Source organism: Massilia sp., assembly GCF_032106685.1.
Lineage (GTDB): Bacteria > Pseudomonadota > Gammaproteobacteria > Burkholderiales > Burkholderiaceae_D > Telluria.
In genome coordinates this window covers 11,930-69,600 of the sequence record NZ_DAMCPG010000024.1, presented here as the reverse complement: position 1 = coordinate 69,600, position 57,671 = coordinate 11,930, and the positions used below count along the sequence as shown (strand labels likewise).

Below are 57,671 nucleotides of genomic sequence, written 5' to 3'. Positions count from 1 at the left end.
GGCCGGGAACATGGCCGAACGGGCGACGCCGATGCGCGCGTTCTGCGCCTCCATCGTGCGCTGGGCGGCGGCGACGTCGGGCCGGCGTTCGAGCAGGGTCGACGGCAACCCGGCCGGGATCAGCGGCATCGCGCTCGATTCGGGCAGCGGGCTGGCGCCCGCCGCGAAGTCGGCCGGCGGGCGGCCCAGCAGCACAGCCAGCGCGTGTTCGGCGTTGGTTCGCTGGCGCTGCAGGCCGATGGCCTCGGCGCGCGTGGCCGACAGTTCGGTTTTCGCGCGCGTCAGGTCGAATTCGCCGATGTCGCCGAGGTCGAAGCGGCGCTGGTTCACCGCCACGCTTTCCTCGCGCAGGCGCACGGCGCGCTCGACGGTTTCCAGTTCGGCGTCCAGGGCGCGCAGCCGGAAGTAACCCTGCGCGACGTCGGCCTGCAGCGACAGCAGCACCGAGCGGTAGCTCGCTTCCACCGAGGCGGCATCCTGGCGCGCCGCCTCGACGTTGGCGGCCACGCGGCCGAACAAATCGACCTCGTAGCTGGCCGACACGCTGGCCGTGTAGGTGCTGCGCGGCGCGACCGGGCTGCCCTGCGGCAGGTACGCTTCCAGCGGCGAGGGACGGCCGCGCTGGGCGCCGACACCCACGTTCACCTGCGGGATACGGTCGGCCTCGGCGATGCCGGCGATCGCGCGCGCCTGTTTGACGCGCGCCATGGCCACCGTCAGGCTGGGGCTGTTGCGCGCCGCTTCGTCCATCAATTCGGTCAAGCGCGGGTCCTGGAACACCAGCCACCATTCGCCGCGCGGCTGCTGCTCGGCCGGACGGGCCGGCTGCCAGCGGCTGCCGTCTGGCGCGGTTCGTACGACGTTCGCCTCCTTGAAGGCGGTCGGTACATTCACTGCGGGTTGCTTGAAATCCGGCGCCGCGCAGGCGCTCAGCAACAGGGCCGCCAGCAGCGGGGCCACGCCCCTTGCAATCATCGTTTTCATTGTGCGACTCCTTCCGCCTGCACGGCCGGAGACAGCGCCGCGGCAGGCTTTTCGAAACGTTTGGCCAGCGTGCGCAGCAGGACGTAGAACAGCGGCGTGAGGAACAGGCCGAAGAAGGTCACGCCCAGCATGCCGGCGAACACGGCGACACCCATCGCGTGGCGCATCTCGGCGCCGGCGCCGCTGGAGAACACCAGGGGCAGCACACCCATGATGAAGGCGATCGAGGTCATCAGGATCGGGCGCAGGCGCAGGCGGCTGGCTTCCAATGCCGCCTCGACCACGCTGCGGCCGTGATGCTCCAGTTCGCGCGCGAACTCCACGATCAGGATCGCGTTCTTCGACGCCAGTCCGACCAGCACGAACAAGGCGATCTGGGTGAAGATGTTGTTGTCGCCGCCGCTGAACTTCACGCCCAGCAGCGCACACAGGATCGACATCGGCACGATCAGGATCACCGCCAGCGGCAGGGTCCAGCTTTCGTACTGGGCGGCCAGCACCAGGAACACCAGCAGCACGCACAGCGGGAAGACGTAGATCATGGTGTTCCCTGACAGGATGTCCTGGTAAGTCAGGTCGGTCCATTCGTAGGCGATCCCCTTCGGCAGCGTCTCTTTTGCGATCTGCTCGAAGATGGCCTGCGCCTGGCCCGAGGAGACGCCCGGCGCCGGGCCGCCGTTCATGTCGGCCGAGACGTAGGCGTTATAGCGCTGCACGCGGTCCGGGCCATAGCTGTCCTTCACCTGCATCAGCGACGACAGCGGGATCATCTCGCCGCTGCTGCTCCTCACCTTCAGTTGGGCGATCTGCTCGGGCTGCGAGCGGAACTGGGCATCGGCCTGCACGCGTACCTGGTAGGTCCTGCCGAACTGGTTGAAGTCGTTCACGTAGAGCGAACCCAGGTTCACCTGCAGGGTCTGGTAGATGGTCTGCAGCGGCACGCCGAGCTGCTTGGCCTTTACCCGGTCGATGTCGGCGAACAGCTGCGGCACGTTGATCTGGTAGCTCGAGAACACGCCCTGCAAACGCGGGTCGGCCCAGGCTTTCGCCTGCATCGCCTGGGTCGCCTTGTACAGCGCGTCGTAGCCCAGGTTGCCGCGGTCTTCCAGCATCATCTTGAAGCCGCCGGTGGTGCCCAGGCCGTTCACCGGGGGCGGCGGCAGCACCATGACGAAGGCGTCCTCCACTGCGCCCATGCGCTTGTTGATTTCAAGAGCGATGGCCTCGGCCGACTGTTCCCTGCCCTTGCGTTCGTTGAACGGTTTCAGGGTCGTGAACACGATGCCCGCGTTCGGCGCATTGGTGAAACCGTTGATCGACAGGCCAGGGAAGGCGACCGAAGATTCCACGCCCGGGATCTCGCCGGCGATCGCCGACATCCTGCGGATCACGGCGTCGGTGCGGTCGAGCGAGGCGGCGTCCGGCAGCTGGGCGAAGCCGATCAAATACGCCTTGTCCTGCTGCGGCACGAAGCCCGGCGGCACCATCTTGAACATGAAGGCGGCGGCGATGCCGAGCACGGCATACACGCCCAGCGCCATGGTCTTGCGGCGCAGGACGCCCTGCACGCCGCCCTCGTAGCGGTGCGAAGCGCGGCCGAAAAAGCGGTTGAAGGCGGCGAAGAAGCGGCCGAGCAGCTTGTCCATGATGCGGGTCAGGCGGTCCTTCGGCGCGTCGTGCGCCTTCAGGAGCGACGCCGACAGGGCCGGGGCGAGCGTGAGCGAAGCGAAGGCCGAGATCACGGTCGAGATGGCGATGGTGAGCGCGAACTGGCGGTAGAACTGGCCGGTCAGGCCCGAGACAAAAGCGATCGGCACGAACACCGCGCACAGCACCAGGGCGATCGCGACGATCGGACCGCTGACTTCCTTCATCGCCTGGATCGTCGCGTCGTGCGGCGACAGGCCGTTCGTGATGTTGCGCTCGACGTTCTCGACGACCACGATGGCGTCGTCGACCACGATGCCGATCGCCAGCACCAGCCCGAACAGGGACAAGGTGTTGATCGAGAAGCCGAACATCAGCATCACGGCGAAGGTGCCGACCACCGACACCGGCACCGCCAGCAGTGGAATGATCGAGGCGCGCCAGCTTTGCAGGAACACGATGACGACGATCGCGACCAGCACCACCGCTTCCAGCAGGGTGTGGATGACGGAGTCGATCGACTCGCGCACGAATTGGGTCGGGTCGTACACAATGCTGTATTCGACGCCTTCCGGGAAATCTTTCGACAACGCCTCCATGGCCGCACGCACATCCGTAGACAGCTGCAGCGCATTGGCGTTCGGCGCCTCGAAAATCGGGATCGCCACCGCCGACTTGTTGTCCAGCAGCGCGCGCAGGGCATACGAGTTCGAGCCCATCTCCAGGCGCGCCACGTCTTTCAACAAGGTTGTCGCGCCGTCGGCATTCGTCTTGACGACGATGTCGCCGAACTGCTCGACGGTCGACAGGCGGCCCTGCGTGTTAACGGTCAGCTGGAACTCGGCGTCCCTGGCCGGGCCCTGGCCGATGACGCCGGCCGCGACCTGCACGTTCTGCTCGCGGATGGCGTCGACGACGTCGCCGGCGGTGAGATTGCGCGCGGCCACCTTCTGCGGATCGAGCCAGACCCGCATCGCGTAGTCGCCCGAACCGAACAGCTGCACCTCGCCCATGCCGTGGATGCGCGCCAGGCGGTCCTTGATGTTCAGGGTCGCGTAGTTGCGCAGGTAGAGGTCGTCGTAGCGGCCGCTCGGCGACTTCAGGTGCACCACCATGGTCAGATTCGGCGAGCTTTTCACGGTGGTGACGCCGATCTGGCGCACCTCCTCGGGCAGGCGCGGGAGCGCGCGCTGGACGCGGTTCTGGACCTGCGTTTCGGCCTGCTCGACGTCGGTGCCGATGGCGAAGGTAATCGTCAGCATCAGCGCGCCGTCCGACGTGTTTTGCGAGGACATGTAGAGCATGTTCTCGACGCCGTTGATCTGCTCTTCCAGCGGCGCGGCCACGGTCTCGGCGATCACCTGGGGATTCGCGCCCGGGTACTGGGCGCGCACCACCACCGAGGGCGGCACCACGTCCGGGTACTCGGACACCGGCAGCTGGAAGATCGCGATCAGGCCGCCCACGAAAACCAGCACCGACAGCACGGCCGCGAAGATCGGCTTGTCGACAAAGAAGCGGGAGAAGTTCATGGCTTACTCCTTGGCCGCGGCGACCGCGTTCGCCGCCAGCGCCACCGGCTTGTCGGCGGCGTCCATCGCCACCATCCGCGCCGCGATCGGCGCGCCCGGGCGCACGCGCTGCAGGCCGTTGACGACGATCTTCTCGCCGCCCTTCAAGCCGGCGCGCACCACGCGCAGGCCGTCGACCGCCGGGCCCAGCGTCACCGGGCGGTATTCGGCCTTGTTGTCGGCGCCGACCACGAACACGTACTTGCGGCTCTGGTCGGTGGCGACGGCGCGGTCCTGAATCAGGATCGCCTTGCTGCTGTCGGCCGCGCCCAGCTGGACCCGTGCGAACAGGCCTGGCGCCAGCGTGCGGTCGGCATTGTCGAAAGCGGCGCGCATGCGCACGCTGCCGGTGCGGGGATCGAGCTGGTTGTCGACGAATTCGAGCTTGCCCTCGTGCGGGAAGCCCGCTTCGTTGGCCAGGCCGACGCGCACCGCGACCGGCGTACCCTGCTGGGCCCGGGCGCCGACGCGCAGGTAGGTTTGTTCGTCGCCGTCGAAGCTGGCGTAGATGCGGTCGAGCGACACCACGGAAGTGAGCACGGCCGAGGCGTCGACCAGGTTGCCGAGGGTGATCTCGGCCTTCGAGACGCGCCCGTCGATCGGCGAGGTGACGCGGGTATAGGCCAAGTTCAGGCGCGCGGCCTCGAGCTGGGCCTGGGCGGCGGCGGCGTTCGCTTCCAGTTCCTTCTGCGCGGCGGCCGCCTCGTCGTATTCGCGCTTCGCGATGGCCTTGTCGGCCAGCAGGCTTTCGGCGCGGGCCAGCTCGCGGCGGGCCAGCTCCAGCTTGGCGCGGGTCGATGCGGCATTCGCTTCGGCGCGGGCGGCTTCCGCCTGGTAGGGGCGCGGATCGATCACGAACAGGACCTCGCCCTTCCTGACTTCGCTGCCCGGCTTGAAGTTCACCGCCGTGATGAAGCCGCTGACGCGCGAGCGGATCTCGACGCGCTCGATCGCTTCCAGGCGGCCCGAGAATTCCTGGGTTTCGGCGACTTGCCGTTCCAGCACCAGCGCTGCCGACACCGGCGGCGCGGCGGGCGCGCCGGTGTCGGCGGCTTTTCCAGTAGCGTCGCCACAGCCGGACAGCATCGCCGCGGCCAGGCCGGCGCCGGCCAGCGCCAGCACGGCCGGACGAAGCTGCGCCCGTAAGGTCGACCGCACTGCGGCGGTCAAGTGATGAACGGTTCTCATGTTTATTGCCCCTTATTGTTGAGAAAATGTAATTAATCAGGCGACACCCGTCCCTCCCGGCGACGCATCGTGAAAAGCGCGAAGGAAAGCGGGTCCCGCCGCACCCGTTGGGGTGCGTTGGCCAGTTCAGCTAGTTATGGAAAAAATCAGGAGGAAGAGATCATCCGGGCGGCGCCTCTCCTTCCAGCGCGGCGATGAAGCCGGCGATTTCGGTGAGGGCATGCGCCTTGCAGGCGCAGTCGTTGCGTCCGCCCGGTTCGGTGAGCGGCGCCGGCAGCAGGCGGCGGACCGTGGCCCGCACGCCGAAAGTGCTCAGTTTGGCCCCGTAGGCCTCGGCTTCGTCGCGCAAGGGGTCGTCCTCGGCGGACAGGATCAGGGCCGGCGGCAGGTTGCGCAGCCGGCTCGATTGCAGGGGCGAGGCGTAGGGATGGGTGCGGTCGGCCGCGTGCGGCAGGTAGCCGCGGTAGCCGGCCGCGCAGGTGTCGGCCAATTGCTCCCGGTCGGGGCAATTCGGCATCTCGCGCATCGAGCAGGTCGACAGGCCGGGGTCGAGCATCGGCATCAGGAGGATCTGGCCGGCCAGCTTGGGCGCGCCGCGGTCGCGCGACATCAGCGCGCACACCGCGGCCAGGTTGGCGCCGGCCTCGATGCCGGCCACCAGCATGCGCTTGCCGTTCCAGCCGAGCTTGGTCTTGTTCTTCTTGGCCCACAGCAGCACGGCATGGGCGTCCTCGACCGCCGCCGGGAAAGGCCGCACGGTTGCCAGCGTGTAGCTCGAGGCCAGGACGACCTGGGCATGGCTGGCGCCGGCCAGGTGGCGCACGAAGCCGTCGGTGTCGTCCAGGTCGCCGGACACGAAACCGCCGCCGTGGAAGAACACGATCAGGGTGTCGCGCTTCGATGCCGGACCGGCCGCGTACAGGCGCGCCTTCAGCGGGCCCTGTTCGCCGGCGACTTCGAGTTCGCGCACGCGAACCGTATCGGCGGGATGGGCGGCGGCGTTCAGGTCGAACGGCGCGTTCATGGCTTCACCCCGGGTGCGACGGCGAGCAGTTGTGCGTTCGCAGCATTCTCGGGGCAGACGGCACACGCCACCGTATTCGAGAGCGCATGGATGCCGTGCGCCTCGGCGCCGGCGGCCTGGCCGTAGGCGCCGCTGCCGACCGCGGCCGCCATGGCCAGCGTGCTGACCGCCAGCGCGATCGTCGCCACGATTCCGTCCCGATGTCTCATGTTCCGCTCCATTGATGATTACTTCAGCTCCCAGTACGCACACTATAGACATCAACTACAATCTGATAAAGATCGCAATATCGAATTGATTGTTCGGATTTAACGAACAATACGCATGAAACTAGGACGATTCCTGATCGCAGGAGGAAAAGATGAATAAGCTGCAGGCCATGGAAGTCTTCGTGCAGGTGGTCGATACGGGCAGTTTTACGCGCGCGGCCGAGATGCTGAACATGCCCAAGGCCAGCGTCTCGACCATGGTGCAGGCGCTGGAAACGGCGCTGGCGGCCAAGCTGCTGCACCGCACCACGCGGCTCGTCACCGTCACCTCCGACGGCGCCGCCTATTACGAGCGCTGCATCCGCATCCTGTCCGACGTGCGCGACGCCGAGGAATCGCTCTCGCGCACCCGCCTGAACCCGAGCGGACGCCTGCGCGTCGACACCCCGACCGGCTTTTCGAGCGAAATCCTGGTGCCGGCCCTGCCCGCCTTCTTCGAGCGCTACCCCGACATCAGGCTGGAGCTGGGCAGCACCGACCGTCCGGTCGACCTGATCGAGGAAGGCGTCGACTGCGCGGTGCGCGGCGGGCCCTTGTTCGACACCAGCCTGATCGCGCGCCGGGTCGGCGTGATCAATTTTGTCACCGCCGCCTCGCCCGACTACCTGGCCCGCTTCGGCGTCCCGCAGCATCCGAACGACTTGCTGCAGCACCGCTGCGTGAACTACTTCTCGGCCAAGAACGGCAAGGTCTACGACTGGGACTTCAACCGCGGCAGCGAGCGCATCGAGGTGCCGCTGCCGGGCGTGATCGCGCTGAACGACTCGAACGCCTACGTGCAGGCGGGGCTGGCCGGGCTGGGCGTCATCCAGATGACCGACTACCTGCTGCTGCGCCACATGCAGGAAGGCCGCATGGTGCAGTTGCTGCCAGACTGGTCCAGCGACCCGCTGCCGATCCACGTGGTGTATCCGCAGAACCGCCACCTGTCGGCCAAGGTGAGGGCCTTCGTCGAGTGGGTGTCCGAGCTGCTCGCGAACCACCCGCAGATGCGCCTGGGAGCGCGTCCGGCATTCGCGCAGGAAGCGCAGGCGGCGTGAAAATCCAGGGCTGGCCGGGTGTAGAATCTGCCCATAAAACCATCACAAGGGAGACCCGCATGACCAGCGCCGCGCAGCCTCGCAACATCCACACCCTGCTCGCGATCTACAGCGAAAGCCACCGCAACCCGACCAATGAGCTGATCCATTTCGTGTGCGTGCCGGTGATCGTGTTTTCCCTGCTGGGCATCCTGTGGGCAGCCCACCCGGTGCTGGCGCTCGCCGCCGTCCTTGCGGCCATGTGGTATTACTTTCAACTGTCGCGCCCTTTCGCCTGGGGCATGCTGGCGATGTCGGCCGCGATGCTGGCGATCCTGGCCGCAATGCCGCCAATGACGGTACTGCCGCTGTCGATCGCGGTGTTCGTGGTCGCGTGGATCGGCCAGTTCATCGGCCACAAGATCGAGGGCAAGAAGCCGTCCTTCTTCGACGACCTGCGTTTCCTCCTGATCGGGCCGCTGTTCGTGCTCGGTTTCCTGTACCGCCGCCTGAACCTGGCCTATTGAGCCGACGTACTGACAAGGAGCGGCCATGCGCCGCTCAATGCCGGCAAGGAGTAGGCTTGGAGCATAAGATCACCTGTCGGAGCCTGCCATGAACACCACGTTTCCTCTCGCCGCCCTTCTCGCTGCCGGTCTGCTGGCCGGCTGCGCCACGCCGCCGCCCTCCGGCAGCGTCTACCGTTACGGCCAGACCCAGAACGAACAGGTCGTACGCATGGGCACGGTCGAGTCGGTCCGCAACGTCACCATCGTCAACCCGGAATCGGGCGTGGGCACCATGGGCGGCGCGGCCCTCGGCGGCATCGCCGGTTCCCAGATCGGCCACGGCAGCGGCTCGGCCGCAGCCAGCGTCGCCGGCGCCATCGCCGGCGGCCTGCTCGGCAACCGGGTCGAGGCCAATGCCAACCAGCGGCCGGGCTTCGAGATCACGGTCCGGCTCGACAGCGGAGAATTGCGCGCCATCACGCAGGCGGCGGACGAGATGTTCCGGCCGGGCGAGCGGGTGCGGCTGCTGAGCGACGGGTACCAGACGCGGGTGACGCATTGAGGATTGGGCCAAAAACTGTGCGGTTTGCGGCGCATATTTCCAATCTATAGACGACAGGCAATAGCGAAAGCACGTATACTTTCGCGATGCCTTCTTCCGCTCTCTTCGTCATCGCATCCCTGATCTGGGGTTCGACTTTCTGGGCCATTACCTTGCAGCTGGGCGAAGTGCCCCCGGCGGTATCCGTGGTCTACCGTTTCGCACTGGCGTCGGCCACGCTGTTCTTCATCTGCACCATCCGCGGCCACAAGCTGCAGCTGCCCTGGCGCACCCAGAAATGGATGATGCTGCAGGGCGCGGCGACTTTCGGCCTGTCGTATATCTGCACCTACCAGGCCGAGGAAGTCGTGGTCTCGGGCCTGGTCGCCGTGCTGTTCGCGCTGATGGTGTTCTGGACCCCGCTGTTGGGGCGCATTTTCCACGGCACGCCGATCGCCGCGCGCACCTGGGGCGCAGGCGCGGCCGCCACCGCCGGCGTGGCCCTGCTGTTCTACCATTCGATCGCCCAGGCCTGGCGCGACCTGCAAACGGGCGGCAGCGGCCACTTCCTGCTGGGCGTGATCCTGGCGCTGGCGGCGACGATCGCCAGCTCGGCCGGCAGCATCGTGGTCGGCAAGGTGCGCGAGCACTCCACCAACGTCATGCTCACCACCGCCTGGTCGATGCTCTGGGGCACCCTGCTGGTGGTGCTCTACGTGCTCGCCACCGGCCAGCGCTTCGTTGCGCCGCCGACCCTGTCGTATACGCTGGGACTGCTGTATCTCGCCTTCTTCGGCTCGGTGATCGCCTTCCTTGCCTATTTCACGCTGATCGCCCGCATCGGGCCGCAGAAAGCGGTCTACATCGGCGTCATCACGCCGGTGCTGTCGGTGCTGCTGTCGATCAAGCTCGAACACTACCGCCCGGGTCCCGTCGAGTTCCTGGGCATGGTGCTGTGCCTGGCCAGCGTGGCCTGGGCCCTGCGCGCACCCGCAGCCAAACCGGTGCAAAACGACCTTTTGAACAACGCCATCGAAACCCCATGACCTCTGCCACACATTTTTCCATTCGCCCCGCCGAGCCGGCCGACATCACCCACATCCACTCGATGATCGTCGAGCTGGCCGTGTTCGAGAAACTCGAGCACATGGTGGTGGCCACCGAGGAGCTGCTGCACGAAGGCCTGTTCGGCACGAAACCCTCGTGCGAAGCCATCGTCGGCGAGGAGAACGGCGAAGTGGTCGCCTTTGCCCTGTTCTTCCATAACTTCTCGACCTTCCTGACCAAGAAGGGCCTGTACCTGGAAGACCTGTACGTGCGCCAGTCGCACCGCGGCAAGGGCTACGGCACCCAGCTGCTGGCGCGCCTGGCCCAGCTGGCCGTGGAGCGCAACTGCGGCCGCTTCGAATGGTCGGTCCTCGACTGGAACGAGCCGGCCATCCATTTTTACCAGGCGATGGGCGCCCAGATCCTGCCGGACTGGCGCATCTGCCGCGTGACCGGGGAATCGCTCGACCACCTGGCCCGCCGCGCTTTGTAAACGGCAAAGAAAAACCCACGGGACCGTTCGGTGCCGTGGGCGAACCCATTTTTTAGGATGGGGAGGGGAGAGTGGATATCAACGACTTCAATATAGCCGGGCAGCGTCGTTCACTGTGGTGGTTCTTACAATTGCTTACCTCTCTTACGGATTCCACTGAAGCTAATAATTACCCAGCTGGAATCTAGGGACTTGAGGAGCCTCAAGCCTTGTGCCGGGGTGTGGCACGATTGAGTTATCACAAAAGCAATGGGTGGGTGGCGTCGACAATGTGCTCTCCGCACAAAGGGCAAACCCATGACATTGAGCCTCAAACCGATCAGGACGCGGCTGTACAAGGCCTGGCTGCGTTCCCGTCTCGATAACTACACGCGCAGCCTGCACGCCATTGCGGCGCAGCGCGAAAACGACTTCCACGCCGAGCGCATGCTGCACCGGGCGGTGTCGACGACCAAGGCGAAGTTGCAGTCGCTGTAGACACGTTGCGACTGGATGAACACTTTGCCGCACGGATGGTCACGCGTTTCACCGCGTGGGTTCGAGAACCCACCCTACGGACGATCCAGGCGTCCTGGGCCAAGGTTCGAGCTCTCATTGTTCTGACGCGCGACCGCGTGGACACAGGTGTCCACCCTACAAGTGCGGCCTGACGTAGGGTGGACACCTGTGTCCACGCGGTGCGCGATGTCACGGCTGGTGCGCGGCGTCCAGCACCGCACGCTGCGATTACCCGGCGTTTTCCAAGCCGATCAAAAACTGGCAGGCAGCCCGGCGTCGCGCTCGCGCATCACGCCGCCGTTGACCACGGCCTGGCAGGGGTTGAAGCAGATCGCATAGGCCAGCTCTCCCGGGCGGGCAATGTCCCACAGGGCGAAATCGGCGCGCTTGCCGACTTCCAGCGTGCCGGCGCGGTCCTGGATGCCGAGCGCGCGCGCCGCGTGCACGGTAGCGCCCTGCAGCGCTTCGCGGGGACTGAGGCGCCACAGCGTGCAGGCCATGTTCATCGCCAGCAGGATCGAGCTCAAGGGCGAGGTGCCGGGGTTGCAGTCGGTCGCCACCGCCATCGGCACGCCGGCCGCGCGCAGCTCGGCAATCGGCGGCATCCGCGTCTCGCGCAGGAAGTACCAGGCGCCCGGCAGCAGCACGGCCACGGTGCCGGCGGCGGCCATGGCGGCAATCCCGGCCGGGGTCAGGTGTTCCAGGTGGTCGGCCGACAGGCCGCGGTAGCGCGCCACCAACTCGGCGCCGCGCTGCTCCGACAACTGTTCGGCATGCAGTTTCACCGGCAGGCCCAGGCGCTTCGCGGCCGCGAACACGCGCTCGGTCTGGTCGTAGGTGAAGCCGATGTGCTCGCAGAAGGCGTCGACGGCGTCGACCAGCCCTTCCTTGGCCAGCAGCGGCAGCATGCGTTCGGTTACTTCGGCAACGTAGTCGTCGGCGCGGCCGGCGAACTCGGGCGGCAGCGCGTGCGCGCCGAGGAAGGTAGTCTTCACGCATACCGGCAGCAGTTCGCCCAGGCGGCGCGCGGCGCGCAGCATGTTGGCTTCGCCCTGCAGGTTCAGGCCGTAGCCGGACTTGATCTCGAGCGTGGTCACGCCCTCGGCCAGCAGTTGCGAGACGCGCGGCGCGCTGGCGCGCATCAGGTCTTCCACCGATGCGGCGCGGGTGGCGCGCACGGTCGACATGATGCCGCCGCCGCTCCGCGCGATGTCTTCGTAGCTCGCCCCTTCCAGGCGCGCCTCCCATTCCTCGCTGCGGTTGCCGGCATGGACGATGTGGGTGTGGCAGTCGATCAGGCCGGGCGTGAGCCAGGCGCCGTCGCAATCGTGGATGACGGCCGCGCGCGGCGCGTCGCGGCGCGCGCCGACCCAGGCGATGCGGCCGTGGTGCACGGCGATCGCGCCATCGATCACCTCGCCGTAGCCGCCGACCATGGTGGCCAGGTTCACGTTCGCAAACACCGCGTCATAGCGCGGCCCGCTGCGCTCACTCATCTTCGTCCTCGCTGTAGTAGAAAATATCGACGATGAAGATCGTCGCCTGGGTGGTCTCGAGCGACCACACCGTACCCGGATCGAACATCACCGCGTCATAGCGTACCAGCCCGATGCGTTCGGCGTCGCTGGCGATCTCGAGACTCTCGCCCTCGGCCAGGAACAGGATCGTCAGGTCGGCGCGCGCCACGAACGTGGACTTGCCCGACAGGCGGCGCCGGCCGAACTGGTGGTAGCAGCGTTCGCTGCGCGTCATGACGTTGAAGTCGGTCGTCGGCCCGCGGTTGAGCTTGGCGACCACCGCCGATTCGCCGTCGAAGGCCAGCACCGGCCCCGACTCGCACAGGATCACGCGCTCGGCGTCGTCGATGTCGAGCGTCATGCCGTGGCCGTCGACCAGCGCCAGCGTGCGGTCCACGCCCGGGAAGCTCGAGAACGGGCCGTCCTCGGCGATGGTCGCCAGGCTCACGCGCCAGTCGAAATTGTCGAAGGTCGCCTCGGGCGGGCCGACCGCGATGGTGGTGGTGCTGCCGCCGCCATTCTTCCACGGCACTGCCGACAGCCCCGCAAACGGAATCAGGATGTTCATGCTCGTACCTCGCGCAACTGGTTGATCGCCTGCCGATAGCGGCGCGCGATGGTGTCCTGGGCCATGTGGCGCCCGCCCTGCACGACCCAGCGTCCGCCAGCCAGCACGTCGCGCACCAGGTTGTCGTTGCCGCAGAACACCAGGCGGCCCATCACGTCGGATTCAAGCGCGCCTTCCAGGTTCGGGTGCGCGCTGTCGAGCACCAGCAGGTCGGCGCGCCGCCCGGCTGCCAGCAGCCCGACCGGCCGCCCGGCCGCCTGGGCGCCGCCGGCCAGCGCATCCTGCCACAAGTTGAGCGCGACGTCGCGCCGCGCAGGCGTGGCCGCGACGTTGCGGCGCTGGTGCACCAGGCGCTGGCCGTACTCGAGCCAGCGCAATTCCTCGACCGGGCTCTGGGAAACGTGGCTGTCGCTGCCGATGCCCCAGCGCCCACCCGCCGCCAAATAATCCCCGAGCGGGAACACGCCGTCGCCCAGGTTGGCCTCGGTGGTCGGGCACAGGCCGGCCACCGCGCCCGAGGCGGCCAAGCCCCGTACCTCGTCGTCGTTCAGATGGGTCGCGTGCACCAGGCACCAGCGCGCGTCGACGCCGACGTTCTCCAGCAGGTATTCGACCGGGCGCCGGCCGCTGAACTCCAGGCTTTGCCGCACTTCGCCCTGCTGCTCGGCGATGTGGATGTGCAGCGGGCGGCCGGCGGGCAGGGCCGCCGCCAGCTCGCGCACTTGCCCGATGCCGGCCGCGCGCAGCGAATGCGGCGCGGCGCCCACCTCGAGCTGGCCCGAGCGCAGCGGCGCGAGCGCCTCGACGATGCGTAGCACGGTCTCGGCGTCGGTGCGGAAACGCGCCTGCTCCGGTTTCAAGGCCTGCTCGCCGAAGCCGCTGTAGCTGTACAGCACCGGCAGCAGGGTCAGGCCGATGCCCGTGCCCTGCCCGGCCGCCGCGATGCGCTCGGCCATCTCGGCCGGCCGCACGTACGGCGCACCCTGCGGGTCGCGCTGGATGTAGTGGAACTCGCACAGCGAAGTATAGCCGTGGCGCAGGCATTCCGAAAACAGCTGGGCCGCGATGGCTTCGACCTGCTCGGGCGTGATGCTGGCCGCGAAGCGATACATCAGCTCGCGCCAGGTCCAGAAACTGTCGGGGCCGTCGCCGGCCTTCTCGGTCAGGCCGCCGAGCGCGCGCTGGAAGGCGTGCGAATGCAGGTTGACCATGCCCGGCACCACGTAGTCGGCGCGCGGCACGCCGATCGGCGCCTTGGCGTGGGGCTGGACCCGGGTCAGCGCGCCGCGCGCGTCCCACTCGACGAGCACGTCGCCCTGCCAGCCGTCGGGCAGCAGCGCGTGGCGGGCGAACAGGGCGTTCACGAGCGCTCCCCTGCGCGCACCCAGTCGAGCGCGGCCCGCATCATGTCGCCCAGCAGCGGCTGCACCTCGGCCGCCACCTCCGGACGGTATTCGAAAGGCGGCGCCTCGTTCATGTACAGGCACTGGCACATCTCGAGCTGGATCGCGTGCACGCCTTCTTTCGGCTGGCCGTAGAAGCGGGTGATGTGGCCGCCCTTGAAGCGGCCGTTGACGGCGATGCTGAAGCGGTCCTGGGCGCGCGCCACGTCCACCACCGCGTTCTCCAGCCCGGGAGCGCAGGATTTGCCCTCGGCGGTGCCGAAGTTCAGGTCGGGCAGGCGGCCCTCGAAGAAGCGCGGCACGCGCGAGGCGATCGAGTGCGCGTCCCACAGCACCACGCGGCCGTGCAGCGCCAGCAGGCGCCCCAGTTCCGCGCGCAGCTGGGCGTGGTAGGGCTGCCAGTAGCGCGCCAGGCGGCGCTGCACCTCGGCTTCGTCCGGCACGCGGCCTTCCTGGTACAGGCTTTCGCGGCCGAAGGTGTCGATCGGGCACAGGCCGGTCGTGTCCATCCCCGGATACAGGTTGGTGTTTTCCGGCGGCCGGTTCAGGTCGATGACGTAGCGCGACCAGCGCGCCGCCAGGGTCGAGACGCCAAGGCGGCCGGCGGCCTCGTACAGCTCGGCCAGGTGCCAGTCGGTGTCCGCTTTCGCGAGGGCGCAGGGCGCCATCGTGGCCGCGACTTCGTCGGGAATATCGGTGCCCACGTGGGGCATCGACAGCAGCATCGGCGCATCGCCTGCCTTGAACCGGAAATCCATTACCTCTCCTGTAGGGGTTGAATTACGGATGGAGTACAGCAAAGAGCTCCTTGCACGAGGCCGACAGCGCGCCTTCGACCACCATGCGCCGCGCGGCCTCGATGTCGGGCGCGAAGAAGCGGTCCTCGTCGTAGGACGGCACCTGCCGGCGCAGCTGGGCGTGCACATGTTCCAGGTAGCCCGAGCTGGCCAGCGGGCGATGGAACTCGATGCCCTGCCCCGCGGCCAGCAGCTCGATCCCGATGATCACAGCCGTATTGTGCGCCATCTGGTCGAGACGGCGCGCAGCGAAGGTCGCCATGCTGACGTGGTCTTCCTGGTTGGCCGAGGTCGGCAGGCTGTCGACGCTGGCCGGGTGGGCCAGCGACTTGTTTTCCGAAGCCAGGGCGGCGGCCGTCACGTGGGCGATCATGAAGCCCGAGTTCAGGCCCGGCTCGCGCACCAGGAAGGCCGGCAGGCCGGACAGGTTGGCGTCGATCAGCAGCGCGATGCGGCGCTCGGCCAGCGCGCCGATCTCGGCGATGGCAAGGGCCAGGGTGTCGGCGGCAAAGGCGACCGGCTCGGCGTGGAAGTTACCGCCCGAAACGATCGCGCCATCGTCGGGGAACAGCAGCGGATTGTCGGTGACCGCGTTCGCCTCGATCAGCAGGGTGCGGCCGGCATTCGCCACCAGGTCCATGACGGCGCCCATCACCTGCGGCTGGCAGCGCAGGCTGTAGGGGTCCTGGACGCGCTCGTCGCCGACCAGGTGCGAGGCGCGGATCGCGCTGCCCGCCACCAGCTCGCGGTAGATGGCGGCGGCGGCGATCTGGCCCGGCTGGCCGCGCACCGCGTGGATGCGCGGATCGAACGGCGCGTCGCTGCCGCGTGCGGCGTCGACCGACAGCGCGCCGGTGACCATCGCCGCTTCCACCAGGCGCTCGGCCATGAACAGGCCGTGCAGGGCCAGCGCGGTCGACACCTGCGTGCCGTTGATCAGGGCCAGGCCCTCTTTCGCGGCCAGGGTCACCGGCGCGATGCCGGCTTCCTCCAGGGCGGCGCTCGCCTCGACCAGGCGGCCGTCGACACGCACCTGGCCGACGCCGAGGATGGCCAGCGTCATGTGCGCCAGCGGCGCCAGGTCGCCCGAGGCGCCGACCGAGCCCTGCGAGGGAATGGCCGGCATGATGCCCGCGTTGTAGAGCGCGATCAGGGTGTCGATGATCAAGGGGCGCACGCCCGAGTAGCCGCGCGCCAGGCTGCCGATCTTGGTCAACAGGACCAGGCGCACGACGGCGTCCGACAGCAGCTCGCCGGTGCCGACCGCGTGCGACAGGATCAGGTTGCGCTGCAGTTGCGCCAGCTGGTCGTTCGGGATGTGGGCCTTGGCCAGGATGCCGAAGCCGGTGTTGATGCCGTAGGCCGGGTCGCCCTTGGCGACGATGGTGTCGACCAGCGCGCTCGAGGCGGCGATCGGCGCGGCGGCATCCGGCGACAGGGCGATCGGGCGGTGCGCGCTCCAGGCGGCGCGCAGGTCCGCCAGGGTCAGGGCGCCGGGTTGCAGGGTCCAGCCATGTTGCGATTCGTGTTTCATGTGCGTTTAAAACCTTACTTGATCATCGGGAGGTTCAGGCCATTGCGCTTGGCCGTGGCGATCGCGCTTTCGTAGCCGGCGTCGGCGTGGCGCATCACGCCCGAGCCGCTGTCGTTCACCAGCACGCGCGCCAGGCGCTTGGCGGCGGCCTCGGTGCCGTCGGCAACGATGACGACGCCCGAGTGCTGCGAATAGCCCATGCCGACGCCGCCGCCGTGGTGCAGCGAGACCCAGGTCGCGCCGCCGGCGGTGTTGAGCATCGCGTTCAGGAGCGGCCAGTCCGACACCGCGTCGGTGCCGTCGCGCATCGCTTCGGTCTCGCGGTTCGGGCTCGCCACCGAGCCGGTGTCGAGGTGGTCGCGGCCGATCACGACCGGGGCCTTCAGTTCGCCGGTGCGCACCATCTCGTTGAAGGCCAGCCCGGCCAGGTGGCGTTCTCCGAGTCCCAGCCAGCAGATGCGCGCCGGCAGACCCTGGAAGGCGATGCGTTCGCGCGCCATGTCGAGCCAGCGGTGCACCTGCTTATGCTGGGGGAACAGCTCCTTGATCTTGGCGTCGGTTTTATAGATGTCCTCGGGGTCGCCGGACAGCGCCACCCAGCGGAACGGGCCGCGCCCTTCGCAGAACTGCGGGCGGATGTAGGCCGGCACGAAGCCCGGGAAGTCGAAGGCATTCGTCACGCCCTCGTCCTTGGCCACCTGCCGGATGTTGTTGCCGTAGTCGACGGCATAGGCGCCGAGTGCCTTGAAGTCGAGGATGGCCTGGACGTGCCTGGCGCACGATGCGGCGGCGGCCGCCTTCAGGCGCGCGTGCTGGGACGGGTCGCGCTGGGCGGCCTTCCACTCCTCCACGCTCCAGCCGACCGGCAGGTAGCCGTTGATCAGGTCGTGGGCCGAGGTCTGGTCGGTGACCAGGTCCGGCACCAGGCCCCCTAGCTTGGCGCGGCGCACCAGCTCCGGCAGCACCTCGGCGGCATTGCCGAGCAGGCCGATCGACACCGCTTCGCGTTTTTCGGTGTGTTCCTTGACCAGGGCCAGCGCCTCGTCGATGTCTTGCGCCTGCTTGTCGAGGTAGCGGGTGCGCAGGCGGAAGTCGATGCTGCTCTGCTGGCACTCGACCGTCAGCGACACGGCGCCGGCGAAGGTCGCGGCCAGCGGCTGGGCGCCGCCCATGCCGCCCAGGCCGGCGGTGAGGATCCAGCGGCCCGCCATGTCGCCGCCGAAGTGCTGGCGGCCGGCTTCGGCGAAGGTCTCGTAGGTGCCCTGCACGATGCCCTGGGTGCCGATGTAGATCCAGCTGCCGGCCGTCATCTGGCCGTACATGAACAGGCCCTTGCGGTCGAGTTCGTTGAAATGCTCCCAGTCGGCCCATTTCGGCACCAGGTTCGAGTTGGCCAGCAGGACGCGCGGCGCGTTCTCGTGGGTCTGGAACACGCCGACCGGCTTGCCGGATTGAATCAGGAGGGTCTGGTCGTCTTCCAACTCGCGCAGCGAGGCAAGGATCTGGTCGTAGCATTCCCAGTTGCGGGCGGCGCGGCCGATGCCGCCATACACCACCAGCGCCTGCGGGTTTTCGGCCACCTCGGCGTCGAGGTTGTTCTGCAGCATGCGGTAAGCCGCTTCGGTCAGCCAGCTCTTGCAATTCAGTTCGGTACCGCGCGGGGCGCGGATGGTGCGCGTCGGATCGAAACGCGGATCGACATCAACTCGGGGCGATTCTTGGGTCATGGCAGCTCCTGGGGTTGAGGATGCAGGACGGCTGCGCCGCCCCGTTATCCGCAGAGTCTAAGTTGTCTATACAAGCTAGTCAATCCATTTTGTAGGGTGGGCGAGTACCCGCCCACGCGGTGATCGCCACCGTGCGCATTACCGCACCGACGATACGAGCGTCACCGATCACCGCGTGGGCACGGCGTGCCCACCCTACTTCTGGTACACCGCCTTTCCGCCGACCCAGGTCTGCAGCACGCCGACCTTGTAGATGTCGTAGGTCGGCATCTTGAACAGGTCCTGGTCGATGACGATGAAGTCGGCCCACTTGCCCGGCTCCAGCGAGCCTAAGCTGTTTTCGGCGTGGCCGGCGTAGGCTGCATCAAGCGTGAAGCAGCGGAAGGCTTCCTTCAGCGACATCGCCTGCTCCGGATGCCAGCCGGCCACCGGCTGGCCGGCGTGGTCCATGCGCGTCACCGCGGCGTGGATGCCGAAGAAGGGGTTGGGCGACTCGACCGGGAAGTCCGAACCGCAGGCGATGCGCGAACCCTGGTGCAGGAAAGTACGCCATGCATACGCGCCCTTGATGCGCTCCGGGCCGACGCGCGTTTCCGCCATGTTCTTGTCCGAGGTGGCGTGGGTCGGCTGCATCGACGGGATGATGCCCAGCGTCTTGAAGCGGCCGATGTCGGCCTGCGTTACCACCTGGGCATGCTCGATGCGGTGGCGCTGCGCCGCGCTCCTGGTGGCTGCCAGTTCCTTCTGGTAGATGTCGAGGATCTGGTGGTTGCCGGCGTCGCCGATGGCGTGGACGTTGACCTGGTAGCCGCGCGTCATCGCCTTCTTCATCATGGCGTCCATCTGGTCGAGCTTGTAGAACAGCAGGCCGTGCGAATGCGGCTCGTCGCTGTAGGGCTTGATCAGGGCGGCGCCGCGGCTGCCCAGGGCGCCGTCCGAGTACAGCTTTACCGCACGCAGCGCATACATGTCGTTGCCGTAGGTTTTCAGGGGGCCGTTCTTCGACAGCGCGTCGAAATCCTTCTCGGTGCCGCCGATCATGCCGTAGATGCGGGCGGTCAGTTTTCCCTGATCCGCATAGGCACGGTACAGGCGGTCTTCGGCCACGCCGAGACCGGCGTCGTGGGTGCTGGTGATGCCGACTTTCGCCATCGCGCCCAGGGCGCGGTCGAGCGCCACGCGGCCTTCCGCCTCGGTCTGCGCCGGCAGCACTTTCGTCACCAGCTCCTGCGCCGCGTCGACCAGCACGCCGGTGGCTTTACCATTCGCGTCGCGCATGATCTTGCCGCCGGCCGGGTCCGGGGTCTTGTCGGTGATGCCGGCCGCCGCCAGCGCGCGACTGTTGGCCCAGCCAGCATGGCCGTCGACGCGCTCGAACCAGACCGGGCGGTCATTGACCACGGCATCGACATCAAGCGCGGTCGGGAAGCGGCCCAGCTTCCAGTTCTCCTGGTTCCAGCCGCGCCCGCGCAGCCAGCCCTGGCCCGGATTGGCGCGGGCATAGTCGCCGATCGCCTTCAGGGCGCCTTCCAGCGAGGTGGCCTGCGACAGGTCGAGCTGGGTCAGCATCTGGCCCAGGCCGAACACGTGGCCGTGGGCATCGATCAGGCCCGGCAGCACGGTGCGGCCCTGCAGGTCGATCCGGCGCGCGCCCGGCGCCTTGGCATTGACCTCGGCGGCGCTGCCGACGGCGATGATCCGGCCCTTGTCGTCGAAAGCGAGCGCCGTGAACTGCACCAGTTCACCCTTGCTGTCGAGCGTGTATCCGTTGGCGTTGTCGATCACCGTGTCGGCCTGCGCGGCCGACAGCCCGGCGAGCGCGGCAAGGACGAACATCGAACACTGCTTGAGGGTGGGGCACATGGACTCTCCGTTTTATTAAATAAATGCAAAACATGAGTGTAGCGAAGTCCTCCCGCGTTGGACACAGGCAGAGGTCCCAAGCACCTGTTTTTTCGTTATGATTTCGCCGCAGCAATAACAAGCGCTGATGCGTAGGGTGGACGGCTATACCCTGGCGTGTGCATGCCCCGGGACCATGGCGCCGCCCACGCGTTCAACGCAAATAAATATGTCGCGGCATGTCGCGGGCCGGTTGAACGCGTGGGCGGCGCATCCGGCGCGTGCATAGCGGCCGAGCAGTACAGCCGCCCATCCTACTGGCCGTCCTTCTCGCGCGCGATCAGCGCCGCCTTTCTTTCGATGCCCCAGCGGTAGCCCGACAGGGCGCCGTCGTTGCGCACCACCCGGTGGCAGGGAATCGCCACCGCCACCGGGTTGGCGGCGCAGGCGCCGGCCACCGCGCGCACCGCGGCGGGCGCCCCGATGCGCCGCGCCAGTTCGGTGTAGCTGACCGTCTCGCCGGCGGGAATGGCGCGCAGCGCTTCCCACACGCGCCGTTGGAAGGCGGTGCCGCGCACGTCGAGCGGCAAATCGGGGCCGATGCGCGGCGCCTCGACGAAACCGACCACCTGCGCCACCAGCGTCTCGAACTCGGCGTCGCCGCCAAGCAGCCGCGCCGTCGGGAAGCGGTCCTGCAGGTCGCGCACCAATCGTTCGGGATCGTCGCCCATCAGGATCGCGCAGATGCCCTGGCCGGTTGCCGCGACCAGGATCGCGCCCAGCGAGCAGGCCCCCACCGCAAAGCGGATCTCCTCGCCCGTTCCGCCTTTGCGGAAGCGCGCCGGCGCCATGCCCAGCATTGCCTCCGCACCCGCATAGAAGCGCGAACTCGAATTAAAACCGGCGGCGTACAGCGCGTCGGTGACCGGCGCGCCCTGCGCCAGCCCGTCGCGTACGCGCGCCGCGCGCTGCGCCGCCGCGTAGGCTTTCGGGGTGACGCCGGCATGCTGCCTGAACAGGCGGTGGAAGTGGAAGCGGCTCATGCCGGCGGCGGCGGCCAGTGCGTCCAGCCCGGGTTCCTCCGCGCTGGTCGCGATCAGGCGGCAGGCCGCGGCCACCGCCTGCGCCTGGCGCTCGGCCAGCGGCGGCAGGTCCGGCCGGCAGCGCAGGCAGGGCCGGAAGCCGGCGCTTTCGGCCGCCTCGCGGCTGGCGTGAAAGGCGACGTTCTCGCGCCGCGCCGGCCGGGCGGCGCAGGACGGCCGGCAGTAGACGCCGGTGGTGCGCACCGAATAATAGAAGACGCCGTCGGCGGCGCGCTCGCGCCCCTGCACGGCGGCCCAGCGTGCCTCGTCGCTGGCGTAAGCATGAAGGATGGTCTCGGTTTTCATGGCGGCTCCCTGCAGGTGATTGACGCGTATCGTGGCACGCATGCGCCAGGCGCGCACTCCGGGTCTTGCTTTCGAATCGGCGATGCTAGAATCCGCACTGTCGAGAGCCACCATTATCGCCCTACCGGAGAGCAGTTTGAACGAACAGAGCGCGCAAGCGACTACCCCCATCTTCCAGCGCATCAAGGACTACCTGGTAGGCGAAATCGCCTCGGGGCGCTGGAAGGAAGGCGACCTCGTGCCCTCGGAGCAGGCGCTGGTGCGCCAGTTCGGCGTTTCGCGCATGACGGTCAACCGCGCCGTGCGCGAATTGACGGCCGAACAGGTGCTCACGCGCCGCCAGGGGTCCGGCACCTACGTCGCGCCGCAGAAATACCAGGCCACCCTGGTCGAGATCCGCAACATCGCCGACGAGGTGCGTGCGCGCGGCCACCGCCACCGCAGCACGCTGCACCTGCTCGAAGAGGCGCCGGCGAGCGAGGCGCTGGCCCTGCAGTTCGGCCTGGCGCCGGAAAGCCCCCTGTTCCATTCGCTGATCGTGCATTTCGAGAACGACGTGCCGATCCAGCTCGAAGACCGCTGGGTCAACCCGGACTGCGCGCCGGACTACCTGGCCCAGGATTTCAACGCCATCACCCCGAACGAACACCTGATGGTCGTGGCCCCGCTGCAGGGCGCCACCTATGCCATCGAGGCCCTCGGCGCGCCGCGCGAAGTGGCCGAACTGCTCGCGATCGATGCGCGCGAACCCTGTCTCGTCCTCAAGCGCAAGACCGGTTCCGGCGGCCGGGTCGCCTCGATCGTGACCATGTGGCATCCGGGCCGGCTCTACCAGTTCACGGGCAAGGTCGGCTGAACGTGGACTGGACGAGACGGCCGCGCAGATTTTTTTGACGGGCATGCGCACGGCATGGCTTTTCTCGCCCATAATGCCCTTCCAGTAAAAAAATCTCCGGAACCGTTTGTATGGATGAGCCCGTCGTTACCAGGTCGGTCCAGCCGCCGCGCGTGCTGGTGCTCGACGACGACCATTTCATGCTGGAAATGTTGACCGACATGCTGGAACAGATGGGCGTGCGCGAAGTGTTCGCCGAGGCCACCACCCGCCACGCGCTCTCCACCTTGGAGGAACAGGGACCCGACACCCTGATCTGTGACCTGGCCCTGCCCGACATGGACGGCATCGAGTTCCTGCAGGCCGCCGCCGCGCGCGGTTTCGGCGGGCGCGTGATCCTGCTGTCGGGCATGGATGCGGGCGTGCGCGACGCCGTCGGCGAGCTGGCGCGGGTGCTCGGTTTGCGCGTCGCCGGCACCTTCCGCAAGCCGATCGCGCTCGACCAATTGCGCTCGGCGGTGGCGTGTTAAGATTTGAACAAACGTCCGACCACTTTTTGGGAAAATAAGGTATTATTCGACCTAAATTCCCCGCCTGACGTCCTCTCGACGCCCTTCCAATATTGAGTTTGCGCACTTTGGCACCACCATCGTGTTGCAACCAGTTCCATCAGCAAACGGAAGCCGGATGAGCTGTTATCAAGCTCCAGGCGTACATTGATCCTTACCTCTAATTTGAGGAAAACATGAGCGAAAACATTAAACACATCAGCGATGCTTCTTTCGAAACCGACGTGATCAAGTCCGAACGTCCGGTCCTGGTCGATTTCTGGGCCGAGTGGTGCGGTCCGTGCAAGATGATCGCCCCGATCCTGGAAGAAGTCGCCAAGGAATACGATGGCAAGATCACGATCGCGAAGATGGACGTCGACGCCAACCAGGCCGTGCCGGCCAAGTTCGGCATCCGTGGCATCCCGACCCTGATCCTGTTCAAGGACGGCGTCCCGGCCGCGCAAAAAGTCGGCGCAATGGCCAAGGGTCAACTGACCGCCTTCATCGACAGCAACATTTAATAATCGGGCGTTCACACAACGTTCGTTGAGCGGCGGCAGCGCGCCCGCACTGCCGCCATTGTCTGGACGGGAAACCGATCGATTCCGGTCGCCTCCCAATTGACTAACCCACGCAGCTCCCTCCCCTACCTTAATTTCCCGTCACGGGACACCCACACAACATGCACTTATCTGAACTGAAGGCAATGCACGTCTCCGCCCTTCTGGAGATGGCGATCAGCCTCGATATCGACAACGCAGCGCGCCTGCGCAAACAAGAACTGATGTTCGCCATCCTGAAGAAACGCGCGAAGCAGGGCGAACAGATCTTCGGCGACGGCGCGCTCGAAGTGCTGCCGGACGGCTTCGGCTTCCTGCGTTCGCCCGATGCGAGCTACATGGCCTCGACCGACGACATCTACATCTCGCCGTCGCAGATCCGCCGCTTCAACCTGCATACGGGTGACTCGATCGAAGGCGAAGTACGCACCCCGAAGGATGGCGAACGCTATTTCGCGCTGGTCAAGGTGGACAAGGTCAACGGCGAGTCGCCGGAGGCGTCGAAGCACCGCATCCTGTTTGAGAACCTGACCCCGCTGCACCCGAACGAGCCGCTGCGCCTGGAGCGCGACATGAACGGCGCCGAGAACATCACCGGCCGCATCGTCGACCTGATCTCGCCGATCGGCAAGGGCCAGCGCGGCCTGCTGGTCGCCTCGCCGAAGTCCGGTAAATCGGTCATGCTGCAGCACATCGCGCACGCGATCACCGCCAACCACCCGGACGTGACCCTGATCGTCCTCCTGATCGACGAGCGTCCGGAAGAAGTGACGGAAATGCAGCGCTCGGTGCGCGGCGAAGTCGTCGCCTCGACCTTCGACGAACCGGCCACCCGCCACGTGCAGGTCGCGGAAATGGTGCTGGAAAAGGCCAAGCGCCTGGTCGAGATGAAGAAGGACGTCGTGATCCTGCTCGACTCGATCACCCGCCTGGCGCGCGCCTACAACACCGTGATCCCGGCCTCGGGCAAGGTCCTGACCGGCGGTGTCGACGCCAACGCGCTGCAGCGTCCGAAGCGCTTCTTCGGCGCCGCCCGTAACGTCGAGGAAGGCGGCTCGCTGACCATCGTCGCCACCGCCCTGATCGAAACCGGTTCGCGCATGGACGACGTCATCTACGAGGAATTCAAGGGCACCGGCAACATGGAAGTCCACCTCGAGCGCCGCCTGGCCGAGAAGCGCGTCTACCCGGCGATCAATCTGAACAAGTCGGGCACCCGCCGCGAGGAACTGCTGATCAAGCCGGACCAGCTGCAGAAGATCTGGATCCTGAGGAAGCTCTTGTACTCGATGGACGAGATCGAGGCGATGGAGTTCATCCTCGACAAGATGCGTGCGACGAAGAACAACGTGGAGTTCTTCGACATGATGCGCCGCGGCGGTTAAGACCTGCCAAAAGCATCGACGAGGGCGGCGTGTGCCGCCCTTTTTTATTCGCGGCGATTTGGCAACGATTACGTCGGACGCAACCGTAGGGTGGGCACCCCGTGCCCACGCGAAAGCATGCATTGTGGCTGCTCCTTTCGACACGGCCCACATGATCACCCGACAACGCCCGCCCGAGCGTCGCGTTGGCTCCACCTTCCGCGTGGGCACAGCGTGCCCACCCTACGGTCAGCGCATTGGCCACAAATCCCGTACAAGACCATCGGCAATCCGGCCCCGCGCTTGCCTTGCCTGAACAGCCGTTTTATAATCGTGGGTTCAGTACATCAACCACTGGCAAGTGATCGGCAATCGGGTCAAGAAGCAGCAAGACCGACGAAGTGCTGTTTGGCTACCAACTCATCGAAAGCAGAATCATGAAGACCGATACCCATCCGGATTACCGCGAAGTCCTGTTCCACGACGTGTCGTGCGATTTCAAATTCATCACCCGTTCGACCATCTCGACCCGCGAAACCGCTACCTACGAAGGTAAGGAATACCCGCTGATCAAGATCGAAGTCTCGGCTGAATCGCACCCGTTCTACACCGGCAAGCACAAGATCGTCGACACCGCTGGCCGCGTCGAGAAGTTCCGCCAGAAGTTCGGTGCCGTCGGTTCGAAGACCAGCGTCGCCAACGGCTAAGCACCGCCCAGTACGACGGAAGCATTGCGCTTCCACCCAAAAAGAAGCCGGTTTCCGGCTTCTTTTTTTTCGACTTTATGTTCGCCGTTATACTACGCGACATTATTTCCTCGCATCAGACCTATCGATGAAACCAGTCCGCCTCCCCGCCGCCGCCACGCTGGCCCTGCCGCGCTGGGCGCTGTACGCGCTCGGCATGCTGTATATCCTGCCGGGACTGATCGGCCGCGACCCGTGGAAGGACGACGCCGGCAGCTTCGGCATCATGTGGACGATGGCGCGCGGCGGCCTGCACGACTGGCTGTACCCGAACATCGCCGGCCTGGCCGTCACCGACGAGGGCCCGCTCGCGTTCTGGCTGGGCGCCCTCTGCATCAAGCTGTTCGGCTGGCTGCTGGGCGACGTGCTGGCCGCGCGCGTCTCGAACATCGGCATCTTCGTGCTCGGCACCATGTCGCTCTGGTACACCGCCTTCCACCTGGGACGCCGGCCGGAAGCCCAGCCGCTGCGCCTGGCCTTCGGCGGCCAGCCGGAACCGGACGCCTATGGCCGCACCTTGGCCGACACCGCCGTGCTGGTCTACCTCGGCTCGCTCGGCCTGCTGCAATACAGCCACCAGACCCTGGCCGTCACCCTGCAGGGTTCGCTGCTCGCCTATTTCCTCTACCGCGCGGTGCGCTACATCGAGAGCGCCAGCCCGCGCAATGCCGCCCTGGTCGGCCTGTCGCTGGGCGCCCTGACGCTGACGCGCGGCCCGCTGTCGCCGCTGGTCCTGGTGGCCGCGCTGTTCCTCGGCACGCGCTTCTTCCGCCTGCCGGCCGCCAATTCCCTGCGCCACCTGGCGCTGGCGCTCGGCGTCGCCGCGCTGCTGACCCTGGTCTGGATCCTGCCCGCCACCATCGTCCAGCCGCACGGCGAGTCGCCGGTGCCGGCCTGGCTGGCCTGGAACGCCGAGCAGCTGAGCCTGCCGAGCTGGACTTCGATCACGGCCTTCTTCCGCGTCGGCGTCTGGTTCTTCTGGCCGGCCTGGCCGTTTGCCGGCTGGGCCATCTGGGCCTGGCGGCGCGAGCGCAACATGCTGCACATCGTGCTGCCGCTGACCTTCCTCGGCGCCCTGACCCTGCTCACCCTGTGCGATCCTTCGCCGGAAAACGGCGACCTGCTGAAACTCCTGCCGCTGCTGGCCCTGATGGCCGCCTTCGGCCTGCCGACCATGAAGCGCGGCGCGATCAATGCCATCGACTGGTTCTCGGTGATGGCGCTGACGACCCTGGCCGCCCTGATCTGGCTGTTCTGGATCGCCAAGCTGACCGGCTGGCCCGCCAAGCTGGCGCACAACGCGCTCAAGCTGGTGCCGGGCTTCAAGCCGGAATTCGGGATCGTCGCCTTCACCGTCGCCGCCGCGGTGTCGGTCGGCTGGTTCTGGCTGGTGCGCTGGCGCGTGTCGCGCCAGCCGGCCGTGCTGTGGCGCGCGGTGGTGCTGTCCTCGAGCGGGCTGATCCTGCTGTGGGTGCTCCTGATGACCCTTTTCCTGCCGGACCTGAACTACAGCAAGAGCTACGCCGGCGTGGCCCAGGCGATCGCCGCCAAGCTGCCGCCGAACGCGAACTGCATCGACACCAACGTGAGCGCAGCGCAGCGCGCCTCGTTCGCCTATTTCGGCCGCCTGCCCTTCGCCGGCGTGCAGGGCGGCGACTGCGATTACGTGCTGCTGCAGGACCGGGTCAGGACGCGCGACGACCGCGACCTGGCGCGCCGCTGGAACACGCGCGGCGCCACGCTGCTGTGGGAAGGCCGGCGCGCGTCCGACCGCGACGAGCGCTTCCGCCTGTACCGCCGCGCGCCCTGAGGCGCCCACCAGCCCGGCGCCGAAACCGCCCTGCCGGAGCCATCCGCAGGGCGGTTTTTCTATGCCGCCGCGGTCAGGCGGCGCCGCACCAGCGCGCCACAGGCCAGCCCGGCCAGCAGCAGCGCGAAGCCGGGCACTTCCGGCACCGGCGAGACCGTCAGGTCGGCGCCGAAACTGCCGCCCCCGGAACCCTGCACCAGCCCGTCGACGCGCACCGCATAGGCGCCGGCCGGCAGGCTGTACGCCGCCAGCGCCCAGGAATCGGTGGCATCGGCGCCGAAGCCGGTCTGGTCGATGCCGGAGATCGCGGGGCCGATGATCGCCATCGTCGCCGGGTCGTAGCGGTACAGGCTCAGGGCCGTGATGCGCAGGTCCTTGTCGGACGGCGAATTCAGGATGGACGAGGTGACCGATGCCGCGGCATCGAAGGGCAGCCCGGCGACGTCGAAGGTGAAGACGTCGATGAAGCTGCCGCCCGATTGCGCGGCGGCGAAGCCGTCGCCGAAATGGGCATTGAAGCCGCCCGCCCCGTCGTCGATCGCGGAAATCGGCACGCTGCGCTCGATCGTCTGCGCGGCGGCATGCGGGCCGGCGCAGGCGGCGCCTGCCAGCAACGCGCCCAGGACCAGGGATGTGCTTTTCATGTGAACTCCATCGGCAATGTGTCGGCAAAAACGGCCGGCCCGGATCGGCGTCGCACCGCTACCTCATGCTTTGATCCGGCCCAGATGGCAGACGTTTATTCCTGATCGTCGCCTCCTTGAGTCAGCTCAATCCGGGACCATATACAGGACAGAAAATGGCAGACAGTGCCATCACCATTCACCCCGGAGGAAACGACATGAAAAGCGTCATGTTCTCGGAAGTCGTGCGTTCGAACCGGGGTGGCGCATGGCTGCGCGGCCTGTCGCCGCTGACGGCTTACGGGCTGACGGTGGCCGTCGGCATGCCTTTCTTGGTGCTGGCGCTGCACCTGCTTGATCCGGGCGCGCCCCTGGCCCTGATCGTCCTGCCGGTGCTGGCCGGCCTGGCCCTGCCCCTGTGCGCCGGCGCGCCGGGCCGGCTCGACGTCAACACCCGTTTCGACGCCTGCCACATGAGCATGACCCTCGACGCCACCCTCGCCAGGCTCGGCTATGCGCGCACCGAAGCCGCTCCCGGCCGGCTGCGCTATATCCGGACTGCCGGCCTCTCCTGGCGCGCGCGGGCGCAGACGATCAACGTCAAGGTGCATGCGCACGCGCTCGAAGTGATCGGCCCGATCCCGATCCTGCGCTCCCTGCAGCGGGCGCTCGCGAGCTAAGGGGCGGCCCCCGGCCGCGCTCGTAAACTGTTGCCGGTGCAATCCAAATCAGCGATAATGCACAGCGCGTTGCCGGGATGGCGGAATAGGTAGACGCACGGGACTCAAAATCCCGCGCCGCAAGGCGTACCGGTTCGATTCCGGTTCCCGGCACCAGCACAGAACACAGACAAGACCCGCGTTTCTTCATCGGAGAACGCGGGTTTTTGTTTTTCCGGCGGCACGCGCCAGTCCTATTTGCCCTTCGGCTCCGTCCAGTCGTCATACCTCCGCTCGATCCGCCGCAAGGCTCCGTCGCGCTCGAGCGCGGCGAAGGCGCCGTTGAGGCGGTCGACGACGGCATCGGGCACGCCGCGGTTGCAGGCAAGGAAGACCTCGTGCCGGTTGAACGCGAGCACCGGGACGATCTTGCCGGCCCAGCCATTCTGTTCGAGCACCAGGCTGCCGGGCCGTAGCGCCGCCACCCACAAATCGATACGCCCCAGCAGCAGCTTGCGCGGATTGACCAGGTCGTGCGGCGCGACGTCGACCGTGAAGCCGCGGCTGCGCAGGTAATGGTCGCGCGCATCGCCGTTGTAGGTGCCGATGCGGTAGGGCCGGGCGTCCTCCAGGTTGCGCAGCACGATGTGGCGGTCGGCGCGCGCCATCAGCACCCATTGCGCGGTATCGAGCGGACCGACCCACTTGAACAAGGCCTCGCGCTCGGGCGTGCGGGTAGTCGAGCAGACGCAGGCATCCTTGCGCCAGCGGGCGGCGGCATAGGCACGCTTCCACGGCAGCAGCTCGATCGTATAGCCGACGCCGGCACGGTCGAAGGCGGCGCGCACCTTGTCGGTGACGATGCCCACCACTTGTCCGCGCTCATCAAGCATGCTCGACGGCGGCGCCGGCTCGGCCGTGATGTACAGGGCCGCTCCCGGGCCGCCGGCCGGGACGGTGGCGGCCACCGCATCGGACAGGGCAGCCAGGGCAGCGAACAGCGCGGCCAGCGTGATTCGGTCTCTCGGCATCAGGTTTCCCATATTTCTGGATACATGGATCGGATACGCGGGTCGATACATGTATCGCAATATTTATTAATTGAGCATAACCCAAGGCCGGCACTGGTCGTCAATACATAAAAACAGCCGGGTAGCGGCAACGCGACAGTTGCAATGTCGCATTGCTAACTTTTCCCAATAAAATCAAGACTTTCCATATGGAAAATGCCATACTGGCGGATGCTTTTTGTCCGCTCGATGGACCCCTCCGGAAGACCCCCATGTCGCTTTTCATGTTGCCCGATGATCCATCGCTGCTCAGCTATGGCATCTACGATCCCAAGCTCGTGCTGCTGTCGCTGCTCGTGGCCATCTTCTCGTCGTGGATGGGCCTGCAGATCGCGGGCCAGGCACGCCAGCGCAACAGCCAGCGTCCGATCTTCCTGCTGACCGGCAGCCTGGCGCTCGGCGCCGGCGTCTGGGCCATGCACTTTGTCGGCATGCTCGCCTTTAACCTGTGCACCCGGGTCGGCTACGACCCGATGATCACGGTCGGCTCGAGCCTGCCGAGCATCGGCGCGTCCTTCGTCGCCCTGAACCTGATCGCGCGCGAACGCCTGGGCAGGACCGGCCTGCTGGCCGGCGGCGTGCTGGTCGGCGCCGGCATCGGCGCGATGCACTACGCCGGCATGGCCGGCATGCGCATGAGCCTGGACCTGCGCTACGATCCGGCGACCTTCGCGCTGTCGATCGTGGTCGCCGTGGTGCTGGCGACGCTGGCCCTGTGGGTGCGCTTCGGCCTGAAGCGCCTGCGCAGCATGAGCGAATCCCGGCGCCTGCTGCTGGCGGCGGTGGTCATGGGCTGCGCGGTCGCCGGCATGCACTACACCGGCATGGCGGCGGCGCGCTTCGTCGGCACGGTCGATCCGAACGCCCCGGCCTCCTTCGACACCACCACCCTGGCGCTGGGCATCTCCCTGATCACCGTCCTGTTCACCGTCGTCGTGCTGGCCGCCAACGGCCTGCTGCGCTACCGCCGCCTGTACGCCGAACTGTCGCGCAGCGAAGCCTGGATGCGCGCCCTGCTCACCACCACCGTCGACGGCGTCATCACGGTCGACCGCGACGGCACCATCCTCGAATTCAATGCCTCGGCCGAGAAGATCTTCGGCTGGCGCCATGACGAGATCGTCGGCGGCAACGTGCGCCTCCTGATGCCCGAGGAAGAACGCAACAAGGAAGTCGGCCTGCTCGGCTACCTGCGCGACAGCGGCGCCCACGCCGCGCCCAACAACGCCGAAGTCGACGCCCTGCGCCGCGACGGCAGCCGCGTGCCGATCCGCTTCGCCGTCGGCCATGCGGTCCTGGGCAAGCAGGAACTGTTCGTCTGCTTCGTCACCGACATCACCGAACGGCGCGAGATGGTGCAGGCCCTGCGCGCCAGCGAGCAGCAGTTCCGCTCCCTGATCGGCACCATTCCCGGCATTTCCTACCGCAGCCGCATCGAGGGTGCGCACCCGATGGTGTTCATCAGCGACGCGGTCGAACGCGTGGCCGGCTACCCGGCGCGCGACTTCACCGGCATTGCGCCGGGCAGCCCGCCACGGCGCTGCTTCGGCGCCCTGATCCACGCCGCCGACCGCGTGCGCGTATCGGAAGCGATCGAGGCGGCCCTGCGCGAGGACCGGCCCTGGCTGGTCGAGTACCGCCTGCTGCACGCCGACGGCAGCACCCGCTGGCTGTGGGAGAACGGCACCGGCGTGCGCGACGACGAAGGCAAGCTGGTCTGGCTCGACGGCGTGATCCTCGACATCAGCGAGCGCCGCAAGATGGAAGAGGCGCTGCGCGAGGCCAAGGAGCACGCCGAGCAGGCCGCCGCCGCCCGCGCGACGTTCGTGGCCAACATGAGCCACGAGATCCGCACGCCGATGAATTCCATCCTCGGCTTCACCGACGTGCTGCTCGACGGCGAACTGGCGCCCGACCAGCGGCGCCACCTCGATACGGTGCGCAACGCCGGCCGCTCGCTGCTGCGCCTGCTCAACGAGATCCTTGACACCGCCAAGCTGGAAAAAGGCGCGGTGGAGCTGGAGATCAACGACTTCAACCTGCTCTCGCTGATCGACGAGCTGTCCTCGACGCTGGCGGCGAACGCGCGCGCCAAGGGCCTGCAGGTCGACATCCACTACGACCCGGCGCTGCCCACCAATTTGCGCGGCGACGAGCTGCGCATCCGCCAGGTGCTGACCAACCTGCTGGATAACGCGATCAAGTTCACGGCCAGCGGCAGCGTTACCCTGCGCGCCGAGCCGCGCGGCGACCAGCTGCACTTCTCCGTGAAGGACACCGGGATCGGCATCGCTCCCGAGCGCCTGAACGCGATCTTCGATCCCTTCACCCAGGCCGACGCCTCGATGACGCGGCGCTTCGGCGGCACGGGCCTGGGCACCACGATCAGCAAGCAGCTGGTCGAGCTGATGGGCGGGAAGATCTGGGCCGAGAGCACGCTTGGCGAAGGCACCACCTTCCACGTGCTGCTGCCGCTGGTGGTGGCGCGCTTCGCGCCGCAACAGGCGCGGGTGCGCACCGCCGCCGTGCTGCCGCCGCTGCGCGTGCTGGTGGCCGACGACGTGCCGCAGAACCTGGAGCTGCTGCAATTGCTGATGGCGCGCCGTGGCCACACCATGACCGGCGTGTCGGACGGCGCCCAGGTGGTCGAGCTGGCCGCGCGCGAGGAGTTCGACCTGATCCTGATGGACTTCCAGATGCCGACCATCGACGGCCTGCGCGCCACCCGCCTGATCCGCGAGCAGGCCGAGGCCGCCGGCCGGGCGCGCGTGCCGGTGATCGCGATGACGGCCAGCGTGCTGGCCGAGCACCGCCGCGCCAGCCTCGATGCCGGCATGGACGGCTTCGCCTCCAAGCCGGTCGACTGGTTCACGCTGTCGCACGAGATCGCGCGCGTGCTCGGCATCGGTTCGGAGCAGGCGCTCGCCGCCCCGGCGATCGAGCGCCAGGCCTGGAACCGCCACGGCGGCGTGCACCGCTGGGGCGGCAAGGAAGACGCCTACCTGGAAGCGCTCGCGCACTTCCACACCCAGCACGCCCTGCTGCCGCAATTCCTGCGCGGCTTCGCCGACGCCGCCGACCACCCCTCGCTGCGCATGCTGGCGCACAAGGCGCGCGGCATCGCCGCCAACCTCGGCCTGGAACTGCTGGCCGACGCGCTGGCCGAGCTGGAACAGCTGGCCGAGGGCGACAAGGGCCAGCAGCTGGCCACGGTGTCGCTGCTGCCGCAGGCGCTGGCGCGCGTGAGCGAAGCGCACGAGGCGGTGCTGGCGCTGATCAAGGCCAGGCGGCCGGCCGTCGCGCCGATGGCGCCGGGCGCCGCCGGCGCTGCCATCGATCTCGAGCGCGCGCGCCGCGCCGGCGCCGTGCTGCGCGAGGCCCTGTCGCGCGGCGCCCTCGACGACGCGGCGCTGGCCGGCCTGGCGGCCGCCCTCGCCGGCCATGCGGCGGCCGCGCGCGTGCCCCAGGTGCAGGCAGCGCTTGCCGACTTCGACTTCGACCTCGCCCAGCAGCAGCTCGACGCCGTGCTGGCCGCGCTCGACACGCTTGACGATTCAACGCCACAGGAAACGACGTAATGAGCACTACCACCAACCGCCCGCTGATCCTGGCGGTCGACGACGAAGCGAGCAACCTGCAATTGCTGCGCCAGATCCTGCAGGACCACTATCGCCTGCTGTTCGCCAAGGACGGCGCGCGCGCGCTGGAGCTGGCGCAGAAGGAACGCCCCGACCTGGTCCTGCTCGACGTGATGATGCCGGGGATGAGCGGCTACGAAGTGTGCGCCGCGCTGAAGGCGAACCCGGCCACCGCGCCGATTCCCGTCATCTTCGTCACCGCCCTGACCGACACCGCCGACGAGCTCGAAGGCTTCGAGGCCGGCGCGGTCGACTACATCACCAAGCCGGTCAGCCCGCCGCTGGTGCGCGCGCGCGTACGCACCCACCTGTCGCTGGTGCGCATGGAAGAGTTGAAGGCGACCCGCCTGGCGATCGTCCAGCGCCTGGGCCTGGCGGCCGAGTACAAGGACAACGAGACCGGCCTGCACGTGATCCGCATGAGCCACTTTTCACGCATCCTGGGCCTGGCGGCCGGCATGACCGAACAGGAAGCGGAAGACCTGCTGCACGCGGCGCCGATGCACGACGTCGGCAAGATCGGCATCCCCGACCGCATCCTGCAGAAAGCCGGTCCGCTCGACGCCGACGAATGGAGGATCATGCAGAGCCACGCCAGCATCGGCGGCGAGATCATCGGCCGCCACGACGGCGGCATGCTGAAACTGGCGCACGACATCGCCATGACCCACCACGAGAAATACGACGGCAGCGGCTACCCGAACGGGCTGGCCGGCGAGCAGATCCCGCTGACCGGGCGCATCGTCGCGATCGCCGACGTGTTCGACGCCCTGACCTCGGTGCGTCCCTACAAGCGCGCCTGGAGCGAGGAAGAGGCGGTCGACTACCTGGTGCAGCAGAAGGGCAAGCACTTCGATCCCGCGCTGGTCGACCTGTTCATCGCCCAGCTGCCGGCGATCCGCAGCGTGCGCCTGCGCTGGGCCGAGGCGGCGGAGGCGCAGGCGGCCTGATGTTCGTAGGGTGGGTTCTCGAACCCACGCGGTACGACATGAGATCTGCGGTAGATTGACCACCTGGCGCCCGACCGAACAATGTGTCGGATTGGGAGCAGGTGGTTTGCAAGCCGTGTAGCGCGTGGGTTCAAGAACCCACCCTACGAAAAAAAGGGGCGCAGCGCGCCCCTTTTCTCATTCTCCCGGCCGGCCAGGCCGGGCCGGCGGCACCAGCGGCGCCGCGGGCGCCTGCGGCGCGGCCGCGTGCCGCGCCATCACGTCCTGGTACAGGGCCGTGTAGCCGGCCGCCATTTGCGCCGAGGTGAACACCTGCCCGAAACGCTGCGCCGCGCGCGCGCCCATCGTGCGCGCCAGCTCGGGGTTGTCCCACAGCGCGCGCATGGCCGCGCGCAGCGCCGGGGCGTTATCGGGCGGCACCACCAGGCCGGTCTCGCCGTCGATGTTGATGAAGGTGGTGCCGGTGCCGATCTCGCAGGAGATCATCGGCTTGCCGTACATCGCCCCTTCCAGCAGCGACACGCCGAAGGCTTCCGAGCGCAGGTGCGAGGGGAAGGACAGCGCGTAGGCCAGGGTCAGCAGCGCGACCTTGTCCTCATCGTCGACGGCGCCGACGAACTGCACGTGCTTCAGGCCGAGGCGCGCCGCCTGGGCCTTGAGCGCCGCGTCCTCCGGGCCGGCGCCGACGATCACCACCGGGTAGTCGGTCCCGGCCACCGCCTCGAGCAGCACGTGCAGGCCCTTGTAGTAGCGCAGCACGCCGACGAACAGGAAGAACTTCGGGCCGATGCGCTCGCGCCAGTAGGCCAGGCGGGCCGGGTCCGGTTGCGGATAACTGTTCTGGTCCAGGCCGAACGGGATGACGTGGGTCTTGTCGCGGTAGCGCGCCAGTACCGGCGAGGACTGCAGGTAATTCGGCGAGCTCGCCACGATGGCGTCGACGCTGCGCAGGAAGCGGTGTTTCAGCGGCTGGTACAGGCGCAGCAGGCTCTTCTGGCGCACGATGTCGGAGTGATAGGTCACGACGGTCGGCTTGCGCACGCGCGAGACGAAGTGGGCCAGGTCCATGAAGGGCCAGGGGAAGTGGTAGTGCACGACGTCGGCTTCGCGCGCCAGGCGCGCCAGCGCGCCGAGCGCGGCCAGCGAGCAGGCGTTCGACGCCAGCTCGAAGTCGAGCGGCACGCGGTGCACGGTATGTCCCTCGAACTCGACAGGCTGCAGGTTCTTGTCGCGCGACAGCGACAGCACGGTATTGGTCGCGCCGAGACGGGCGGTGCCGACGCACATCTGGCGGATGGTCTGTTCGATCCCGCCCAGGGAGTCCGGGTAATAAGTCTTGTAGAAATGAAGGACGCGCATGATGGTGACGAAAAATGAAAACTTAATGCGCGAAAGTGTTGCGGCGGACGGCGGAACGCGCGGCGACGGCAATGCCCGCCCTTGCGCTCTGCCCGTCCATGGTCAATCCTCGGCCATCCAGCGCAGCGTCTCGGACAGCGGCCGGGTTGGAATGGGGCCGATGACGCTGGCCAACTTGGTGTTGTCGCCGGTAAGCGTCAGCACGTCGTTGGCGCGCACGAAGGCGGGGTTGACCCGCACCTCGATGCGGTAGCCGGCGATCTCGGCCATCATGTCGAGCACGCCGGAGAGCGAATGGCTGCGGCCCGAGCAGATGTTGAAGGCTTCGCCGGCCGGCGCGGCGGCCAGCAGGCGCCGGTAGCTGTAGGCCACCATGCGCACGTCGGAAAAGTCGCGCGCGATCGCCAGGTTGCCCAGTTCGATCTGCGGCGCCTTGCGGCGGAAATGCGCGACGATCTTCGGCAACAGGAAATTCTCGCTTTGGCCGCGGCCGGTGTAGTTGAACGGGCGTGCGATGACGATCGGCAGCCGGTCCATCCACAGGCGCGCCATGTATTCCATCGCCAGCTTGCTGACGGCGTAGTCGTTGGCCGGCGCCGGCGCCACGTTCTCGTCGATGAAGGGCACGCTGGCGTTGCCGTAGATGTTGGCCGACGAGGCCAGCAGCACGGCCGAGGGCCGGTGCGGCCCGGCCGCCAGCGCCTCGAGCAGGTTGCGGGTGCCGGCCACGTTGACGCGGTAGATCTGTTCGGCGTCGCCATGGCCGACGAAGGCGATGCCGGCCAGGTGCACCACCACGTCGGGCTGGACCTGCTCGACCATCGCGGCCACCGCCGCGCGGTCGCACAGGTCGACCGGGAAGATGTCGGAGCCGGCGGCATCGCCCGGCATCGCGGTGCCGAACACGCGATAGCCGGCGTCCAGCAGCTCGCGCTCCATGTAATGGCCGGTGAAGCCGCGCAGCCCGGTGATGAGGGCGCGCCGGCCCTCGCCCTCGCGTGCGCCGCCGGCCGGCTGCTGCGTGCCCAGGGTGCTCATGTCAGAACGAGGCGCCCTGTTCGTTGCGGCGCAGGTCGGCGTCGACCATCATCTGGCACAACTCTTCCAGCGTGGTCTTCGGTTCCCAGCCCAGCTCGCGCTTGGCCTTTTCCGGGTTACCGATCAGGAGGTCGACCTCGGCCGGACGGTAGAACTTCGGCGACACGCGCACCACGGCCTTGCCGCTCCTGGTGCAATGGCCGGTTTCGCTCTCGCCGCTGCCGCTCCACTCGAGCGCCACGCCGGCGCCCTTGAAGGCCATGGTGACGAAGTCGCGCACGGTCTCGGTGCGGTTGGTCGCCAGCACGTAGGTGTCCGGACGCTCGGCCTGCAGCATGCGCCACATGCCCTCGACGTATTCCTTGGCGTAGCCCCAGTCGCGCTTGGCGTCGAGGTTGCCCAGCTCGAGCACGTCCAGCTTGCCCAGGACGATCTTGGCGACCGAATCGGTGATCTTGCGGGTGACGAACTCGCGTCCGCGCAGCGGCGACTCGTGGTTGAACAGGATGCCCGAGGTGCCGAAGATGTCGTAGCTCTCGCGGTAGTTGATCGTCATCCAGTGCGCGTACAGCTTGGCCACGCCGTAGGGGCTGCGCGGATAGAACGGGGTCTCCTCGACCTGGGGAATGGCCTGGACCTTGCCGAACATTTCCGAGGTCGACGCCTGGTAGAAGCGGATCTTCGGATTGACCAGGCGGATCGCCTCGAGCAGGTTGACCGCGCCCAGGCCGGTGATCGAGGCGGTGGTCAGCGGCTGGTCGAAGGAAACGCCGACGAAGCTTTGCGCCGCCAGGTTGTAAACCTCATCCGGTTCCGCGCTCTGGATCAGGCGCAGGCTCGAGGCCAGGTCGGTCAGGTCGTATTCGACCAGCGACAGGTTCGGGTGCGCGGCGATGCCCAGTTCCTCGATACGCCAGAAGTTGGTCGAGCTGGCGCGGCGGAAGGTGCCCGTCACGTGGTAGCCCTTCTCGATCAGCAGCTGCGCCAGGTAGGCGCCGTCCTGGCCGGTGATGCCGGTAACGACGGCCCTTTTGGTTGTTCTTTGCATGGTATGGAATTCCGGATGAGTGCTCGGTGAATCGAATACTTTTCTGACAACCTCATATTGTAACAGAGCCGTATACCGAAACGGCCAGGCCGGTAACATAGCTGTAGTACTGACAACAAAGCGCGAGCATTATTGCCCGAATCGAGATCCTGTACGGCCCCGCTTACGGATTGTTACTTGTCCAGGCCAAAAAAAACAGGCGGGACCACCCGCCTGTGAGTCTGCGCAAGCAAGGTCTGCGCGGCCGGAACTTTCCATGTTCCGGCCGGACCAAGCTAATTCAGCTGATTCAGCGGTTCGCCACCGCGTCCACCACGCACAGGGCCGTCATGTTGACGATGCGGCGCACCGTCGCCGACGGGGTCAGGATGTGCACCGGACGGGCGCAGCCGAGCAGGATCGGGCCGACCGCGATGCCGTTGCCGGCCGCCGTCTTGAGCAGGTTGTAGGCGATGTTGGCCGACTCGATGTTCGGCATGACCACCATGTTGGCGTCGCCCTTCAGCGTCGACTGCGGCATGATCTTGGCGCGCAGCTTCGCGTCGAGCGCCGCGTCGCCGTGCATCTCGCCGTCGATCTCCAGGTTCGGCGCCTGCTGCTGCACCAGCGCCAGTGCGGCGCGCATCTTCTGCGCCGACTCGCTGTTCGACGAACCGAAGTTCGAATGCGACAGCAGCGCCACGCGCGGGGTGATGCCGAAACGCTCGAGCTCCTCGGAGGCCATGATCGTCATCTCGGCGATTTCCTCGGCGCTCGGGTTGTCGTTGACGTGGGTGTCGAGCATCGCCAGCTGGCGCTCGGGGGTGATGATGATGTTCATCGCCGCATACACCTTGGCGCCCTCGCGCTTGCCCAGCACCTTGTCGATGAAGTCCAGGTGGGTCCAGGTGGTGCCGTAGGTACCGCAGATCATGCCGTCGGCGTCGCCCTTGTGCACCATCATGGCGCCGATCAGCGTATGGCGGCGGCGCATCGCCAGCTTGGCCATGTCCGCGGTCACGCCCTTGCGCATCACCATCTGGTGGTAGGTCTGCCAGTAGTCGCGGTAGCGCTCGTCGAAATCGGGGTTGATGACGTCGAAATGCACGCCCTGCTTCAGGCGCAGGCCGAATTTCTCGATGCGCTTTTCCAGCACCTCCGGGCGGCCGACCAGGATCGGGCGCGCCAGGCCTTCGTCGGCCACCACCTGCACCGCGCGCAGTACGCGCTCGTCCTCGCCCTCGGCGTAGACGATGCGCTTGACCTCGGCCTGGGCGGCTTTCGCCATCGAGAACAGCGGCTTCATGAAGGTGCCGCTGCGGTAGACGAACTGCTGCAGGCTCTCGGCGTAGGCGGCCAGGTCCGCGATCGGACGCGTGGCGACGCCGCCGTCCTGGGCCGCCTTGGCCACCGCCGGCGCGATGTGGGTCAGCAGGCGCGGATCGAACGGCATCGGGATCAGGTATTCCGGACCGAAGGACAGGTTGCTGATGCCGTAGGCCGAGGCCACGATGTCCGACTGCTCGGCGTGGGCCAGGTCGGCGATCGCATGCACCACCGCGATTTCCATGTCGCGGGTGATGGTGGTCGCGCCGCAGTCGAGCGCGCCGCGGAACATGTAGGGGAAGCACAGGACGTTGTTGACCTGGTTCGGGTAGTCCGAACGGCCGGTCGCGATGATGGCGTCGCTGCGCACGGCCTTGACGTCTTCCGGCAGGATTTCCGGATTCGGGTTGGCCAGCGCCAGGATCAGCGGGTTCGGCGCCATGCGCGCCACCATGTCCTGCTTCAGCACGCCGCCGGCCGAGAGGCCGAGGAAGATGTCGGCGTTGTCGATCACTTCGGACAGGGTGCGCAGCGCCGTGTCCTGGGCGAAGCGCTCCTTGTCCGGATCCATCAGTTCGGTGCGGCCCTTGTAGACCACGCCGGCCAGGTCGGTGACGAAGATGTTCTCGATCGGGAAGCCGAGGTCGACGATCAGGTCGAGGCAGGCCAGCGCGGCGGCGCCGGCGCCGGACACGACCAGCTTGCAGTGCTTGATGTCCTTGCCCACGACCTTCAGGCCGTTCAGGATGGCGGCGCCGACGATGATCGCGGTGCCGTGCTGGTCGTCGTGGAAGACCGGGATCTTCATCCGCTCGCGGAGCTTACGCTCGATGTAGAAGCACTCGGGCGCCTTGATGTCTTCCAGGTTCACGCCGCCAAAGGTCGGCTCGAGCGAGGCGATGATGTCGACCAGTTTATCGGGGTCGTTTTCGTTGATCTCGATGTCGAAGACGTCGATCGCGGCGAACTTCTTGAACAGCACGCCCTTGCCTTCCATGACTGGCTTGGAAGCCAGCGGGCCGATGTTGCCCAGGCCGAGCACGGCGGTGCCGTTCGAGATCACGGCGACCAGGTTGCCGCGCGCGGTGTATTTATAGGAGGCGGCGGGATCCTTGACGATCTCCTCGCAGGGCGCGGCCACGCCGGGGGAATAAGCAAGCGCCAGGTCACGCTGGTTCAGCAGGCCCTTGGTCGGCGTGACGGAAATCTTGCCGGGGCGGGGAACCTGGTGGTATTCGAGCGCTGCAGCACGCAGTTGTTGGCGTAATTCTTCTTTTTTATCCGATGACGAATCCATGCTATGCAGCCTTCCTGAACTAGAGGGGAACCTCCAATTTTATCAGAACGACTCTTGCAACCGACTACGTATTTTCCACCCGCAGGTAGTTTCAGAAGATACTCTTATGCAATGCCGCGCTCCACAAGCCCAGCCTATGGAACCCTGCCGACGCGGCCATGTAGATATGGCGCGGGCCACCCGGCGCGCATGGCGCTGCGCTTGCGTGTCCGGCAACGGTAGAATTCGCGCATGCTTTCCGAATTCGACCTCATCAAACACTACTTCCGCCGCGCGCGCCCAGGGCGCGCCGTGCTCGGCATCGGCGACGACTGCGCCCTGCTGGCGCCGGCCCCGGGCATGCAGATGGCGATCTCGACCGACATGCTGGTCGAGGGCCGCCACTTCTTTGCCGGCGCCGATGCACGCATGCTGGGCCACAAATGCCTGGCGGTGAACCTGTCGGACCTGGCGGCGATGGGCGCGCGTCCGCTCGGCTTCACCCTCGCCCTGTCCCTGCCCGCAGCCGATCCGGCCTGGCTGGAAGGGTTTTCGAGCGGCCTGTTCGCGCTGGCCGACCTGCACGACTGCGAGCTGATCGGCGGCGACACCACGCGCGGGCCGCTGAACATCTGCATCACGGTGTTCGGCGAAGTCGCGCCGGGCCAGGCGCTGCGGCGCGATGCCGCGCGCATCGGCGACGACATCTGGATCTCGGGCACGCTGGGCGACGCGCGCCTGGCGCTGGCCGGCTACTGGAACGAGGTCGCGCTCGATCCGCAAACGCAGGCGCTGGCGGCCGAACGCATGCACATGCCGACCCCGCGCGTGGCGCTCGGACAGGCGCTGGCGCGGCTGGGCGCGCCGCCGGCCGCGCTCGACATCTCGGACGGACTGGCCGGCGACCTGGCGCACATCCTGGCGGCCTCCCGGGTCGGCGCGACGCTCGACGTCGATGCGCTGCCGCCCGGGCCCATGCTGGCGCGCCAGCCGCAGGCGCTGCGGCGGCGCTTCACGGCGGCCGGCGGCGACGACTACGAACTGTGTTTCGCGGCGCGGCGCGCGGACCGCGCGGCGGTGCTCGCCGCGGCGCAGACCAGCGGCACGCCGGTTACGCGGGTCGGGACCATCGATGCCGAGCCGGGGCTGCGTTTCGTGGATGGGTCGGGGGCGCCGCTCGATCTGCAGGTCGGCGGGTGGGATCATTTCAGCGGTAGTTGATGTTCGGGCGCCGTCATGGTGGGTTCGAGAACCCACCCTACGAAACCCCGCTTTCCCGTAGGGTGGACACCGGTGTCCACGCGGGGCGTACCCACGCACACCGCACCGTCAAGGACACCACCACGAAACCCGGCAAGGGCGTAGGGTGGGTTCTCGAACCCACGCGTGAGGTACGCAAACCGTACGATCACCCCGTCCGCGGCACCTTGCGGTCGTCGTACGGCCCGTGCTCCATCCAGTACTGCCGGAACGCCAGGCGCACGTTGTCGCGCAACTCGGCGTCGTTCCACGGCTTCGTATAGAACTTGTAGATCGCGCCGCGGTTGATCGAGTCGAGCACGATGTTCACGCCGGTGTAGCCGGAGAGGATGATGCGCATGGTGTCCGGGTACATCTCCTTCACCTTGCTGAGGAACTCGGTGCCGCTCATGACCGGCATGCGCTGGTCGCTCATCACCACCTGCACCCGGTACAGCGCCAGCAGTTCGAAGGCTTCGGACGGCGACGAGGCGGTCAGCACGCGGTAGTTGTCGCGCCTGAACAGGCGGTGCAGGGCGCTCAGGGTGTCGACGTCGTCGTCGACCACCAGGATGGTCTGCACGCTGCTGTCGTCGGCCGCCGGCATGTCGGGCGCGGCGCGGTTCTTGCGCACCAGCTGGGCCAGCTGGGCCGGGGCCAGCGCGCGCGAGAAGTGGAAGCCCTGGATCTCGTCGCAGCGGTTGCGCCGCAAATACGCCATCTGGGCGCGCGTCTCCACGCCCTCGGCGATCACCTGCATGTGCAGGCTGTGCGCCATGCTGATGATCGCCAGCGCGATCGCCGCGTCGTCCGGATTGTTGACGATGTCGCGCACGAACGCGATGTCGATCTTCAGCTTGTCGATCGGGAAGCGCTTCAGGTAGGCCAGGCTCGAGTAGCCGGTGCCGAAGTCGTCGATCGCGATCCGGATGCCGAGCGCCTTCAGGCGCTGCAGCACCTCGATGGTGCGCTCGGCGTTGGTCATCAGCGCGCTTTCGGTCAGTTCCAGCTCGAGCATGCCCGGCTCGATGCCGTGGCGCTCGATGGCGGCGCGCACCACGCCCTCGAGATCGCCCTCGACGAACTGGCGGCTCGACACGTTCACGGCCACGCGCAGCTCGCGCACGCCCTGCTCGTTCCATGCGGCGATCTGGCGGCAGGCCTCGTCGACGATCCACTCGCCGACCCGCACCACCATCCCGGTTTCCTCCAGCACCGGCACGAATTCGGCCGGATAGACCAGGCCGTGGCCCGGGCGGTTCCAGCGCAGCAGGGCCTCGACGCCGGACACGCGCCCGGTGTTCAGTTCCAGCTTGGGCTGGTAGTGCAGCACGAACTCGCCGCCGTCGAGCGCGCCGCGCAGGGCCAGCTCCAGGTCCAGGCGCGCCAGCACCTGCACGTTCATGCCGGCGGTGAAGAAGCGGTAGCCGTCGCGCCCGGCCTCCTTGGCGCGCACCATGGCGGTGTCGGCGTACTTGACCAGGGTGCCGGGTTCGAGCGCGTCGTCGGGGTACATCGCGATGCCGATGCTGGCCGTGAGCACCGCCTTTTGTCCGTTCAGGTCGAACGGCGTGCGCAGCGACTCGCGGATCTCGTTGGCCACGCGCACCGGTTCCTGCTCCTGCTCGCGGTTCATGGTCAGGATCAGCGCGAACTCGTCGCCGCCCAGGCGGCCGACGGAGTCGCGCAGGCCGATCGCCTTCACCAGGCGGTTGCTGAACTGGCGCAGCAGCTCGTCGCCCAGCGCCGGCCCGAGCGAGTCGTTGACGATCTTGAAGCGGTCGAGCGTGATGAACAGCACCGCCACGCGCCAGGCCTTGTCCTGGGCCAGCTCGATCGCCTCGCGCAGGTTCTGGAAGAACAGCGTGCGGTTCGGCAGGCCGGTGAGCGCGTCGTAGCTGGCCAGGTGCTTCAGGCGCTGCTGCGCGTGGATGCGTTCGCTGATGTCGCGCGCGACCGCGATCAGGAGCTTGCTGCTGCCGGCCTCCTGCCACTGCCAGCTGATCTCGACCGGCACCGCGCCCTCGCCGCCGGCGCGCAGCAGCTCGGTCTCGGCAATGTCGGACTCGTGCGCCGCGCCGTTGGTGTCGAGGTGGCGCCGCAGCTGGTCGGCGGTGGTCAGGCCCAGGGCCACCGGGTCGATGCGCAGCAGCGCGTCGCGCGAGAAACCGAGCATGCGGCAGGCGCCGTCGCTGACGTCGACCAGCGCCAGGCTGGCCGCGTCGACCAGGAAGATGCCGTCGGTGGTAGCGTCCATCGCGCGCCGGAAGCGCTCCAGCGCCGCGGTGCGCTCGCGCACGGTGCGCTCGAGGTTGGCCCCGTGCTCGCGCGACTCGCGGTGCATCAGGCGCACTTCGAGCAGGTTGCGGATGCGGGTCATCACCTCGACCGTGTCGAGCGGCTTGCCGATGAAGTCGCGCGCGCCCGCTTCCAGCGCCGCCAGCTTCTTGTCCGGCTCGGCCGTCACCACCAGCACCGGCAGCCAGGACTCGCTTTCCAGCGGCTTCAAGGCCTCCATCACCTGGAAGCCGTCCATGCCCGGCATGTGCAGGTCGAGGATGATCAGGTCGAAGCGGTGCTTCAGGTGCAGCGCCACCACCTGGCGCGGGTCGGTGGTACTGTGCACGTTCTCGTACCCGGTCGTCTTGAGCAGGTATTCGAGCAGCTGCACGTTGACCGGCTGGTCGTCGACGACCAGCACGCGTGCGCGCCGCACATCGGCGGGCGTGATCATGTTTCGGTTCCTTTCCCGGCACGCAGTTGGGCCAGCGTGCCGTCGATCGCTTCGTTGAACTTGTCGATATCGACCGGTTTCGTCAGGTAGCGGAAAAACCCTGCCGCCAGGCCGCGCTCGATGTCGCTGGCCATCGCGTTGGCGGTCAGCGCGATCACGGGGATGCTTGCCGTCCGCGGCTCGCGGCGCAGTTCGGCCAGCACCTCGTAGCCGTCCATGCCGGGCAGGTTGATGTCCATCAGGATGATGTCGGGGCGCCGCTCGCGCGCCAGCGCCAGGCCGGCCGGGCCGTCGGCGGCGGCGACCAGGCGCAGGTCGGGCCGGAAGCGCACGATTTCCTCGACCAGTTTCAGGTTGGCCGGGTTGTCCTCGACGTAGAGCACGAGATGCGGAGCATGATCGGTACGGCCGGCAGGCTCCCCCGACGGGTGCGACGAGGCATCTTCGGGCAAGGCCTGCGGCACGGTGGTGCCCAGTTCGATCGCGAACACGCTGCCCACGCCGGGGCTGCTGCTGACCTCGATCGACCCGCCCATCAGCTCGACCAGGCGGCGCGTCACCACCAGGCCGATGCCGGTGCCCTCCTGGGCGCCGGCCTCCTGGCCGAGGCGGTTGAAGGGCTGGAACAGGCTGTCGAGCTGGTCGGCGCGCAGGCCCATGCCGGTGTCCTGGACCGCGATGCGCATGCGCTCGGGCGTGAGCTGGACGCAGTCGAGCACGACGGCGCCGGCGTCGCGGTTGTACTTGATCGCGTTCGACAGCAGGTTCAGCAATACCTGCTTCAGCCGGGTGCGGTCGGCCAGCAGCACCGCGTCGACCGCTTGCGGGAACAGCACGCGGATGCCGCGCCCGGCCGCCAGCGGTTCGACCATGGTGCGGCACTCCTCCAGCACCTCGGCCAGGGCCACCGGCTCCATCGACAGCGAGATCGTGCCCGACTCCACCTTGGCCAGGTCGAGGATCTCGTTGATCAGGGTCAGCAGGTGGCGCCCGGACTTCAGGATGTGGCTGGCGAATTCCTTCTTCTGTTCGCCCGAGGTCGGCAGCGCCTCCGAGGTCAGGATCTGGGCGAAGCCGAGGATCGCGTTCAGGGGCGTGCGCAGCTCGTGGCTCATCGAGGACAGGAAGGCCGATTTCGCCTGGTTCGCGTTGCGCGCCTCGTCGATCGCGTTGGCCAGTTCGGCGTTGGCCAGCGCCAGCTGCAGGGTGCGTTCGTCGACGCGGTGCTCGAGCTGCTCGTTCAGGCGCATCACTTCCTGCTGGGCGCGCGAACGCTCCTGCGCCTCGCGCACGATCTCCCGGTTCGAATCCTCGAGCTCGCGGGTACGCTGCTCGATCTCGGTCAGCATGGCGTTGAAGGAATCGACCAGCTCGGCCGCCTCGTCGTTGCTGATGCGCGGCGCGCGGCGCGAATAGTCGCGCGTGGCGACCACGTCGCGCGCGATCTCGGTGATCGCCACGATCGGCGCGGTGACCACCCGGCCCAGGCGCCGCATCACGAGATAGGCGATCGCCATCGCCAGCAGGGTCACCGCCAGCGCGATCGCCAGGTAGTCGAGGGTGCGCGAGAGCAGCCGGTTCTCGGCGCGCAGCCAGACCGTGCCGACGGTCTCGCCGTTCTCGACGATCGGCCGGAACACCACCAGGTAGCCCTCCTCGACGCGGGTGGCGGCCGCCTCGGCCTCGGCCGGGAACACCGTGCGCGCTCCGCCGGCGGCATAGGACGCGAACAGGCGCCCGCGTTCGTCGTAGATGGCGGCCGCGGCGACCATCGGCCGGGTGCGCAGCAGCGCCAGGTTCTCGCCGGCCAGGCGGGCGTCGTCGAAGGCCAGCGCGGCCGAGCTCATGTGGCCGACCAGTTCGGCCTGGGTCGAGAGGTCGTTCACCAGCGAGCGGTGATAGCTGCGCAGGTCGTAGCCGATCACCAGCCCGACCGACACCACGAGCGCCGCCAGCGTGGTGGCCATCACCACGGCGACAAGCTTCTTGCGGATCGACGGCAGGCGGATCATGCCGCCTCCGGCATGGTCGACACGGCGCGGCCGGACAACAGGCACTCGAGCAGGCTCCTTTCGCGCGCGCGTCTTAGGGCCCGGACGGCGACGGCCATCACGACCGCGCCGGCCAGGCCCGGCAGCACGCGTATTGACGAGGCAACATTGAATTCTATTGAGTAAAAGAAACGCGGCGGAAACCGCCACGATGCAGGATAGCAGCATGGAATGTCAACGTGTCGCACGGGACATTTCCATAAATACAAACGGCGCCACTCTACCGCTTTGCCATGCGCTTGGGTAGCGGCGGCGTGGATTTCCATGCAAGTTTGCCACACCGATAGCGGCCGGGGCGCGCTAGAATGGTTGCTGCGCGACCGACGCAGTCACGCTGCGGCGCTGAGCGCCTTGCGCGCCGAGTGCTGCAGCATTCTTATTATCCTGGAGGAGCCGCATGAGCAACGAGATTATCGAACTTGCAAGCAAAGTCGGCGAGGCGCTGCAGGCCAAGCGCCTGGTGCTGGCCACTGCCGAATCCTGCACCGGCGGCGGCGTGTCGCAAGCCATCACCGAGATCGCCGGCTCCACCGGCTGGTTCGACTGCGGTTTCGTCACCTATTCGAACAACTCGAAGACCGAACTGCTCGACGTCTCGGCCGCCCTGATCGCCCAGTTCGGCTCGGTGAGCGAGGAAGTCGCCGCCGCCATGGCCGAGGGCGCGCTCTCGAACAGCGTGGCCGACGTCGCCCTGTCGACCACGGGCATCGCCGGCCCGACCGGCGCGGTGCCGGGCAAGCCGGTCGGCACGGTCTGCTTCGGCTGGTCGCGCGGCGGCGCCAGCATGACCGAGCGCCTGGTGTTCCAGGGCGACCGCCACGCGGTGCGCGAACAGACCGTCATCCACGCGCTGCGCGGCCTGCTGCGCTTCATCGAGTAGTGCGCGCTTGAGTAGAGCGCGCGTCCTGGGGCCCGGCCCCGCGCGGTGCCCGCGGTTCGATGCGTACCGCGCCCTGGCCGGCGCGGCGCTGCTGCTCGCGGGCGCGACGGCTGCTTCCCAGCCGGTTCCACCGACGGCATCGGCTACGCCGCTGCCGTCGGTGTCCTCCCCTATCCAAACGGTGTACGCGGCCGGCGACATCGCGCGCTGCCGCCATCCCAATCCGCGCTGGTCGGGCGCGGCCGACACCGCCGCGGTGGTCGCCGCGGGCCTGGCGGCCGACGCCAATGCGGTCGTCCTGACCCTGGGCGACCACACCTACCCGCGCGGCGCGGCGCGCGAATTCGCCGACTGCTACGGCCCGACCTGGGGCCGCTTCAAGGACCGCACCTGGCCCTCGCCCGGCAACCACGAGTACTACACGAAAGACGCTGCTCCCTACTTCGCCTACTTCGGCGAACGCGCCGGACGCGGCTACTACAGCCTGGCGCTCGGCAACTGGCGCGTGATTTCCCTCGACAGCAACCTGGCCCCGGCGGCGCACGCGGCCCAGCTGGACTGGCTGCGCGCCGAACTGAAGGACCATCCGAGCCGCTGCACGCTCGCCTTCTGGCACCATCCGCTGTACAGTTCGGGCGGGCACGGCAGCGTGCCGAAGATGCGGGAAGCCTGGGCCCTGCTGCACGCGGCCGGCGCGGAACTGGTATTGTCCGGCCACGACCACGATTACGAACGCTTCGCGCCGCAGGACGCCGACGGCAAGCTGGACCGCGCGCGCGGCCTGCGCCAGTTCGTGGTCGGCACCGGCGGCGCCTACGCCACGCCGTTCCTGCTGACCGTGAAATACAGCGAAGCGCGCGACGCCAGCCGCAACGGCGTGCTGCGCCTGCGCCTGCGCGCGGACGGCTACGACTGGGAATTCCTGGAAGCGACCCCACCTTCCCTGCCGAACGCATCGCCGCCCGACCATGGCAGCGCCGCCTGCCATTGAACCATCACACCTGGAGTACCCGCATGAAAACCCGACCGCTGTTCGCCGCATCGCTGCTGCTGGCCGCATTGAATAGCGCTGGCGCACAGCCCGGTGGCGCCGCGGCGCCCGCCGTTCCCGTCGACGTGCCCCACATCGCCTTCGACAAATACACCCTGCCCAACGGCCTGCAGGTGATCCTGGTCGAGGACAAGCGCCTGCCGCTGGCGGCGGTCAACGTCTGGTACCACGTCGGCCCGGCCAACGAGGCGCCGGGGCTGGCCGGCTTCGCCCACCTGTTCGAGCACATGATGTTCGCCGGCAGCAAGCACCTGCCGCGCGGCCTGGCCGACCGCCTGCTGGAAGGCGCCGGCGCCACCGACAGCAACGGCGGCACCGGCTACGACAGCACCAGCTACTACGACACCGTGCCCTCGAACCAGCTCGAACTGGCGCTGTGGGTGCATGCCGACCGCATGGGCTACCTGCTCGACGTGCTGGACCAGAAGGCCCTGACCAACCAGCAGGACGTGGTGCGCAACGAGCGCCGCGAAACGGTGGAGAACGAACCCTACGGGATCGTCGAGGAAGCGCTGAACCACGCGCTGTTCCCGCCCGAGCACCCGTATTACGCCTCGGTGATCGGGTCGCACGCCGACATTCAGAACGCGAAGCTGGCCGACGTGCGCGAGTTCTTCACGCGCTACTACGGCCCGAACAACGCCAGCATCGTGATCGCCGGCGACATCGACAAGGTCAAGACCCGCGCCCTGGTGGCGAAGTACTTCGGCGGCCTGAAGCGCGGCCCCGATGTGGCGCGCCCGAAGATCGTCACGCCGCCGATCACGGCCGAGCGCCGGCTGACGGTGCCGGACCGGGTCGAGCTGGCGCGCGTCTACATGGGCTGGCTCACGCCGCCGGCCTACCAGCCGGACGACGCCGAACTGGCGGTGGCGGCCCAGATCCTCGCCGGCGGCAAGTCGAGCCGGCTTTATAAATCGCTGGTGTACGAGCGCCAGATCGCCCAGGACGTCGATGCCGACCAGGATGCGCGCGCCCTGGTCTCGACCTTCCTGGTCGAGGTGACGGCGCGCGCCGGCCACACCCCGGCGGAACTGGAAAAGGCGATCGACGCCGAACTGGCGGCCCTGCGCGAGCACGGTCCGACGCAGCAGGAAGTCGAGCGCGCCAAGCGCCAGATCGAGACCGCGATGCTGACCTCCCTCGAACAGCTCGGCGGCGACGGCCTGGCCGACCAGCTGAACCACTACAACCAGTTCACCGGCGACCCGGGCTACCTGGCCAAGGACATCGCCCAGCTGCGCCGCATCACCGCGGCCGACGTGCAGCGCGCCGTGCGCACCTGGCTTCAGCCGACGCACCGGGTCGTGGTGGCCGGCGTGCCGGGCGAGCCCAAACTCCCGCACGATCCGCCGGCGCCGAAGCCGCCGAAGACGGCGAAGGGAGAAAAAAGCGGCATCAACCCCGCCGAAGCCTGGCGCGCCAAGGCGCCGAAGGCCGGCCCCACGCCGGAATTGAAGCTGCCGCAGGGCGAGGCCTTCACGCTCGCGAACGGCTTGACCGTGATCCACCACTACAACCCGGCGCTGCCGCTGGTGTCGGCGGAGCTGGTGATCAAGAGCGGCGCCGACAGCAATCCGCTCTACCTGCCCGGCCTGGCCGGCTTCACCGCGCAAGTGCTGACCGAAGGCACGGCCAAGCGCAGCGCGCCGCAGATCGCCGACGAGATCGCCCAGCTCGGCGCCTTCCTGGAAGCCGACAGCGGCACCAACGCGTCGGCGGTGTCGCTGCTGTCGCTGCGCTCGACCTTCGAGCAGGCCTTCGCCGTGATGGCCGACGTGGCCCTGCACCCCGCCTTCCCGAGCGCCGAGGTCGAGCGCCAGCGCGCCAGCCGGCTGGGCGAACTGATGCAGCAGCGCGACGAAGCCGAGGCCGTCGCCTCGATCGCCGCCGCAGCCGCCCTGTACGGCGCGCGCCATCCCTACGGCTACGGCCAGCTCGGCACGGAACCGGCGATCCGCGCCGTGACCCGCGACGACCTGGAAGCGTTCTGGCGCCGCCATTACGTCCCAAGTAACGCCGCGCTGGTGGTGGCGGGCGACATTTCGCGCGCCGAGCTGAAGGCGCTGGCGGAAAGCCGCTTCGGCGCCTGGCGCGGCGGCGAAGCGCCGCCCTTCTCGCCCGGGACGCCGGCGCCGACCCGGGCGCGGGTGGTCGTGGTCGACAAGCCCGGCGCGCCGCAGACCGCGCTGCGCCTGGTCGCGCTCGGCGCCGAGCGCAAGACGGCGCAGTTCCCGACGCTGGAAGTCATGAACGCGGCCTTCGGCGGCCTGTTCACCAGCCGCATCAACCAGAACCTGCGCGAAGAAAAGGGCTACAGCTACGGCGTGTTCTCGGGCTTTCGCTACCACCGCGCGGCGGGCCCGTTCAGCATCGCCGGCAGCGTGCGCGCCGACGTCACCGGAGAATCGGTCGCCGAACTGCTGCGCGAAGCGAAGGAGATGATCGACCAGCCCTTGCGCCCGGCCGAGCTGCTCGACGCGCGCAACGCCGAACTGCTGTCGCTGCCGAACGGCTTCGCCACCAATGCCGACATCGGCGCCAGCCTGGCAGAGTCCTTCGTGTTCGACCTGCCGCTGGATTACTACCGCCAGCTGCCGGCGAAGCTGGCGGCCGTCACCGCCGAGCAGGTGCGGGAAGCGGCGCGCCGCTACCTCGACCCGCAGCGCCTGATCGTGGTCGCGGTCGGCGACCGCAAGCGCATCGTGCCGCAGCTGGAAAAGCTGAAACTCGGTCCGATCGAGGTGCGCGACAGCGAAGGCCAGCTGCCGGAAGCCCAGCGGGGACAGTAAGCGCGCCACCGGCATGGCGGACGTGCCGGCATCCCCACCCGCGGCAGCGGGGTTGCCGCACACGCATTTTCCCCGACGATAGATGTCGAATCGTCTATCATGGGCCGACTGATTCCTTATCGACGGCCCATGAACCAATTCACGATCCAGCAGAAATTCTTCCTTCTCCTCCTTACCATCGTCACCCTGGGATTCGGCTGGATCCTGCTGCCCTATTCGGGCGCGGTGTTCTGGGGCATGGTGCTGGCGATCCTGTTCGCACCGCTGTACCGGCGCCTGCTCGCCGCGACCCGCCAGAAGCCGACCGTCGCCGCCCTGCTCACGCTGGCCTCGATCGTGGTGATGGTGATCCTGCCGCTGTCGATCATCACGGCCTCGCTGGTGCGGCAGGCGGCCGACATCTATGCCAACGTCAGCTCGGGCCAGATCAATTTCGGCGCCTACTTCCAGCAGGTCATCGGCGTGCTGCCGGACTGGCTGGTGGGCCTGCTGGAGCGCTTCGAGCTGACCGACCTGGCCTCGCTCGAACAGAAGCTCGCCGACGGCGCGGCCCAGGTCAGCCAGTTCTTCGCGCGCCACGCCATCAACGTCGGCCGCAATACCTTCGACTTCCTGGTCAGCCTGACCATCATGCTGTACTTGCTGTTCTTCCTGCTGCGCGACGGCCAGGCCCTGGCCAACCGCATCAAGCGCGCCGTGCCGCTGAGCCGCATGTACAAGCAGCGCCTGTTCGATAACTTCATCACCGTGATCCGCGCCACCGTCAAGGGCAACGTGCTGGTGGCGATGGCGCAGGGCACGCTGGGCGGCCTGATCTTCTGGTTCCTCGACGTCCAGGCCGCCCTGCTGTGGGGCGTGGTGATGGCCTTCCTGTCGCTGCTGCCGGCGGTCGGTGCGGCCATCGTCTGGGCCCCGGTCGCGGTCTACTTCCTGGTGACGGGCGCGATCTGGCAGGGCGTGGTCCTGATCGCCTTCGGAGTGCTGGTGATCGGCCTGGTCGACAACATCCTGCGCCCTATCCTGGTCGGCAAGGACACCAAGATGCCGGACTACCTGGTGCTGCTGTCGACCCTGGGCGGCATGGCGCTGTTCGGCCTGAACGGCTTCGTCATCGGCCCGGTGATCGCGGCGCTGTTCATCGCGGCCTGGGATTTGTTCGCTTCGGCCGAAGAGTTTCATCCGCAATAAAAACAGGGCAGATCCGACGGGGGCCGGCACGCGCAGTCGCTGCGCTTGCCGGCCCCTTGTTTTTCATCTAACATGTGAACACCTATTCACATGTTAATGATGAAAAAACCCGACAACATCTATGCCGCCGAGCACGCCGTCGACCAGGTCGCCGACCTGTTCCACCTGCTGGGCGACCCGACCCGGCTGCGCATCGTGCTGGCCTGCCTGGCCCAGCCGACCGCGGTGGGCGACATCGCCGCGGCCCTGGACCTGTCCAGTTCCCTGGTCAGCCACCACCTGCGCCTGCTGCGCGCGGCCCGCATCGTCAAGGCCGAGCGCCAGGGCAAGCAGGTGTTCTATGCGGCCGCCGACGCCCACATCAGCTCCCTGCTCTCCAACATGTTCGAGCACATCGCCGAACCCGCCAACGGAAACGACCCATGAGCCACGACCACGATCACCCTCACGACCACGGCCACCAGCATGGACACGGCCATGGCCACGCCCACTACCACCAGGCGCCGCCGCCCGGGCACGGCCGCGCCTTCGCGCTGGCGATCGGCCTGAACACGGTGTTCGTCGCGATCGAATTCATCTACGGCTTCCTGGCCGATTCCACCGCGCTGATGGCCGACGCCGGCCACAACCTGTCCGACGTGCTGGGCCTGGTGCTGGCCTGGGGCGCGGCGCTGCTGGCCAAGCGGGCGCCGGACGCGCGCTATACCTACGGGCTGCGCAGTTCCTCGATCCTGGCGGCGCTGGCCAACGCCCTGCTGCTGCTGCTGGCCTGCGGCGCAATCGCCTGGGAAGCCGTGCAGCGCATCGCCGCGCCGCATCCGGTGGAAGCGCTCACGGTGTCGGTGGTGGCGGCGATCGGCGTGGCGATCAACGGCTTCTCGGCCTGGCTGTTCATGGCTGGCAGCAAGGGCGACCTGAACATCCGCGGCGCCTACCTGCACATGGCGGCGGACGCCGCGATCTCGCTGGGCGTGGTGGTCTCGGGCCTGGTCATCATGGGCACCGGCTGGAGCTGGCTTGACCCGGCGGTGAGTCTCGTGATCGTGCTGGTGATCGTCTGGGGCACCTGGTCGCTGCTGCGCGAATCGCTGCAGATGGTGATGGCGGCGGTGCCGGACAGCGTCGACGCCACCGCGGTGCAGGGCTTCCTGGAGGCGCGTCCCGGCGTGGCCGAGGTCCACGACCTGCACATCTGGGCGATGAGCACCACCGAGACCGCCCTCACCGCCCACCTGGTCATGCCGGGCGGTTATCCGGGCGACGGCGCGATCGACGCCATCGTGGCCGAGCTGCGCAAGGAGCATGGCATCCACCATTGCACGCTGCAGGTGGAGGAAGGCACGACCGCGCATCACCATTGCGCGCTGGAGGCGCACGGGGCGTGATGAGACGTAGGGTGGGCACGGTGTGCCCACCTAACGATGACGCCGCCGCCCCTGGTCAGCCAGCCAAATTCGCGAACAGCGCCGTACTGAGGTAGCGCTCGCCGAACGAGGGGATGATCACGACGATCAGCTTGCCCGCGTTCTCGGGCCGCTGGGCGACCTGCATCGCGGCCCACAGCGCGGCGCCGGACGAGATGCCGACCAACAGGCCTTCTTCGCGCGCGGCGGCGCGGGCGGTCTCGAAGGCGTCTTCGTTGCGCACGGCGATCACTTCGTCGTAGATGCCGGTATTTAAAACCTGCGGTACGAAGCCGGCGCCGATGCCCTGGATCGGGTGCGGGCCCTTGCTGCCTTTCGAGAGCATGGGCGAGGCTTCCGGTTCGACCGCGATGGCCTGGAAGCCGGGCTTGCGCTCCTTCAGCACTTCGCTGACGCCGGTGATGGTGCCGCCGGTGCCCACGCCGGCAACCAGGATGTCGACCTTGCCGTCGGTGTCGCGCCAGATTTCCTCGCCCGTGGTGCGGCGGTGCACGTCCGGGTTGGCCGGGTTGTTGAACTGCTGCGGCATGAAGGCGCGCGGATCGTCGGCGACGATTTCCTCGGCGCGGCGGATCGCTCCCAGCATGCCCTCGGCGCCCGGCGTGAGCACCAGCTCGGCGCCGTAGGCGCGCAGCAGCATGCGCCGCTCGTTGCTCATGGTTTCCGGCATCACCAGCTTGCAGCGGTAGCCGCGCGCCGCGCACACCATCGCCAGCGCGATGCCGGTGTTGCCGCTGGTCGGCTCGACGATGACGGTGTCGGGGCCGATCTTGCCGGCCTTCTCCGCCGCCTCGATCATCGCCAGGCCGATGCGGTCCTTGACGCTGTGCGCGGGGTTGTGGAACTCGAGCTTGGCAAGGATCTCGGCGCCTTGGCCGGGGCCCTTGCCCAGCTTGCGGATCCTGACCAGTGGGGTGTTGCCGATCAGCTCAGTGACATCGTTTGCGACTCGCATCCGTTCCTCCGCATCAGTTGACAAGCTTGGGTTTATTTTACGCCGAGCAGTTCCACGTCGAAGATCAGGTCGGTGTCCGGCGGAATGCTGCCGCCCGGCGCGCCGCGCTTGCCGTAGGCCAGGTGGCTCGGAATGATCAGGGTGCGCTTGCCGCCGACCTTCATGCCGGCCACGCCCTGCTCCCAGCCCTTGATGACCTGGCCGGCGCCGAGCTGGAAGTCGAGCGGCGTACGGCCGGCGTCGAGCGAGGAATCGAATTTGCGGCCGCGCTGGTTGCGCGCCATCGGCTTGAAGAACCAGCCGGTGTAGTTGACGGTGACCTTGTGGCCGATCTCGGCCGTCTTGCCTTTGCCGACCACCTGGTCGACGATCTCGAGCTGGGGACCGCTGGGCGCCACCGGCTGCGGCGCCTGGGCTGCCGCGGCGGCGTCCTGGGCCGCGCCGCTGGCGGCTTCCGCGCCGCCCTGCACGGCCTGCCCGGCGGCGCCGGCGGCCTGCTGCGAACCTGCGGCGGCCTGGTCGGCGGCGCTCTGCACGCCCTGCTGGCGCACGGTGCTGGCCGCCTGGTCGCCGGCCGGTGCGTTCTGCAACATGGTGGCGGGGGTGGCCGGGGTGGCCGGGGTGGCCGGGGTGGCATTCGGTGCACCCTGCTGGGCATGGGCGGCGGCGGCCGCGAGCAACAGGGCGAGGAAGGAAGTACGACGCATCATGGAGGCTCTTTCAATAACAGGATTCAATCGATCATCCTATGATAGCAAACGCCTCCCTGCGTTGGACAGCCGCGTTACACGGGCTTACGCCGCCTCATGCCGCTGCGGGCAGCGCCGCCGTCTCCGCGGCGGCAGGCGCTGCCACCACGGCCTGCTCCTGGGCCGCCTCGGCCATGCGGCGCAGGATGTGGCCGGCGGCGATCATGCCGAAGCTGGCCGTCACCACCATGCTCGAACCGAAACCGGCGCAGTTCAGGCCGGTGACGCTGGAACCGCTGACGTCAGAGCCGATCTCGCATGCGTCCCCCTCTTCCGGGTAACGCAGCGGCTCCATCGAGAACACGGCGTCGATGTGGTACTTCTGCTTTTCGCCGCGCGAGAAACCGTACTGCGCGCGCAGCAGCTTGCGCACCTTCTTCAGGAGCGGCTCCTGCTCGGTGCGCGCCAGGTCGCGCACTTCGATCTTCGTCGGATCGAGCTGGCCGCCGGCGCCGCCGATGGTGACCAGGGGCAGCTTGTGGTCGCGGCAGTACGCGATCAGGGCGGCCTTGGCCTTGACGCTGTCGATGGCGTCCACCACGTAGTCGAAGCCCTTGCCGGCGATCATCTGCTCGATGTTGCCGGGCTCGATGAAGTCCTCGACCAGGGTCACCTGGCAGAAGGGATTGATCTGCGCGATGCGTTCGCGCAGCGCCTCGATCTTCGGCATGCCGACGGTCGAGCTCAAGGCCTGGATCTGGCGGTTGATGTTCGACTCGGCCACGTTGTCGAGGTCGATCAGGGTGAGGTGGCCGACCGCGCTGCGCGCCAGCGCCTCGACCACCCAGGAGCCGACGCCGCCGACGCCGATCACGCAAACGTGCGCCGCGCGGAAGCGTTCCAGCGCACGCTCGCCATAAAGGCGGGCAATGCCGCCGAAACGGCGTGCGAAATCGACTTCGTCGTCCAGAGTTCCTGCCGGGATGGGGTGGTTGATCGTATTCATAGCCCATCATTTTACCGGACCGGGCATTCACGACTTGCTCTAAAATGCAAGTCAGTCAATCAAAAATTATTTTCCTTGTCGCAAAAACGCAAATGAATGATTTCCTCCCGGAAGCCGCTCCCGGTTTCGACCAGCCGATCGCCGTCCTCAAGCATTGTCACGGACGCATCCGCAAGCAGCTCGGCACGCTCGAGCGCCTGCTCTCGCACCTGCCCGAGCACGGCGCCGACGAGCAGGCGCGCCAGGCGGCCAGTACCGTGCTGAAGTACTTCGAGAAGGCGGCCCACCTGCACCACGACGACGAGGAACAGGACTTGATCCCGATGCTGCGCGCGGTGGCGCAAGGCGAGGACGCCGCCACCCTGCAGGCGCTGGCGCCGGTGATCCTGCAGGACCACAAGGACATGGACGCGCTCTGGCAGGACCTGCACGAGCAGCTCGCCGCGATTGCCGACGGCAGCGCCAGCACCTTGTCGAGCACCAACGTGCAGCGCTTCTGCCAGCGCTACCTGTCGCACATGGAACGCGAGGAAAGCACGCTGGCGCCGATGGCGCTGCGCCTGTTCACGGGCGAGCAGATGGCGCGCCTGGGCCAGGCGATGCAGCAACGCCGCGGCATCGATGCGCCGGCGCCCTCGGTCGGCGAAGCGGTGGCCGGCCTGCGCAAGGATTACGGCCAGGCCAGCCTGAACGAGGACGACGTGCTGGACGACCCGATTCAGCAGTTTACGCGCTGGTTCGAGCAGGCCCTGAAGGCCGAGGTCAACGAGCCGAACGCCATGAACGTGGCGACGGTCGACGCCGACGGTCGGCCGAGTTCGCGCATCGTGCTGGTCAAGCAGTTCGACGAACGCGGCTTCACCTGGTACACCAACTACGACAGCCGCAAGGCGCAGGAACTGCGCGTCAACCCGCATGGCGCCCTGCTGTTCTTCTGGAGCGAACTCGAGCGCCAGGTGCGCATCGAGGGCCGGGTCGAAACCACCTCGCCCGAGGAGAGCGACAAGTATTTCCACAGCAGGCCGTTGAAGAGCCGCCTGTCGGCGATCGCCTCCCGCCAGAGCGCGCCGATCGCCAACCGCGCGGCCCTGGAACAGAACTACGAAGCGGTCGCCGCGCAAGCCGGCGACGCGCCGCCGCGTCCCGCCAACTGGGGCGGTTTCAGGCTGGTGCCCGAGCGCATCGAGTTCTGGCAGGGACGCCGCTCGCGTTTCCATGACCGCATCGTCTACGAGCGGCAGGAAGACGGCAGCTGGACGCGGCA

Annotated in this window: 47 protein-coding genes and 1 tRNA gene (1 of these 48 cut by a window edge); 24 read left to right on the top strand and 24 right to left on the bottom strand. The window is 67.7% G+C overall.

Annotation, left to right across the window (positions count from 1 at the left end; translation table 11 throughout):
• From RT688_RS14430 to RT688_RS14410, 5 genes are all read right to left on the bottom strand, one after another.
• On the bottom strand, positions 1–984 hold the 5' portion of the coding sequence (locus tag RT688_RS14430; protein ID WP_313705546.1) for an efflux transporter outer membrane subunit. It extends 501 nt beyond the left edge of the window; only the first 984 of its 1,485 coding nucleotides appear in the window; it begins with the start codon at positions 982–984; its stop codon lies off the left edge, out of view.
• Complete coding sequence (locus tag RT688_RS14425; protein WP_313705545.1) at positions 981–4,163, bottom strand: efflux RND transporter permease subunit; 3,183 nt, start codon at positions 4,161–4,163, stop codon at positions 981–983. Before RT688_RS14425 ends, RT688_RS14430 begins: the two co-directional genes overlap by 4 nt.
• Positions 4,164–4,166: 3 nt before the next feature.
• Positions 4,167–5,390, bottom strand: coding sequence for an efflux RND transporter periplasmic adaptor subunit (locus RT688_RS14420; RefSeq protein WP_409521919.1), 1,224 nt, complete (start codon positions 5,388–5,390; stop codon positions 4,167–4,169).
• Between the two features lie 160 nt (positions 5,391–5,550).
• Entirely contained in the window at positions 5,551–6,414 is an 864-nt protein-coding gene (locus tag RT688_RS14415) for an alpha/beta hydrolase (RefSeq protein WP_313705544.1), read from the bottom strand.
• Positions 6,411–6,623, bottom strand: coding sequence for a hypothetical protein (locus RT688_RS14410; protein ID WP_313705543.1), 213 nt, complete (start codon positions 6,621–6,623; stop codon positions 6,411–6,413). The genes RT688_RS14415 and RT688_RS14410 overlap by 4 nt, the downstream gene beginning before the upstream one ends.
• Positions 6,624–6,775: 152 nt before the next feature.
• Between RT688_RS14410 and RT688_RS14405 the strand changes: the two genes are divergently transcribed.
• The 6 genes from RT688_RS14405 to RT688_RS14380 all read left to right on the top strand — a co-directional run bounded on the left by RT688_RS14405 (position 6,776) and on the right by RT688_RS14380 (position 10,769).
• The gene (locus tag RT688_RS14405; protein WP_313705542.1) at positions 6,776–7,723 is read left to right on the top strand and encodes a LysR family transcriptional regulator; all 948 of its coding nucleotides are present in this window, start codon (positions 6,776–6,778) and stop codon (positions 7,721–7,723) included.
• Positions 7,724–7,782: 59 nt separating this feature from the next.
• The gene (locus RT688_RS14400; protein ID WP_313705541.1) at positions 7,783–8,229 is read left to right on the top strand and encodes an Mpo1-like protein; all 447 of its coding nucleotides are present in this window, start codon (positions 7,783–7,785) and stop codon (positions 8,227–8,229) included.
• Positions 8,230–8,317: 88 nt separating this feature from the next.
• Positions 8,318–8,773 (top strand): glycine zipper 2TM domain-containing protein, encoded by a 456-nt coding sequence (locus RT688_RS14395; protein WP_313705540.1) that lies wholly within the window; start codon positions 8,318–8,320, stop codon positions 8,771–8,773.
• 86 nt (positions 8,774–8,859) lie between these two features.
• Positions 8,860–9,798 carry an EamA family transporter gene (locus RT688_RS14390; protein ID WP_313705539.1) on the top strand — a complete coding sequence of 313 codons (939 nt, stop codon included), beginning with the start codon at positions 8,860–8,862 and terminating at the stop codon, positions 9,796–9,798.
• Positions 9,795–10,292, top strand: coding sequence for a GNAT family N-acetyltransferase (locus RT688_RS14385; RefSeq protein ID WP_313705538.1), 498 nt, complete (start codon positions 9,795–9,797; stop codon positions 10,290–10,292). The genes RT688_RS14390 and RT688_RS14385 overlap by 4 nt, the downstream gene beginning before the upstream one ends.
• A gap of 297 nt (positions 10,293–10,589) precedes the next feature.
• Positions 10,590–10,769: a hypothetical protein gene (locus RT688_RS14380; RefSeq protein WP_313705537.1), complete on the top strand. Its 180-nt coding sequence runs from the start codon at positions 10,590–10,592 to the stop codon at positions 10,767–10,769.
• A gap of 272 nt (positions 10,770–11,041) precedes the next feature.
• On the opposite strand, the gene hutI is transcribed toward RT688_RS14380, so the two are convergent.
• The 8 genes from hutI to ada all read right to left on the bottom strand — a co-directional run bounded on the left by hutI (position 11,042) and on the right by ada (position 21,566).
• Complete coding sequence (hutI, locus tag RT688_RS14375) at positions 11,042–12,286, bottom strand: imidazolonepropionase (protein WP_313705536.1); 1,245 nt, start codon at positions 12,284–12,286, stop codon at positions 11,042–11,044.
• A complete protein-coding gene (locus RT688_RS14370) occupies positions 12,279–12,875 on the bottom strand; it encodes a HutD family protein (protein WP_313705535.1) in 597 nt (198 codons plus the stop codon). Before RT688_RS14370 ends, hutI begins: the two co-directional genes overlap by 8 nt.
• Entirely contained in the window at positions 12,872–14,239 is a 1,368-nt protein-coding gene (locus tag RT688_RS14365) for a formimidoylglutamate deiminase (RefSeq protein ID WP_313705534.1), read from the bottom strand. Before RT688_RS14365 ends, RT688_RS14370 begins: the two co-directional genes overlap by 4 nt.
• Positions 14,236–15,036, bottom strand: a complete 801-nt coding sequence (gene hutG, locus RT688_RS14360) for an N-formylglutamate deformylase (RefSeq protein ID WP_313705533.1) — start codon at positions 15,034–15,036, stop codon at positions 14,236–14,238. Before hutG ends, RT688_RS14365 begins: the two co-directional genes overlap by 4 nt.
• 22 nt (positions 15,037–15,058) lie before the next feature.
• A complete protein-coding gene (gene hutH, locus RT688_RS14355; RefSeq protein WP_313705532.1) occupies positions 15,059–16,609 on the bottom strand; it encodes a histidine ammonia-lyase in 1,551 nt (516 codons plus the stop codon).
• Between the two features lie 14 nt (positions 16,610–16,623).
• Positions 16,624–18,336, bottom strand: a complete 1,713-nt coding sequence (gene hutU / locus RT688_RS14350; RefSeq protein WP_313705531.1) for a urocanate hydratase — start codon at positions 18,334–18,336, stop codon at positions 16,624–16,626.
• A 195-nt stretch (positions 18,337–18,531) separates the two neighbouring features.
• Positions 18,532–20,199 (bottom strand): amidohydrolase, encoded by a 1,668-nt coding sequence (locus RT688_RS14345; protein WP_313705530.1) that lies wholly within the window; start codon positions 20,197–20,199, stop codon positions 18,532–18,534.
• Between the two features lie 293 nt (positions 20,200–20,492).
• Positions 20,493–21,566, bottom strand: coding sequence for a bifunctional DNA-binding transcriptional regulator/O6-methylguanine-DNA methyltransferase Ada (gene ada, locus RT688_RS14340; protein ID WP_313705529.1), 1,074 nt, complete (start codon positions 21,564–21,566; stop codon positions 20,493–20,495).
• Positions 21,567–21,702: 136 nt separating this feature from the next.
• Here ada and hutC point away from each other — a divergent pair, with 136 nt between their 5' ends.
• From hutC to RT688_RS14310, 6 genes are all read left to right on the top strand, one after another.
• Positions 21,703–22,422: a histidine utilization repressor gene (gene hutC, locus RT688_RS14335; protein ID WP_313705528.1), complete on the top strand. Its 720-nt coding sequence runs from the start codon at positions 21,703–21,705 to the stop codon at positions 22,420–22,422.
• A 110-nt stretch (positions 22,423–22,532) separates the two neighbouring features.
• A complete protein-coding gene (locus RT688_RS14330; protein ID WP_313705527.1) occupies positions 22,533–22,931 on the top strand; it encodes a response regulator in 399 nt (132 codons plus the stop codon).
• A gap of 215 nt (positions 22,932–23,146) precedes the next feature.
• On the top strand, positions 23,147–23,473 hold the full coding sequence (trxA, locus tag RT688_RS14325) for a thioredoxin TrxA (RefSeq protein ID WP_312548549.1): 327 nt from the start codon (positions 23,147–23,149) through the stop codon (positions 23,471–23,473).
• Positions 23,474–23,634: 161 nt separating this feature from the next.
• On the top strand, positions 23,635–24,897 hold the full coding sequence (rho, locus tag RT688_RS14320; RefSeq protein ID WP_313705526.1) for a transcription termination factor Rho: 1,263 nt from the start codon (positions 23,635–23,637) through the stop codon (positions 24,895–24,897).
• Between the two features lie 416 nt (positions 24,898–25,313).
• Positions 25,314–25,583 carry a type B 50S ribosomal protein L31 gene (locus tag RT688_RS14315; protein ID WP_313705525.1) on the top strand — a complete coding sequence of 90 codons (270 nt, stop codon included), beginning with the start codon at positions 25,314–25,316 and terminating at the stop codon, positions 25,581–25,583.
• Between the two features lie 127 nt (positions 25,584–25,710).
• On the top strand, positions 25,711–27,432 hold the full coding sequence (locus RT688_RS14310) for a glycosyltransferase (RefSeq protein WP_313705524.1): 1,722 nt from the start codon (positions 25,711–25,713) through the stop codon (positions 27,430–27,432).
• A gap of 59 nt (positions 27,433–27,491) precedes the next feature.
• Here RT688_RS14310 and RT688_RS14305 read toward each other — a convergent pair whose 3' ends face one another.
• On the bottom strand, positions 27,492–28,076 hold the full coding sequence (locus RT688_RS14305) for an FxDxF family PEP-CTERM protein (protein WP_313705523.1): 585 nt from the start codon (positions 28,074–28,076) through the stop codon (positions 27,492–27,494).
• A gap of 197 nt (positions 28,077–28,273) precedes the next feature.
• Between RT688_RS14305 and RT688_RS14300 the strand changes: the two genes are divergently transcribed.
• Positions 28,274–28,735: a hypothetical protein gene (locus tag RT688_RS14300; protein WP_313705522.1), complete on the top strand. Its 462-nt coding sequence runs from the start codon at positions 28,274–28,276 to the stop codon at positions 28,733–28,735.
• A gap of 71 nt (positions 28,736–28,806) precedes the next feature.
• Positions 28,807–28,891, top strand: a tRNA-Leu gene (locus RT688_RS14295).
• Between the two features lie 77 nt (positions 28,892–28,968).
• On the opposite strand, the gene RT688_RS14290 is transcribed toward RT688_RS14295, so the two are convergent.
• Positions 28,969–29,745, bottom strand: a complete 777-nt coding sequence (locus RT688_RS14290; RefSeq protein ID WP_313705521.1) for a transporter substrate-binding domain-containing protein — start codon at positions 29,743–29,745, stop codon at positions 28,969–28,971.
• A 251-nt stretch (positions 29,746–29,996) separates the two neighbouring features.
• Here RT688_RS14290 and RT688_RS14285 point away from each other — a divergent pair, with 251 nt between their 5' ends.
• A complete protein-coding gene (locus tag RT688_RS14285) occupies positions 29,997–33,362 on the top strand; it encodes an MHYT domain-containing protein (protein ID WP_313705520.1) in 3,366 nt (1,121 codons plus the stop codon).
• Positions 33,362–34,372, top strand: coding sequence for a two-component system response regulator (locus RT688_RS14280; RefSeq protein WP_313705519.1), 1,011 nt, complete (start codon positions 33,362–33,364; stop codon positions 34,370–34,372). The genes RT688_RS14285 and RT688_RS14280 overlap by 1 nt, the downstream gene beginning before the upstream one ends.
• Positions 34,373–34,549: 177 nt before the next feature.
• Here the strand turns inward: RT688_RS14280 and RT688_RS14275 are convergent, their stop codons facing one another.
• The 4 genes from RT688_RS14275 to RT688_RS14260 all read right to left on the bottom strand — a co-directional run bounded on the left by RT688_RS14275 (position 34,550) and on the right by RT688_RS14260 (position 40,419).
• On the bottom strand, positions 34,550–35,731 hold the full coding sequence (locus RT688_RS14275) for a glycosyltransferase family 4 protein (RefSeq protein WP_313705518.1): 1,182 nt from the start codon (positions 35,729–35,731) through the stop codon (positions 34,550–34,552).
• Positions 35,732–35,833: 102 nt separating this feature from the next.
• Positions 35,834–36,769, bottom strand: a complete 936-nt coding sequence (locus RT688_RS14270; RefSeq protein WP_313705517.1) for a GDP-mannose 4,6-dehydratase — start codon at positions 36,767–36,769, stop codon at positions 35,834–35,836.
• A gap of 1 nt (position 36,770) precedes the next feature.
• The gene (gene gmd / locus RT688_RS14265) at positions 36,771–37,817 is read right to left on the bottom strand and encodes a GDP-mannose 4,6-dehydratase (RefSeq protein ID WP_313705516.1); all 1,047 of its coding nucleotides are present in this window, start codon (positions 37,815–37,817) and stop codon (positions 36,771–36,773) included.
• Positions 37,818–38,106: 289 nt separating this feature from the next.
• Positions 38,107–40,419: an NADP-dependent malic enzyme gene (locus tag RT688_RS14260; RefSeq protein ID WP_313705515.1), complete on the bottom strand. Its 2,313-nt coding sequence runs from the start codon at positions 40,417–40,419 to the stop codon at positions 38,107–38,109.
• 231 nt (positions 40,420–40,650) lie between these two features.
• Here RT688_RS14260 and thiL point away from each other — a divergent pair, with 231 nt between their 5' ends.
• Positions 40,651–41,619: a thiamine-phosphate kinase gene (gene thiL / locus RT688_RS14255; protein WP_313705514.1), complete on the top strand. Its 969-nt coding sequence runs from the start codon at positions 40,651–40,653 to the stop codon at positions 41,617–41,619.
• 187 nt (positions 41,620–41,806) lie between these two features.
• Here the strand turns inward: thiL and RT688_RS14250 are convergent, their stop codons facing one another.
• Positions 41,807–44,371, bottom strand: a complete 2,565-nt coding sequence (locus RT688_RS14250; protein WP_313705513.1) for an EAL domain-containing protein — start codon at positions 44,369–44,371, stop codon at positions 41,807–41,809.
• On the bottom strand, positions 44,368–46,383 hold the full coding sequence (locus tag RT688_RS14245; RefSeq protein WP_313705512.1) for a response regulator: 2,016 nt from the start codon (positions 46,381–46,383) through the stop codon (positions 44,368–44,370). The genes RT688_RS14250 and RT688_RS14245 overlap by 4 nt, the downstream gene beginning before the upstream one ends.
• A gap of 436 nt (positions 46,384–46,819) precedes the next feature.
• On the opposite strand from RT688_RS14245, the gene RT688_RS14240 reads away from it, so the two are divergent.
• The 6 genes from RT688_RS14240 to RT688_RS14215 all read left to right on the top strand — a co-directional run bounded on the left by RT688_RS14240 (position 46,820) and on the right by RT688_RS14215 (position 53,718).
• Complete coding sequence (locus RT688_RS14240) at positions 46,820–47,302, top strand: CinA family protein (protein WP_313705511.1); 483 nt, start codon at positions 46,820–46,822, stop codon at positions 47,300–47,302.
• 160 nt (positions 47,303–47,462) lie between these two features.
• Entirely contained in the window at positions 47,463–48,293 is an 831-nt protein-coding gene (locus RT688_RS14235; RefSeq protein WP_313705510.1) for a metallophosphoesterase family protein, read from the top strand.
• Positions 48,294–48,316: 23 nt separating this feature from the next.
• A complete protein-coding gene (locus RT688_RS14230; RefSeq protein WP_313705509.1) occupies positions 48,317–51,145 on the top strand; it encodes a pitrilysin family protein in 2,829 nt (942 codons plus the stop codon).
• A gap of 129 nt (positions 51,146–51,274) precedes the next feature.
• Complete coding sequence (locus RT688_RS14225) at positions 51,275–52,333, top strand: AI-2E family transporter (RefSeq protein ID WP_313705508.1); 1,059 nt, start codon at positions 51,275–51,277, stop codon at positions 52,331–52,333.
• A gap of 99 nt (positions 52,334–52,432) precedes the next feature.
• A complete protein-coding gene (locus tag RT688_RS14220; protein WP_313705507.1) occupies positions 52,433–52,759 on the top strand; it encodes a metalloregulator ArsR/SmtB family transcription factor in 327 nt (108 codons plus the stop codon).
• On the top strand, positions 52,756–53,718 hold the full coding sequence (locus RT688_RS14215; RefSeq protein WP_313705506.1) for a cation diffusion facilitator family transporter: 963 nt from the start codon (positions 52,756–52,758) through the stop codon (positions 53,716–53,718). Before RT688_RS14220 ends, RT688_RS14215 begins: the two co-directional genes overlap by 4 nt.
• 55 nt (positions 53,719–53,773) lie before the next feature.
• On the opposite strand, the gene cysK is transcribed toward RT688_RS14215, so the two are convergent.
• The 3 genes from cysK to tcdA form a co-directional block, all read right to left on the bottom strand.
• The gene (gene cysK / locus RT688_RS14210; RefSeq protein WP_313705505.1) at positions 53,774–54,712 is read right to left on the bottom strand and encodes a cysteine synthase A; all 939 of its coding nucleotides are present in this window, start codon (positions 54,710–54,712) and stop codon (positions 53,774–53,776) included.
• 32 nt (positions 54,713–54,744) lie between these two features.
• Entirely contained in the window at positions 54,745–55,422 is a 678-nt protein-coding gene (locus RT688_RS14205) for an FKBP-type peptidyl-prolyl cis-trans isomerase (RefSeq protein ID WP_313705504.1), read from the bottom strand.
• Between the two features lie 94 nt (positions 55,423–55,516).
• Positions 55,517–56,407, bottom strand: coding sequence for a tRNA cyclic N6-threonylcarbamoyladenosine(37) synthase TcdA (gene tcdA, locus RT688_RS14200; RefSeq protein ID WP_313705503.1), 891 nt, complete (start codon positions 56,405–56,407; stop codon positions 55,517–55,519).
• Positions 56,408–56,499: 92 nt separating this feature from the next.
• On the opposite strand from tcdA, the gene pdxH reads away from it, so the two are divergent.
• On the top strand, positions 56,500–57,671 hold a 1,172-nt coding region (gene pdxH, locus RT688_RS14195), incomplete at its 3' end, for a pyridoxamine 5'-phosphate oxidase (RefSeq protein ID WP_313705502.1).

Excerpts from the sequence above, each read along its gene's own strand:
- RT688_RS14425 (WP_313705545.1), bottom strand. The coding sequence starts at position 4,163 with ATGAACTTCTCCCGCTTCTTTGTCGACAAGCCGATCTTCGCGGCCGTG.
- RT688_RS14420 (WP_409521919.1), bottom strand. The coding sequence starts at position 5,390 with ATGAGAACCGTTCATCACTTGACCGCCGCAGTGCGGTCGACCTTACGG.
- RT688_RS14415 (WP_313705544.1), bottom strand. The coding sequence starts at position 6,414 with ATGAACGCGCCGTTCGACCTGAACGCCGCCGCCCATCCCGCCGATACG.
- RT688_RS14410 (WP_313705543.1), bottom strand. The coding sequence starts at position 6,623 with ATGAGACATCGGGACGGAATCGTGGCGACGATCGCGCTGGCGGTCAGC.
- RT688_RS14405 (WP_313705542.1), top strand. The coding sequence starts at position 6,776 with ATGAATAAGCTGCAGGCCATGGAAGTCTTCGTGCAGGTGGTCGATACG.
- RT688_RS14400 (WP_313705541.1), top strand. The coding sequence starts at position 7,783 with ATGACCAGCGCCGCGCAGCCTCGCAACATCCACACCCTGCTCGCGATC.
- RT688_RS14395 (WP_313705540.1), top strand. The coding sequence starts at position 8,318 with ATGAACACCACGTTTCCTCTCGCCGCCCTTCTCGCTGCCGGTCTGCTG.
- RT688_RS14390 (WP_313705539.1), top strand. The coding sequence starts at position 8,860 with ATGCCTTCTTCCGCTCTCTTCGTCATCGCATCCCTGATCTGGGGTTCG.
- RT688_RS14385 (WP_313705538.1), top strand. The coding sequence starts at position 9,795 with ATGACCTCTGCCACACATTTTTCCATTCGCCCCGCCGAGCCGGCCGAC.
- RT688_RS14380 (WP_313705537.1), top strand. The coding sequence starts at position 10,590 with ATGACATTGAGCCTCAAACCGATCAGGACGCGGCTGTACAAGGCCTGG.
- hutI (WP_313705536.1), bottom strand. The coding sequence starts at position 12,286 with ATGAGTGAGCGCAGCGGGCCGCGCTATGACGCGGTGTTTGCGAACGTG.
- RT688_RS14370 (WP_313705535.1), bottom strand. The coding sequence starts at position 12,875 with ATGAACATCCTGATTCCGTTTGCGGGGCTGTCGGCAGTGCCGTGGAAG.
- hutG (WP_313705533.1), bottom strand. The coding sequence starts at position 15,036 with ATGGATTTCCGGTTCAAGGCAGGCGATGCGCCGATGCTGCTGTCGATG.
- hutH (WP_313705532.1), bottom strand. The coding sequence starts at position 16,609 with ATGAAACACGAATCGCAACATGGCTGGACCCTGCAACCCGGCGCCCTG.
- hutU (WP_313705531.1), bottom strand. The coding sequence starts at position 18,336 with ATGACCCAAGAATCGCCCCGAGTTGATGTCGATCCGCGTTTCGATCCG.
- RT688_RS14345 (WP_313705530.1), bottom strand. The coding sequence starts at position 20,199 with ATGTGCCCCACCCTCAAGCAGTGTTCGATGTTCGTCCTTGCCGCGCTC.
- ada (WP_313705529.1), bottom strand. The coding sequence starts at position 21,566 with ATGAAAACCGAGACCATCCTTCATGCTTACGCCAGCGACGAGGCACGC.
- RT688_RS14330 (WP_313705527.1), top strand. The coding sequence starts at position 22,533 with ATGGATGAGCCCGTCGTTACCAGGTCGGTCCAGCCGCCGCGCGTGCTG.
- trxA (WP_312548549.1), top strand. The coding sequence starts at position 23,147 with ATGAGCGAAAACATTAAACACATCAGCGATGCTTCTTTCGAAACCGAC.
- rho (WP_313705526.1), top strand. The coding sequence starts at position 23,635 with ATGCACTTATCTGAACTGAAGGCAATGCACGTCTCCGCCCTTCTGGAG.
- RT688_RS14315 (WP_313705525.1), top strand. The coding sequence starts at position 25,314 with ATGAAGACCGATACCCATCCGGATTACCGCGAAGTCCTGTTCCACGAC.
- RT688_RS14310 (WP_313705524.1), top strand. The coding sequence starts at position 25,711 with ATGAAACCAGTCCGCCTCCCCGCCGCCGCCACGCTGGCCCTGCCGCGC.
- RT688_RS14305 (WP_313705523.1), bottom strand. The coding sequence starts at position 28,076 with ATGAAAAGCACATCCCTGGTCCTGGGCGCGTTGCTGGCAGGCGCCGCC.
- RT688_RS14300 (WP_313705522.1), top strand. The coding sequence starts at position 28,274 with ATGAAAAGCGTCATGTTCTCGGAAGTCGTGCGTTCGAACCGGGGTGGC.
- RT688_RS14290 (WP_313705521.1), bottom strand. The coding sequence starts at position 29,745 with ATGCCGAGAGACCGAATCACGCTGGCCGCGCTGTTCGCTGCCCTGGCT.
- RT688_RS14285 (WP_313705520.1), top strand. The coding sequence starts at position 29,997 with ATGTCGCTTTTCATGTTGCCCGATGATCCATCGCTGCTCAGCTATGGC.
- RT688_RS14280 (WP_313705519.1), top strand. The coding sequence starts at position 33,362 with ATGAGCACTACCACCAACCGCCCGCTGATCCTGGCGGTCGACGACGAA.
- RT688_RS14275 (WP_313705518.1), bottom strand. The coding sequence starts at position 35,731 with ATGCGCGTCCTTCATTTCTACAAGACTTATTACCCGGACTCCCTGGGC.
- RT688_RS14270 (WP_313705517.1), bottom strand. The coding sequence starts at position 36,769 with ATGAGCACCCTGGGCACGCAGCAGCCGGCCGGCGGCGCACGCGAGGGC.
- gmd (WP_313705516.1), bottom strand. The coding sequence starts at position 37,817 with ATGCAAAGAACAACCAAAAGGGCCGTCGTTACCGGCATCACCGGCCAG.
- RT688_RS14260 (WP_313705515.1), bottom strand. The coding sequence starts at position 40,419 with ATGGATTCGTCATCGGATAAAAAAGAAGAATTACGCCAACAACTGCGT.
- thiL (WP_313705514.1), top strand. The coding sequence starts at position 40,651 with ATGCTTTCCGAATTCGACCTCATCAAACACTACTTCCGCCGCGCGCGC.
- RT688_RS14250 (WP_313705513.1), bottom strand. The coding sequence starts at position 44,371 with ATGATCACGCCCGCCGATGTGCGGCGCGCACGCGTGCTGGTCGTCGAC.
- RT688_RS14245 (WP_313705512.1), bottom strand. The coding sequence starts at position 46,383 with ATGATCCGCCTGCCGTCGATCCGCAAGAAGCTTGTCGCCGTGGTGATG.
- RT688_RS14240 (WP_313705511.1), top strand. The coding sequence starts at position 46,820 with ATGAGCAACGAGATTATCGAACTTGCAAGCAAAGTCGGCGAGGCGCTG.
- RT688_RS14230 (WP_313705509.1), top strand. The coding sequence starts at position 48,317 with ATGAAAACCCGACCGCTGTTCGCCGCATCGCTGCTGCTGGCCGCATTG.
- RT688_RS14225 (WP_313705508.1), top strand. The coding sequence starts at position 51,275 with ATGAACCAATTCACGATCCAGCAGAAATTCTTCCTTCTCCTCCTTACC.
- RT688_RS14220 (WP_313705507.1), top strand. The coding sequence starts at position 52,433 with ATGAAAAAACCCGACAACATCTATGCCGCCGAGCACGCCGTCGACCAG.
- RT688_RS14215 (WP_313705506.1), top strand. The coding sequence starts at position 52,756 with ATGAGCCACGACCACGATCACCCTCACGACCACGGCCACCAGCATGGA.
- cysK (WP_313705505.1), bottom strand. The coding sequence starts at position 54,712 with ATGCGAGTCGCAAACGATGTCACTGAGCTGATCGGCAACACCCCACTG.
- RT688_RS14205 (WP_313705504.1), bottom strand. The coding sequence starts at position 55,422 with ATGATGCGTCGTACTTCCTTCCTCGCCCTGTTGCTCGCGGCCGCCGCC.
- tcdA (WP_313705503.1), bottom strand. The coding sequence starts at position 56,407 with ATGAATACGATCAACCACCCCATCCCGGCAGGAACTCTGGACGACGAA.